Source organism: Acidobacteriota bacterium (assembly GCA_030774055.1).
Taxonomy (GTDB): domain Bacteria; phylum Acidobacteriota; class Terriglobia; order Terriglobales; family Acidobacteriaceae; genus JACPNR01.
The window spans coordinates 1-42568 of record JALYLW010000038.1 but is presented as its reverse complement, the minus strand read 5'-3'; the positions used below and the strand labels follow the sequence as shown (position 1 = coordinate 42568).

Here is a 42568-nt window from a genome sequence, read left to right as displayed (position 1 = left end):
CGCGGTTGCGCGGCGTGTCGTCGTGCTTGTGGCGGAAGATGGAGGTGAAGATCTGCGTCCGGGTCGGATCTTTGACGATCTCGACCTGTTCCTTGACCTTCTCCTTCATCTCGTCGGGTAACGACTTCACGTCGTCTTTGAACGACGTGAGCAGGCCTTTGCCATTGCCGCTGCTGGCCGGCGTCTTCTCTGGCGTTTTCTCCGGCGTCTTGATTTCGTCAGCCATGTCCCTCAGTCCTTATACCGACAGGAAAGCGTTCTGCTTGTTGAAGTCACTGGTCTCGTAGGGCACACCCTTCGGCCACTGGAAGAGCCGGCTGGTGTCGACAACGATCTGTCCGGTGGGATCGAGCTCGACGTGCGCGCGATCCATAGGACGCGGCGCCGGGCCTTCGAAGTTCACGCCCTCGGAGTCGTAGCCCGAGCCGTGGCACGGACACTTGAACTTATTCTCCGCCGGCTTCCAATCGGGCGTGCAGCCCAGGTGCGTGCAGCGCGCGTAGATCACGAACAGGCGGTCGGGCGTGCGGTCTACCCAGATGCGGTACTGCGCCTGCCATTTGGTGTCGACGCCGATGGCGTAGTCCGAGGGATATCCGACTTTGAATACGGTGCTCGGCTCGAAGAGGGTCCGCGGCAGGAAGAAGCGGAAGAAGGCGAGCAGCCACGCCGCGAGGAAAGCGACGATGGCGCTCCACACCAGGCGGCGGCGCGTGCGGTCGAGCTCGGTGTTGTGCGGACCTGTGGAAGCAAGTCCGCCGGCAGCCGCGGCTTTCGACGTTCCGACGGCGGGAGTTCCCACGTAGCGGTTCGCGTCCACGCCGCGCGCGACCGTGGCCGCCGCGCTCGGCGGCGGTTGCGTCGCAGCCGCTGCGGGACGCGGCGCGGCGGGTGCCGCGGGTGCTTTTGCTCCGGGGGCTCCAGGAGCTGCGGCCGCAGGTGCAACCGGCGCTTCTCCGGCGGGGACGAGCCCAGCTTCTTCCGGCGTGAGCAGCGGCATGCCCATCTTCTTTCTATAGGCATTCTCGGAGGCGAACTTCGACGGGCTGAGTTTCTGCACCGGTGCGCTTGTAGCAGATGCAGCTGCGGGTGCAGCCGGCGCGGCATTGGTCGGATTCGGGACGGCCGACGTTTGCGGCGCTTGCGGCGGCGTTGGGGAGGTCGGCGGCAGGCCGGCCTTGGTCTGGCTGCCGACGGGCGTGGACGTCGTGGCTGGCGCCGCGCCCGAAAGCTGCGCGGCGTACTCGTCCATCGTCAGCGGAGGCAATCCTTGCCGCTTGCGATAAGCGTTCTCGGCTGCCAGTCGCGATGTGCTGATGGGTGCTTGTGGTTCGTCAGCCATGGATGTCGATGTCCTTTGGTCCCATTTAATCCGCTGCCATCAAAACTTCCGCTTCCGGTGAAAGCGCGGCCGGTCTGACTTTTTCGCGTACAAGTTCCGCCAGCGCGCGGACGAACGCGGGCGAATCGTTCAGCCCGGGCGTCATCTCGAACTGTCGCATGCCAAGCGCCATCGCCAGCTCGCGCGCCTCGTGATCGATCTCGCCGAGCGTCTCCACGTGGTCGGAAACGAAGGCGATGGGCACGATGCAGACCTCCTTGATATTCGCCGCCGCTAGCTCGCGCACCGTGGTGCGAAGCGACGGTTGCAGCCATTTGCTCGCGCCGACCTTGGATTGGTAGCAGAGCCGGTGCCGATTGCGCCAGCCGCCGCGCTGCATCTTCTCCATCACGAGCGCGACCGTGGCTTCGATCTGTTGCTGGTAAGGGTCACCCTTCTCGATGACGGAAACGGGCACACTGTGCGCGCTGAAGACCAGCTCCGCTTCCGCGGGCCGCGGGAATCGCGCCAGCGTGGCTTCGATCTTTTCGCAGACCGCGTCGAGGTAGCCGGGATGCGAATAGAACTCACGCACGACATGAGTCTGGACCGGCCACCCGGGCTTGGTCTTTCTATCCCACTCATTCAGGCTGCTGCCCGTGGTTGTGCTCGAGTACTGCGGATACATCGGCAACAAGACGACCTCGTCCACATGTCCCGCAACATGCGCCGCGCGCAGTTGCTCGATCGCTTCCGTGGTGAAGGGATGCCAGTAGCGCATGGCGACAACGCAGGTGGCATCCAGGCCCTCGCGCCGCAGCTCCGCTTCGAGCGCCCGCGCCTGCTGCTCGGTGTGCCGCCGGATGGGCGAGCAGCCACCGATGACCTGGTAGTGGTGCTGCACTTTCTTGGCGCGCGTGGTGGAGATGAGCTTGGCGAGCGGACGCCGTCCCAGGCGCGCGAAGGGGAAGTCGATGATGTCAGGATCGGAGAAGAGATTGAAAAGGAAAGGTTCGATGGCCTGGAGAGAATCAGGCCCGCCGAGCTGGAAGAGCACTACGCCGATACGACGCTTGTCTTCAGCCATGTGGGAACGACCATCGAACGGAACTGCGCAGTTTAAAGAACCGCGCGCGTGGTCGTCAACCTTGGGTGATCGAGCCTGGGTGATCACCTAAGGTTGATCGGCATCGCGCTTGCAGAGTCGGCGAAGGCCGTCGATGTGGTGGTCAGGGTCGTCATTCGAGATCAAGGAGCGCTGGCGGTTACAGCCGGAACCTGCAGCATGGCTTCGATGACCGCGTCGGCAAACTCGGAGGTGGAAGCGGTGCCGCCGACGTCACGGGTGAGCTTGTCTTTCCTGCGGCGGTAGACCTCATCGAGCGCGGCGCGCATGCGGTCGGCGGCGTCGATCTCGCCGATGTGGCGCATCATCAGGATGCTCGACTGCAACACCGCCGTCGGATTTGCCATGTTCTTGCCGGCGATATCCGGCGCCGAGCCGTGCACCGCTTCGAAGATGGCGCACTCGTGTCCCAGGTTCGCGCCCGGCACGAGGCCGAGCCCGCCGACGAACGCCGAGCACAGGTCGCTGATGATGTCGCCGTAGAGGTTCTCCATCACCAGGGTGTCGTACTGGTAAGGGTTCATCACCAGCTGCATGCAGGTGTTGTCTACGATGTGCTCGCCGTAGGTGATCTCCGGATATTCCTTCGCCACCGCGCGCGAGCAGCGCAGGAACAGGCCGTCGCTCAGCTTCATGATGTTCGCCTTGTGGATGGCGTGCACCTTCTTGCGCCTCTCGCGGCGCGCATACTCGAAGGCCCAGCGCGAGATGCGCGTGGACGCCTTTTCGGTGATGATCTTCAGGCTCTCGACCACGCCCGGCACCACCTCGTGCTCGATGCCGGCATACAGGCTCTCGGTGTTCTCGCGGACGATGATGAGGTTGACGCCCGGATAGCGCGTCGGGATGCCGGGCAGGTTGTAGATAGGACGGAAATTGCAGAACAGCTCGAACTTCTTGCGCAGCGCCACGTTGATGGAAGGGAAACCGCCGCCGATGGGCGTGGTCACCGGACCTTTCAGCCCGACCTTCGTCCGCTCCAGCGATTCGGTGAGCTCGTGCGGGATGTACTCATGGAACTTCTCGTAAGCCTCGGCGCCGGCGGCGAAGCTTTCCCAGTCGAACTTCACTCCGGTGGCTTCGAGGATGCGCACCACCGCGCCGACCACTTCTGGGCCGATCCCGTCTCCCGGTATGAGCGTTACTTTGTGCGCCATCACTTCGCCTTTGCGGTGGTTACCTTATCTTTGAGCAGGTCTTTCAGCTCGTTCATGAATTCTTTCACGTCTTTGAAGTCCATGTAGACGGAAGCGAAGCGGACGTAGGCCACTTTGTCCAGCTTCTTAAGCCGCTGCATGATGACTTCGCCGACCTCGCTGGTCTTGCGCTCGCGCTCGGACGAGTCGATCACGTAGGTCTCGACCTCGTTGACGATCTGCTCCATCTTGCCCATCGAGACGGGGCGCTTTTCGCACGCGCGCAGAATGCCCGAGAGCACCTTCTGGCGGTCGAACTTCTCCCGGCGCCCGTCCTTCTTTACCACCATGTACGGGATCTCGTCGATGCGCTCGTAGGTGGTGAAGCGCTTCTCGCACTTCAGGCACTCACGCCGGCGGCGGATCGATTCGCCTTCCTTGCTCTCGCGCGAATCAACCACCTTGTCATTCACGAACCCGCAGAATGGACATTTCATGGAAAGGCGGATTCTACCATTGGCTCAATCTTTCGCTACCTCTTTGGCGTGCGACTCGGCTTCGAGCTCGCGCAGGCTGACGTGCTCGCGGTGGGCGAGGAACAGGCCCGCCGGGATGACGGCCATGAACGTGACCAGCCAGAGCATGACGCCGCAGCTTGCCGCCAGCTCCTTCGGCACCTCGAATATGCGCGAGAGGACGGCGATGGTCGCCAGCTGTGAGCCGCCGCCGATGCCGGGCAGCTGGAGCATGGAGCCGGCCATGCTCGCGACCATGAGCAGGGCCACGTGCGGCAGCTCGATCGAGTGCAGGCGGGGGTCAGGATATGCCCGTATCACCTCCGCGTACGCCAGGCCGACGATGGCCCAGATGAGCAGCGAGATCCCGAGTAGCTGGAAGAAGGAGAAGACGCTGTGGATGGTGTTCAGCCCGGCGCCGAAGCTGCGCACCTTTTGGGCGACCAGTTCTGCAACCTTAGGGAGCGGGCGCCGCAGCCTGGCCTCGAACCAGTCGGCGAGCGCGTTGCCATTGCGCCGGATGACCAATGCCGCGAGTGCGACGAAGGCCACGCCCGCGACCAGCAGGTATCCCATCTCGTTGAGCCGGTGCATCACCTGCCGGTTCTCCGCCAGGAAAGGGATGGTATGCAGCCGGTGCGAGAGCAGCGCCAACGCCAGCAGGATGGCGACCGAACCGCTATCAAAGATGCGCTCCACCATCCAGACGGCGATCTGCGAAGGGAAGGGCAGCTCCTCGCGCCGCGCGATCAGGTATGGCCGGATGAATTCGCCGGGACGGCCGAGCAGCGCGAGCCCGGTGAAGCCGATGAACTGCGCGGGCGTCAGCCTCGCTGCCGACGTCTTGCGCACCGGAAGCAGGAAGATCTTCCAGCGCAGCGCGCGCAGGTAATAGACCGAGTAGATGAACGCCACGGCGGTGAGCAGGCGCCTGGGGTCGGCTTGCCGCGTCTCATGGAGGAAGATATCCCAGTCGAAGCTCTTCCACGTCCGGAACTGCAGGTAGACGAGTCCCGCAAGCGCGGCGAAGACGACGGCGAGGATGATTGCGCGGCGCTTGGTCACCCTGTGACAGTAAATGACGGTAGGCGTCAGTGGCTAGTGCGGATGGCTGGTGGGTAAGTGGGTCAGATTGAAATGAAATCAGGCTAGGATGGTTCAATGAAAATCTTGAACATGCTGAGCAAGCCCGCTGCGTGGGCAAGCGGATGGACAAGCGCAATTCTTTGCTTCAGTGCAGCAAGTGGCTTTTGGTTGGCGGGGCAGCGCGGGAAAGCGATCTGGTGGGTTGCCTTTGGTGTGGCCGAAATCGTCACTATTGTCTGGTGACCAAGGAACTCAAACTGACCCACTACCGGCTGGTTGGGAAGCTAGTTGCCGGAGGTGGAGGCGTTTGTTCCCGTGGCAGCGGCGATGGTCTTCTTCTGCGCCTTCTGCGTCTTATCCTTCGCGGCGGCCCTCTGCTGGGCCAGCTTCTTCGCGTTGTACTCGCGGATGATGCGGCGCACGTAGGCCTGCGTCTCGCGATACGGCGGCACGCCGTGATACTGGGCCACGCGACCTTCGCCGGCGTTGTACGCGGCCAGCGCCTTCACCGCATCGCCGTTGTACTGCTCGAGTAGCGCTCGCAGGTGTCGGGTGCCGGCGTCCACGTTCGCGGCCGGATCGTAGGCGTCGGTCACGCCCAGCCGGCTGGCGGTCTGGGGCATGAGCTGCATCAATCCCTGCGCGCCCTTGGGCGAGCGGGCACGCGGATTGCCCGCACTCTCCGCTCGAATCACTGCCTCGATGAAGTCCTGGTCGATCTGGTGCTGGTCAGAAGCCTTCGCCGCAAGCTGATGCACGTCCACGGGCTCCAATCGTCGAGAGGCGGTCGCCGTGCTCACCGGAGGGGCAACGTATTCTTCCTGCTGGATGCCGGCGATGTCGCCGGTCGCGACCTCGACGTAGCCGCTGGTGCTCACGTAGAGCCGCGTCTTGTCGCCGGCAGCCTCGCGCCGCTGGTGCCGGATCTCAAAGCCGTTCCGCAGCACGGCCACGTCCGCCGCGAGGGCGGGTACGGCCACGGCCAGCATGGCTGCGGTCACGAGTTTTTTGAGGGGCTGCACTGCTTCTATTGTATCCGGCGGACAGCGATCCAGAGCAGCTGAATCTGTGTAGCTGCCTGTGGCTGATCTACGGCTGATTCTAAAGGACTACGAATTCGTCAATGGCTGCGGCCACCCCGCTTTGGTCATTGGGCAGAGTCACCGGCCAGCCATTCCGCTTCATCTCATTGGAGGCATTGCCCATCACCACGGGCAGTCCGGCAAACTCCAGCATCTCCAAATCGTTGTAGTTGTCGCCGATGGCCATGACCTGCTCGCGCTGGTAGCTGCGGTGTGCGGCCCAACGCTCGAGCGCGTGTCCCTTGGAGCAGCCCTGATTCAGCACGTCGACGATGCACAGGTCGCGATGGTCATACTGCGTGCGCAACACGGTGATGTCGCGCGCGACCTCGCTCTCGGCGAGCTGGTCGAGCGCTTCGCGCATGCGCGCCACCGTGCCGCAGAACATCACCTGGATGGGGTCACTGACGAGCGCGCGTTCCACCGGGATGACGAACTCGAGGAACTGCTCGTTCTTCTCGAGCCAGCGCTGGATGCTGTGCGTGAGCTGGTCCATGCGCTCGAGCACGAGCGCGCCTTTTTCCTCTTTGTCGAAGGTGACGACGAGGTTGCCGCGGAAGTTGTCCATCTGGGCGACGAGGCGGCGCGCCGTGGCGACCGGCAGCAGGTCGCGATGGAAGGGCTCACCCAGACTCGACTTCGTCACCGCGCCATTCGAGCTGATGAGCCACAGATCGAAGCCGAGCTGCTCGGCGATGGGCATGGCGAAGGCGTGGCGGCGTCCGGTGCCGAGCACGATCTCGACGCCCGCCGCGTGGGCGCGGCGCAGCGCGGCCAGGTTCGCGGCGGAGATCTGGAAGTTCGGATCGAGCAGCGTGCCGTCGATATCGACGGCGAGGAGCCGGATGGAATGCTTCACTTCCGGATTCTAACGTCTGTCGCAGGGCATGGCCGGCACGCGTGATATATATTGCGCGCACCTACCGGCATCGACATGTTCGGATACTTTTTCGGCTACGGCATCATCCTGCAAGCGCTCGCCGTGTTCCATTGGCTGCGGCGCCGGCCAGACACCTTCTGGCTGTGGATCATCCTCATCGGCGGCGGTCTGGGAGCGCTCGTCTATCTGGTGGCTGAGGCGCTGCCGGATCTCTACCTCGTCACCCCGACCTTCAAGATCTTCGGACGGCGCAAGCGCATCAGCCAGTTGCGCACCATCATCCTGGATAATCCCGCCCCCGGGAACTACGAAGAGCTTGGCGACCTGCTGCGCGACGATGGCGAATTCGCGCAGGCCCGCGCCGCCTACGACCAGGCCATCACGCCGCGAACGACGCTGGCGCATCCCTTTTACGGCCGCGCACTGTGCGCGCTCGACCTCGGCGACTATCCCGCCGCTGTCCGCGACCTCGAGCAAGTGCTCAAGGCCGATCCCGGTTACGACTACGGACGCGCTCCCGGCCTTTACGCGCTGGCGCTCGCGCGCACCGGTGATGCGGAGCGTGCCGCCGCCGCATTCGTGAGCGCCACGCGGCTCTCCACTCTCTCCGAGACGCAATATAACTACGCCGTCTTTCTCCACCTGCAAGGCCGCGACCACGAAGCGCGCGTCTGGGCGGAAAAGATACTCGCCAAGAAAGCTACGCTGCCGGGATACCTGAAGCGCCGCGAACGCCCGTGGTTCCGCAGCGCAGCATCGTTGTTGAAAGAGTTACCGCGGAACATGCCCGGGAACAATGGCGCCGCAGCGGGGAAATAGAAAGGAAGAGGGCGGACGCCGGTACAAATATTGGGGGTCGTAGCGTCCGCCCGTTTTGGGGTTCTGGTTACATCCATAGACGTAAGCCAGCGGAAAAAGTTTCCTAAAATTTAGGTCAAAGAGATCAGCCCAGCACGGCTGCGCGGCAGAAAAGGCCGGTCGGTGATCTGCCCATCGAATCTCTTTGCCCAGCGTCCGGGCAGCGCGGTCGCGCACTGCGGACACTTACCGTCTTCGGTCAGGTGATATCCGGTGATGAGGTATCCGTAGCGCTCGATGAGCAGCTCGCGGCAACTGTGGCAGCGGGTGTTCTCGAGGTCGCCAACGCGTCCCGGCAGGTTGCCGGCGTAGACGTAGCGCAGCCCGGCCTGCTGGCCGATCTCAGCCGCGCGCAGCAGCGTCTCCACCGGCGTGTTCGGCGTCTCGCCCATCTTGTAATCGGAGTGGAAAGCGGTGACGTGCCACGGGATATCCGGTGAGACGCCGGCCAAGAACTCCGCTGCGCGCTGCAACTCGTCCGACGAATCGTTGAAGCCCGGAATGATCAGCGTGACGATCTCCAGCCAGAACTGCATCTCGTACAACCGCCGAATGGTCCGCAGGATGGGCTCGATGCGTCCGCCGAGCTCGCGGTAGTGTCGGTCGTCGAACGACTTCAAATCCACCTTGTACAGATCGATGTGCGGCCGGATGTACTCGAGCACCTGCGGCGTCCCATTGCCGTTGGAGACGAATCCGGTCACCAGGCCGGCCTGCTTCGCTTGTTTAAAGATGGCGACCGCCCACTCCGAGGTGATCAGCGGCTCGTTATAGGTGGAGACGAGAGCGCGTGCGCCGAGTCGCAAGGCGTCCTTCACCAGCGCTTCAGGCGAAGCCGCGAGTGGTGGCGAGACTGCGCTCGTATCGCGAAGCGCCTGCGACGTCACCCAGTTCTGGCAGTAGCCGCAGTGCAGGTCGCATCCCAACATGCCGAAGCTATAGGCCAACGCGCCCGGATACGCGTGGAAGAACGGCTTCTTCTCGATCGGGTCGCACTGCACCCCGCCAACGTATCCCCAGGGCACGAGCAGCTGGCCACCACGGTTGAAGCGGACCTTGCAGACGCCGGCTTGTCCTTCGGCGATGGGACACTCGTGTCCGCACGCATAGCAGCGGATGCGGTTCTTGTCGATCGGCGCCCAGAGTTCGCGCGCGCCCTCGCGCACGTGCTCGTAGAGGACGTCCTTAAGAGTGGTGGACATGGAGCGCCTGGCACGATTTTACGCCCCGGGAGATTCAAAGGCTCACTGCGGCGGCAGGGAAGCCGCGCCATCACTTCTTGGCAGCGTCGGCTTTGCTGGCGCGGCGCGCGCGCGCCCAGCCCTCTTTGATGACCTGGCGCGAGCGGCCGATGGCGAGAGATTCAGCAGGCACGTCTTCGGTGATGCACGAGGCCGCGCCCACGTACGCATCCTTTCCGATGCGCACCGGCGCCACCAGCGTGGAGTCGGAGCCGATGAAGGCGCCGTCGTCGATCACCGTGCCGTGCTTGTCCACGCCATCGTAGTTGCAGGTGATGGTCCCGGCGCCGATGTTCACGCCATCGCCGATGGCCGCGTCGCCGAGGTATGAAAGGTGGTTCGCCTTGCTGCCTTTACCGAGGCGCGCTTTTTTCGTCTCGACGAAATTGCCGACGTGGGCGCCCTCGCCGATGTCGCTACTCTCGCGGAGGTGGGCATACGGACCGAGCTTGGCGCCGTCGGCGATGCTTGATGCTTGGATCACGCAGCCATTGCGGATCAGAACATGGTTTCCGATCAGGGAGCCGAAGATCACGCTGTACGAGCGGATGTAACAGTCCTGGCCGATGCGGGTTCCACCCAGCAGCTGGACGAATGGCTCGATCACGGTGTCCGCGCCCACCTCCACCCAGGGATCGATCACGCACGTCTCGGGGCGGTAGATGGTCACGCCCGCGGCCATCAGCTCAGCCGCCTTCTGCGCGCGCATGTGAGCATCGAGCTGCACCAGCTCGGCGATGGTGTTCGCGCCCAGCACCTCGCCCGCGCGGGCGGCCGTCACCGCGACCACGCGCTGTTTCGCCTTGCCCAGCAGCGCGGCCATGTCGGTGAGATAAAACTCGCGATTCGCGTTCGCGGTCTTGAGCTTGTCGATGTGCGCATAGAGCGGCTTGGTCTCGAAGGCGTAGATGCCGGAGTTGATCTCGCGCGCCGAGCGCTGCGCTTTGGTCAGCGCTTTCTGCTCGACGATGGCGGCGATGTTGGCGGCATGGTCGCGACCCTGGGCGCGGATCACGCGCCCATATCCGGTCGGGTCTGAGGGCAGGGCGGTCAATACCGTCATCGCGGCGCGCTTCTTCCGGTGGAAGTCACGCACGCGGCGGATGGTCTCCGGCCGAATGAGCGGCACGTCGCCGGAGAGTACCAGCACGTGCGGGTACTTCTTCAGCGCTTCGCGCGCGACCTTGATGGCGTGGCCGGTGCCGCGCTGTTCTTTCTGCAACACGAAGCCCACGCCGGTGGAGGCCACCGCTGCGCGCACCTTCTCCGCCTCGTGCCCGATGATGACGTAGATATCTTTGGGGTCGGCGACCTGTTTGGCCGCGGCGATAACGTACATCAGCAGTGGCTGGCCGCCGATCTCGTGCAGCACCTTGGGACGCTTCGACTTCAGCCGCGTGCCTTTGCCCGCCGCCATGATGGCGATGGCGAAGCCGCCACTGCGCGCAGAGCTGGTAGGCGCAGGGCTTCTAGGCGCAGAGCTGGGCTTGGACTTGGTTTTCGTTCCAGACATTCGCGGGTTTATGGTAACAGCCGTCGCAGCGTGGCGGCTAATCAGTCGCCGCCGGTGTGGCGTGCGATTCGCGGAGGTTTTCGCGAAGAGCGACGTGCTCCATGCCGAGTGCCAACAGCCTTTTGGCCAGGCGATGGGTGGCGTGGCGGGCCATGACATCCTCTTCCAGGAAGTCGCCGGTGAGCACGCGCAATCCCAGCGTGCGGAATCCGGCCTCGTCGAGCTCGATCTGCGTCTGGCCTTCCTCCGCATACTTGGCGCGCAGCGCGGCGGAGACAGGACGGTCGTTGACCAGCGCCACGTCGAACAGCCGCTTGGCGCCGGCGTGCATGTAGATGGCGAGCACGTGGTCGGCCGCGCTCAGGTCGAGACTCTCGTTCGCCTGCGTCATCAAGTTGCAGACGAAGACCTTGAGCGCGGGCGACTCCGCGATGGCCGCCGCCACGCCCTGCACCAGCAGGTTGGGGATGAGCGAGGTGAACAGCGATCCCGGTCCGATGGTGATGAGGTCGGCGTTGGCGATGGCCGCGAGCGTCTCGGGTAGCGGTTGGGCATCTTTCGGGACCATGCGCAGCTCCACGATGCGCTGCTCGCTGGCGGTGATGTTGGTCTCGCCTGTGACCTCGGAACCATCGTTCATGGAGGCGACCAGTTGCACGTTCGACGTGGTGGAGGGCACGATCTGCCCGCGCGTGGCCAGGATGGCGGAAGAAAGCTCGACCGCCTTGGCAAAGTCTCCGGTGACCGCGGTGAGCGCGGTGACGAACAGGTTGCCGAAGCTGTGGCCCTCGAGGCCGGCGCCCTGGGTGAAACGATATTGGAACAGTTTGGAGAGCAGCGCCTCGTCTTCGGAGAGCGCGACGATGCAGTTGCGGATGTCGCCCGGCGGCAGCATGTTGAACTCTTTGCGCAGGCGACCGCTGGAGCCGCCATCGTCGGTCACGGTGACGACGGCAGTGAGACTATCGATGGCGGGGACGTCTGTGTCCGCCACCGGCGGGCTTCCCGGAGTGGTGACGTAAGCCTTGAGCCCCTTGAGCAGGGTGGAGAGTCCGGTGCCGCCACCGATGGCGACCACGCGCAGCGGACGTTGCGTCGACCTCGGGGTCGCACGCAAACCACCGCGGGGCCGGCTTTCCTGGGAGCTCATAACGAAGATTCTACCGGGTGCGCGAGCCGCTCGTCGTCACCGGCGGTGGCTCGGAGGCCTCGGGATAGAGCAGTTCGGTGAAGCGCGGGTCGTCGGCGAGGTTCTGGAAGTCGGTGTCGTTGCGCGCCTGCAGCCGGTTCATCGCGTTCATCTTGATAGCGGCAGCGAGGTAACGCAGCGCGTCTTCCGGCTTGTGCATCAGGCAAGACAGCGCGGCCAAGCCATACACGGCGTAATCGGCTTTGGGCGACTGCTTCTGGATCTTCTCGAGATGGGTGCGCGCTTCGTCGTAGGAACCGGAGTTCATGAGCGACACGGCGAAGTCGTAGTGCTCTTCGGGCGTCTTGAAGGAGGTAGAGGTGCGCGCCATTTGCTGATTGCAGGTGTTGAGGTGGACGAGAGCGCGATCGCCCAACTCGCGGCTCGCTCCCTTGACCACTTTCTCCAATAAACCCTTGGCGCGCTCGAACTTATGCTCCTGCATCGCCTTAAGTCCGGCCTCATAATTTTGCACAGCCTGTGCATAACGAGGCTCTTCGGCGAAGTTAGGCCGCCGCACCGGCACTGGTGCAACCGTAGCGCCGCTCCCTTTTGAGCGAGTTTTACCTTTTGTTTTCTTTGATTTGGCAGACGAGGCTTTAACCTTTGCTGCCGCTTTCTTCTTCATCTGATTGCTCTTCCGTGAAGCTACGCCTGCAGGGCCCATCCACAGGGCTGTGGAAATCACAAAAACGCACCCTAGAGCAGGGCTGTTTATACGCGCAACGTCTAGGGCGAGTCAAACGGGCCACCCGCGGCACCCCAAACAGTGAGAGCGCGACGAGGTCGCGCTCCGATCACCGCATCACCGATCTAGAGACCACAAATGTCTACTGGATAGCGCTCGACGTCTCGAGATTCACGTTCTCGTAGTCCTTGTTCATGATGCCCTGGCGGATCTGCGCCGCGGTCTTACCTTTCTTGCTCTGCTGATAGGTGTAGACCGCCTCTTTCAGGCAGATGCCGCAGTGCGCGCCGTGGATCGACTCGAAACACGTGCGCAGGCTGGTGTGTCCGTGGCCCTTGTCGCAGTGGCAGTAACAAGGTTGCTGGTAGATGACCTTATCCACCTTCGACGCCAGCACGTACGCATGTTTCTGGTAAGGGTACTGCACCCCCTGGCCGGTGACCTGGTCGGGCCTGAGGATGGGCGCCAGCTTCTCGCCCTTCGGCGGCGGACCGGTGTGGAAGGCCGGGGTGTCGTCCATCCACTGGGCCGAGGTGGTCACGGCAAACAACGCGACGAACAGCGCGCCATAGATGCGCTTCATCGGAAACATACGCTTCATGAGTGGGAACTCCTGCTCTTCATTCTAGCTGCCTTTCATTCTAAAAGAGACGCCTGCCTGGGGGTGTTGCTAACCTTAGATGCACGGGACTGCGATTCGAAGAGCGGGCAAACGTCTACCGTTCTACCGCCCGGCGCGTCTAAACCATACTAGAATCTATATGGCGATGGACGCCCGAATCGAGTCGATGGACCCGAGGAACTCAACCACCGAGCCGCCGCAGCCCCCTTCCGGCGCACCTGCGTCCGGGGTTCCCGCTTCCGGCGTTCCTGCACACCGCAGTCGCTGGGGGACGGCCCGCATGTGGACGCGCGATCTGGTGATCTCGGCGCTCGTCTCCGCTTTCATCATCATGTTCCTCTACCAGCCGGTGAAGGTGGAAGGCACGAGCATGCTCCCCGGCCTCGAAGACCAGGAACGCATCTTCATCAACAAGTTTGTTTACAAGTTCGAATCCATCCAGCGTGGCGACATCGTGGTGTTCCACTATCCGCGCGATCCGCAGAAGAGCTACATCAAGCGCGTGATCGGCGTGGCCGGCGACAAGATCGTCATCCGCAATGGATACGTCTACGTGAATGGCACGCTGGTGCCCGAGCCTTATGTCCCGGTGGAATACTTCGATCCGCGTTCTTGTCCGGAGGAGGTTGTGGCCGCGGGCTCCTACTACGTGCTCGGCGACCACCGCACCATGTCCAACGACTCGCGCGACTTCGGGCCGGTGGATGCTGACTTCATCTACGGCAAGGCCGTGTTCGTGTATTGGCCGGTGGGGAAGGTCGGGGTTCTGCGTTAAGAACCTTTAACCACGAAGGTCACGAAGGTACACGAAGAGTTTTTCTGAAGTCTGACTTGTCCTTTTGGGTTTTCCTTCGTGATACTTCGCGACCTTCGTGGTTGATGGTCTTCGTTTTCCACAACTGTGCTGCTCAGCCGCGCACGCTTTCTGCTAAAATCAATAAAATCCAATCCCCGGAGACGGCATGCAAGCGATCCTGGCCTTGGAAGATGGCAGAATCTTCCGCGGCAAAGGTTACGGCGCGAAAGGCGAGTGCTACGGGGAAGTCGTTTTTAATACCAGCATCACCGGCTATCAGGAAATATTCACTGACCCCTCCTACGCCGGCCAGATCGTCGTCCTGACGAACCCTGAGATCGGAAACTACGGCACCACTCCAGAAGACGACGAATCGACGCGTCCGTACATCGAGGGCCTGGTCACGCGCGAGTTCTCCAAGATCAGCTCCAACTGGCGCTCGCAGGAAGTGGCCGAGGGATACCTCGAGCGCTTCAAGATCCCCGTGATCTCCGACATCGACACGCGCGCGCTGGTGCGCCATCTGCGCGATAACGGATGCAAGCGCGGCGTGATCAGTTCGATCGAGACTGACGCTGACAAACTCGTAGAAAAAGCCCGCGGCATCCCCATCATGGTCGGGCAAGACCTTGCGAAGGTCGTCTCGACCAAGCAGCGCTACCAGTGGGACGTGGGCGAGCGCTCGCACGAGCCCACAGAAGTCGTCGGGGTGAAAGACGCGCCGCCGCGCTTCCATGTGGTCGCATACGACTTTGGCATCAAGCACAACATCCTGCGCAAGCTGGCCAGCGAAGGCTGCCGCGTGACGGTGGTACCCGCCGAGACGAATGCGGAAGATGTTCTCGCGCTCAACCCCGACGGCGTCTTCTTATCGAACGGCCCCGGCGATCCCGAGCCCTGCACCTACGCGCAGGAGAACATCCGCCGCTTGATGGGGAAGAAGCCCATCTTCGGGATATGCCTCGGCCACCAGCTCATAGGCCTCGCGCTCGGTGGCAAGACTTACAAGCTCAAGTTCGGACACCACGGCGGGAATCATCCGGTGAAGCAGATGGCCAGCGGGAAGATCGAGATCACGGCGCACAACCACAACTTCGCCGTCGATCCGGACTCGCTCTCGAGCAGCGAGGTCGACCTCACGCACATCGACCTCAACGACAACACGCTCGAAGGCATGCGCCACCGCAACCTGCCGCTGTTCTCGGTGCAGTACCATCCCGAGGCGGCGCCCGGTCCGCACGACTCGCATTATCTGTTCAAGGACTTCGTCCAGATGATGGAGGAGTTCAAACACTGAACTACGCATAAACGATGCCGAAACGCACTGACATCTCGAAGATCCTCATCATCGGCTCCGGCCCGATCATCATCGGGCAGTCGGCGGAGTTCGATTACTCGGGCGCGCAAGCGTGCAAGGCGCTCAAGGCCGAGGGATATGAGGTGGTGCTGGCGAACTCGAACCCGGCGACCATCATGACCGACCCGGAGATGGCCGACCGGACGTACATCGAGCCGCTCACGCGCGAGTATCTGGAGGAGATCATCCGTATCGAGGCCGAGCTGAGCGGCGGGAAGGGTTTTGCGTTACTTCCCACCGTCGGGGGACAGACCGCACTCAACCTCGCCGTCGAGCTGGCCGATGGCGGCGTGCTGGAGAAATACAACGTCGAGCTGATCGGCGCCGGCCTGCGCTCCATCAAGAAGGCGGAAGACCGCCTGCTGTTCAAGGACGCGATGCAGAAGATCGGCCTCGACGTGCCGAAATCCGCGCTCGTCAACAACCTGAAAGACGGCATCGAGTTTGCCGGCAAGATCGGTTTCCCGGTCATCATCCGGCCATCGTTCACGCTCGGCGGTTCGGGCGGCGGCATCGCTTACAACCGCGAGGAGCTGATCGAGATACTTTCGCGCGGCCTCGACCTCTCGCCCGTCCACGAGGTGCTGATCGAAGAGAGCGTGCTCGGCTGGAAGGAATACGAGCTCGAGGTGATGCGCGACATCGCCGACAACGTCATCATCATCTGCTCCATCGAGAATTTCGATCCCATGGGCGTGCACACCGGCGATTCCATCACCGTCGCTCCGGCGCAGACGCTCACCGACCGCGAGTACCAGGCGATGCGCGACGCCGCCATCAAGGTCATCCGCGAGATCGGCGTCGAGACCGGCGGCTCGAACATCCAGTTCGCGGTGCATCCGACCAACGGACGCATGACCGTGATCGAGATGAATCCGCGCGTCTCGCGGTCGTCGGCTCTCGCCTCCAAAGCCACAGGATTCCCCATCGCAAAGATCGCCGCCAAGCTCGCCGTCGGCTACACGCTCGACGAGATACCGAACGACATCACCAAGAAGACCCCTGCGTCTTTTGAGCCCACACTCGATTACGTAGTCGTCAAGATCCCGAAGTGGCAGTTCGAGAAATTCCCCGGCGCCGATGAAGGCCTGGGCCCGCAGATGAAGTCCGTCGGCGAAGTGATGGCCATCGGCCGCACTTTCAAGGAAGCACTGATGAAGGGTGTGCGCTCGCTCGAGACCGGGAAATCGCTGGCGTCAGAGAAGATCGAGCCGAAGATCCTGATGCAGCGCCTGGTGACGCCGCACCCCGAGCGCCTGAATTATCTGCGCTACGCGCTGCGCCAGGGATACACCGTCAAGGAACTCGCCAAATTCACCTCCATCGACCCGTGGTTCCTCTATCAGCTCAAGGAAACGGTGGAGATGCAGGCCGAGCTGGAGAAACATCCGCAGGAATCGGTGACGCCCGAGCTGATCCGCGAGGCGAAGCGCATGGGCATCTCCGACGCGCGCCTCGCCGAGATATGGCGGCTGCGCGAGGGCAAGGGCGCGGCGGAGAAGATCCGCTATCACAGGAAGAAGCACAACATCACTCCGGTCTTCAAGCGCGTGGACACCTGCGCCGGCGAATTCGAGAGTTACACGCCATATCTCTACTCCACTTACGAGGAAGAAGACGAAGCGCCGCCGACCGACAAGAAGAAAGTCATCATCCTGGGCAGCGGGCCGAATCGCATCGGGCAGGGCATCGAGTTCGACTACTGCTGCTGCCACGCCGCCTTCGCGCTACGCGACGATGGTTTCGAGACCATCATGGTGAACTGCAATCCGGAGACGGTCTCGACCGACTACGACACCAGCGACCGCCTCTACTTCGAGCCGCTGACGTTCGAAGACGTGATGGCCGTCTACGAGCACGAGGCCGGCAAGGGCGCGCAGGTCGGGATGATCGTGCAGTTCGGCGGCCAGACGCCGCTCAACCTCGCGCTCCCACTCAAGGCCGCCGGCGTTCCCATCATCGGGACGTCGCCGGAATCCATCGACCTCGCCGAAGATCGCAAACGCTTTGGCAAATTGCTCGATGAGCTTTCCATCCCGCAGCCGCCCGGCGGCGCTGCCACTTCGCTCGAAGAGGCGCTCAAGGTCGCCAACAAGATCGGGTACCCCGTGCTGGTGCGCCCCAGCTACGTGCTCGGTGGACGCGCTATGGTCATCGCCTACGACGACGAGACCATCACCAAGTACATGAAGGAGGCGGTGGAGTACTCGCAGGACCGCCCGGTGCTGGTCGATAAATTCCTCGAAGACGCGACCGAGGTCGACGTGGACGCGCTCTCCGATTCGGAAGACGTCGTTATCGGCGGCATCATGCAGCACATCGAGGAGGCTGGCATACACTCCGGCGACTCGAGCTGCGTGTTGCCGGCGGTGGATATCCCCGAGCCGGCCCTTGCGACCATGCGCGAGTACACCTTCAAGCTGGCGCGCGCGCTCAAGGTCATCGGGCTGGTGAACATCCAGTTCGCTATCCAGAAGGACAAGGTCTACGTCATCGAGGTCAACCCGCGCGCCTCGCGTACCGTGCCCTACGTCTCGAAGGCCACCGGCGTGCCGCTGGCGAAGATCGCCGCGCGCCTGGTGACACGCCGCAAGCTGCGCGAGTTCCTGCCGGAGAACATCGAGCGCGTCAGCGATCTCTCGACCGGCAACTGCTACTACGTGAAGTCGCCGGTGTTCCCGTGGTCGAAGTTCCCGGGCGTGGACACCGTGCTCGGTCCGGAGATGAAGTCCACGGGCGAAGTGATGGGTGTGGCCGACAACTTCGGCGAGGCCTTCTACAAGGCGCAACTCTCCGCCGGACACACGCTTCCGACGACGGGCACGATCTTCATCAGCGTCGCCGAGAAAGATAAGCCGCATGTGGCAGACATCGCGCGCCGTTTCAGCGAGCTGGGGTTCCACATCGTGGCCACACATGGTACCGCCGACGTGCTGAACCACGCCGACATCGCTTGCGACCGCGTCTTCAAAGTGAAAGAGGGCCGGCCGAACGTGGTCGACCTCATCAAAGGCGACAAGATCCACCTGATATTCAACACGCCGCACGGCGCCGAGCCGTGGTTCGACGAGAAGGCCATCCGCCGTGCCGCCATCACGCAGCGCATCCCTACCATCACCACGCTCTCGGCTGCGCGCGCCGCCGCCGAGGGCATCGCCGCCCTCCAGCGTGGACAGATCTCCGTGCGCGCCCTGCAACATCTGCACGCCGACCGCAAACTCACCGCGGGCCGCTAGCCTGCCCCCCGAGCCTGCCGTGGGTAAACATCGCAAGTGTCAACGAGCATCGTTTTTACCGGTGACCTTACGTGTCTCTCCGCGTCTCTCTGGTAGGGGTGCTGAAAGTGCTCCGCCTCGTCACCATCGTTTTTCTCGTCTCTACCGCGCTCGCCCAGGCGCCCCCGGCGCCCGCGAAGTTCCAGGTCATTGACACCATGCCCGCCTACTGGCAGTTCTGGGAGGCGGCGAAGGGCAAACCAGTCGCCGAGCAGGCGGAATTGTTCCAAGCGATGGTGGTCGCGAAGTATCCCGAGCTCTACACCGCCGAGGTCCTTAACCTCGAGAAAGGCAAGCCGTTGAAGGAAGCGCTCGCCGCTCGCTATGTTGCCGCCTACGACAGCAACGCGCCATACGTCGAGACCACGCGCAGGCTCTCCGGCGAGATCGGCACGCAACTCGATGGCTACCTGGCCAGCTTTCGCCACGTGTTTCCCGACTTTGACTACCGCGGACGCATCTACATCCTGCACTCACTCAACAGTTTCGATGGCGGCACGCGCATCGTCGCCGGCCAGGAAGCGCTCCTCCTCGGCGTCGAGACCATCGCCCGCATCAACCGGCCCGGCGCAGACGTCTCGCCGTTCTTCCACCACGAGCTCTTCCACATCTACCAGTCGCAGTTCGACGACGAAGAGAGTGACAACCCGCCCATCTATCGGTCGCTCTGGCACGAAGGCCTCGCCGTCTACGTGAGCCGCGTGCTGCATCCCGTAGCACCCGAGGAGCAGATCTTCGGGCGCCCCATCGAGATGCCAAACCGCGCCCGCGCGGTGCTGCCGCAACTCGCGCACGAGTTCTGCGCGCAGATGGATTCCACCAGCCGCACCGACTATGCGCGGTACTTCCTCGGACGCCGCTCGCCCGAAGCCGATTCTCCGACCATTCCGCCTCGCGCCGGCTACTACCTCGGATACCTCGTCGGCGAAGAGCTGGCAAAGAAGCACGACCTGCGCTGGCTCGCCCACGCCAAGACCACTTCGCTGCGCACCGAGATCAAGCGGGCGCTACACACCATCGAAGCGCACGAGTGGTGTGATGAGACTCTTGGCAGTGAAGTGACGTGCCGGGTAGCACTGCGCCAGAAAGGTCTGGGTCCTCTGCGTCCCGTGTGATATTTGTTGCTACGTGATCAGTTACAAAGGCTTCGACCACGTTGCGCTCGTCACCAAGCGCATGCCCGAGATGGTGAAGTTCTATAAGGAAGGTCTCGGGCTGAGCATCGAGCACGAAGGCGTGGCCAAGGCGGGCTACAAGGTCGTGACGCTCGGCGCGGGCGCCGCCATCCTCGACCTCTGCGAAGCCACGCCCACGAACCCCGCGCCCAACGCGAACCTCACCGAAGGACACTTCTGCCTGGTCGCGAACGGCACTTCCATCTACGAGGTGATCGGAGCACTCAAGCGCGTGGGACTCACGCCGCTGCCCGCGGAGGTCACCACCGGCGCGGAAGGGAAGAGCTTGTCCACGTTCCTGCGCGATCCGGATGGTAACCTCGTAGAGATAAAGGTTTACTGAACGCATGCTTCTCCACGGCATCTTTCCCGCAGTCACCACGCCGTTCTATCCGGACGGCGCCGTCTACTTCCGCAAGCTCGAACACAATCTCGACCGCTACTCCAAGTCGCCGGTGGCGGGTGTGGCTGTCCTCGGCTCGACCGGTGAAGCGGTGATGCTGAGCGACGTGGAACAGCGCGAGGTGTTGAAAGCCTCGCGCCACGCCGTAACGCCGGAGAAGGTGCTGATCGCGGGCACGGGCGCGGAATCTGCGCGGGTGACGCTCGAACTCACCGAGCACGCCGCCAAGCTGGGTTACGACGCGGCCCTCATCCGCACTCCGTACTACTACAAGCCGCAGATGCGCGCGGCGGAGATGCTCGCCTTCTACCGTTTCGTCGCCGACCGGTCGCCGCTGCCCATCCTTCTATATAGCGTCCCCGCGTTCACCGGCTACGACCTGCCGGAAGAGATCGTGGTCGCGCTCGCCGAGCACGCGAATATCGTGGGGATCAAAGAGTCCGGTGGTGACGTCGAGAAGATCGGGCGCATGGTCGCGGCCACGCGCCACATCAGGCGCCAGGCTTCGGTGACGGAGGTGCAGCAAGCGGTCACCGGACGCATGCTGGCTTCTCCCGCACCCGCGGCGGGCAGCGCGCCCGCTTCGGAGTTCGTCTCGGCGGCGACGCTCGGGTCCGCGGTCGCGACCGCGCCGCCGAGATCGCCGCCGCTCCCGACCAGCAAGACGCGGACGAAAGAGGTTGGATTCCAGGTGCTGGCCGGCTCGGCGCACAAACTCAAGCCGTCTCTCGATGCCGGCGCGGTCGGCGCCGTGCTCGCTTTTGCCGACGCTGCACCCACCGCGTGCTTCGAGATCCTCGCGGCGTGGAAAGACGGCGACATGCAGCTCGCGGAAGAGAAGCAGCAGCGTATCCGCGAAGCCGCGAGCACGCTCGTGGTGAAGCATGGCATCCCGGCAACGAAGTACGCGATGGACTTGAACGGATACTACGGCGGCCCGCCGCGCCTGCCGCTGCTGCCGCCCGAAGCCGCGGTCAAGAGCGAGGTCGAGCGCCTGATGGCAGACATCCGCAACTGACGTGCCCGCGCGAAAGAGAAGCACGAAGCAGCAGCCACGGCGCCGCCCGACTAATCCGAAGCTGCATCGTGTCGCCGAGGAGTTGAAGCCGGTGGTCGCCTTCCTCGAGCGCGAGCTGGCCTCGTGGCCGCGAGTCACAGCAAAACCGATGTTCGGGATGCTGGCGTTCTATCGCGGCAAGCAGATATTTGCCGCGCTGCCGCGGACGCGCGCCCTCGGCGCCGAGAACGCCATCCTCTGCAAGCTGCCCGCCGGGTCGCGATCCGAGGGCCGACAGGCGGGCGGCAAGAAGTCCGGTAGCCGGAAGTCTAGTAACCCCGGCAAAGGCTGGAAGACGATCGAGATCGGTTCGAGCTCTCACGGCTCCGACATTCGGGAAGCGCTGGGCTGGCTGGAGCGCGCCTACGAACAGGCGCGCGCAAGGAAATAGACTCGCCGGGAGATTGTCTTCTGCGCCTCACCTTTATATGATTTCCGTGCCGCCCGCACCCTGACCAGCCCAGGAGGCACCATGGCCACGGCACGTCCACCCGTTCCGGTCGAGGAAGATCTCAACCCGTTCCACATCGCGCAGCAGCAATTCGAGACTGCCGCAGAGAAGCTCAACCTCGATCCCGGACTGCGCGCCATGCTGAGCAGCCCGCGCCGCTGCCTGATCCTCTCGTTGCCCATCAAGATGGACGACGGCACCCTGAAAGTCTTTCAGGGATATCGTGTGCAGCACAACGTGGCGCGCGGTCCCGGCAAGGGCGGCATCCGCTATCATCCCGGCGTCACGCTCGACGAGGTCAAGGCGCTCGCTTCCTGGATGACGTGGAAGTGCGCCACGGTGAACATCCCGTTGGGCGGCGCCAAGGGCGGCATCATCTGCGACCCGCACAGACTCTCCAAGGATGAGCTCGAGCGCCTGACCCGGCGCTACGCCGCGGAGATCTATCCCATCATCGGGCCAGACCGCGATATCCCCGCACCCGACGTGTACACCGACGCGCAGACCATGGCGTGGATCATGGACACGTTTTCCATGATCGCCGGCGTGAACTCGCCCGGCGTCGTCACCGGCAAGCCCATCTTCCTCGGCGGCTCCCTGGGGCGCAATGAAGCGACCGCGCGCGGCTGCGTCTTCGTCATCCGCGAAGCGTGCCGCGTGAAGCAGATCGACCTCGCGAAGGCGACGGTGGCCATCCAGGGGTTCGGCAACGCCGGCTCGATCGCCGCCGAACTGCTGCACGCCGAGGGCGCGAAGATCATCGCCGTCAGCGACTCCAAGAGCGGTATCCTCAACAAGAATGGCCTGGACGTCCCCGCGCTGCTCACCCACAAACGCAAGACCGGCGCCGTCCGCGGCTTTCCCGGCAGTGAAGCGATCTCGAGTGAAGCGGTGTTGGAAGTCGATTGCCAGATCCTTGTTCCAGCCGCGCTCGAGAACCAGATAACCGCCGCCAACGCCGACCGCGTGAAGGCAGCCATCATCGCGGAAGCTGCCAACGGCCCCACCACGCCCGCGGCCGACCGCATCCTGCACCAGAAGGGAAGGATGGTGCTGCCCGACATCCTCGCCAACGCCGGCGGCGTGACCGTGAGCTACTTCGAGTGGGTGCAGGATCTCGCGGCGGACTTCTGGGATGAGGACGTGGTCAACAAGAAGCTGGAGAAGGTGATGGTGCGCTCATTCAACGACGTGCTGGCGATGGCCACCACGCACAACGTGGACATGCGGACCGGCGCGTTCATCCTGGCCATCGACCGCGTGGCTGTGGCCACACGGTCGCGCGGCATCTGGCCGTAACAGGGGTAGGGGCCGGCGACTCGCCAGCCCCTTTCTTTTCGTAAACCGGTTTTTCTCGCAACTTGACCTCCAGGCCGCGCTCATCTTACAATCGCAATCGAACGTTCGTTCGGTTATCCAGACTATGGCTGTTGCTGCTATCTCCGCGAACCGTGGCCCCGCCGGTCATCGGCAAGGCAACGGCGGTCTTCCCAAGGGCAACGGGACACGGTCGTTTGACCGCCGCCTGGGCGAGATACTGCGTCACGCCACCGACGTCTTCTACGAAAAGGGATACGAGGGCGCGTCCATGCGCGACCTCTCGCGCGCCAGCGGCATGTCGCTGGCCGGTCTGTATCATTACTCCGAATCCAAGGAGAAACTGCTCTACCTCATCCAGCGGACGACCTTTCGCACCATCATCGACCTTGTTCGCGAGCGGCTGACGCTGAGCCGCGATCCGGAAGAGCGGGTGCGCATCTTCATCGCGAACCACCTGGGATATTTCCTCGCCAACAAGAAAGCGATGAGCGTGCTCTCGCACGAGGACGACACGCTCAAGAACGGCTACCGCCAGGAGATCGCCGCCATCAAGCGCGAGTACTACCGCATCTGCCTCGAGCTGCTCGAAGAGCTGAAACGCGCGCAAGGCTTAGAATTCCCCTCGCGCATCGCCGTGCTCAGCCTGTTCGGCATGATGAACTGGTTCTACACCTGGCACAATCCGCGGGTGGACGCGGACGCCGAAGCGCTCAGCCGCCAGATGGGCGATATCTTCCTCCGTGGCATCACGCAGCCCACGGGAGGCAGTAACAGTAATCTCCGCGGCAAGCGGCCGCGCGCCAAAGTTTAGAGATTCGGGAGTTTAGGTTTCAGGGATTCCGGAGTTCGACTTCGATAAAAGGAGCTTTATGGCTACGACAACCACCACCGCAGAGGCCACCAAGACGCTGGTGAATTACCGCAAAGACGGCGGCGTCGCGATCATCGAGATGAACGATCCGCCGGCCAACACCTACACCTACGAGATGAATCACCAGCTCGACGAAGCCATCTTGAAGGCGCGCTTCGACAACGACGTCTACGTCATCTTGCTCACCGGCAACGGCGACAAGTTCTTTTCCGCCGGCGCGAACATCAAGATGCTGGCTTCCGTGGACCCGGTGTTCAAGTACTACTTCTGCCTGCATGCCAATGAGATGCTGCTGCGTCTCGAGCACACGCCCAAGCTGGTGATCGCGGCGCTCAACGGACACTGCGTCGGTGGCGGCCTCGAGATCGCTATGGCCGCGGATATCCGCATCGCCCGGCGCGACGCCGGCAAGATCGGCCTGCCTGAGGTCAACCTCGGCGTGCTCCCCGGCACCGGCGGCACGCAGCGCCTGTCGCGCTTGGTCGGCAAGTCCAAGGCCATCGAGCTCATGGTCACGGGCAACACCTTCACCTTTGAAGAGGCGAAGGAGATGGGCATCATCAACGACATCTTCGAGCGCGAAGGGTTCATGAACAACATCATGGAATACGCGCGCCAGTTCTGCCCGCCGAACAAAGCCGCCATGGCCGTGGGTCACATCAAGCGTTCGGTGCAGACCGGCTCGGAGATCCCCATGGAGTCGGCACTCGCGCTCGAGCGTGAACTCCAGTCGCTGCTGTTCAAGAGCCAGGACGCCAAGGAAGGCCTGAACGCGTATGTGGAAAAGCGTCCGGCGGACTTCAAGGCGAAGTAAATGATCGCAGCCACCAAAGCGCAGGTTAAACCCGGCAAGCTCCTCATCGGCGGTGAGTGGATGGAAGGAAAGAAGACCTTTCCCACCATCAACCCTGCCACCGGTGAGGTGCTCACCCAAGTCGCGGATGCGGATGCGTCGCAGGTGGATGCCGCCGTCCGCGCGGCGCGCAAAGCGTTCGAGGACAAAGGCAAGGGCTCGTGGTCCATGATGGCGGCGAGCGAGCGCGGCAAGATCCTGTGGCGCATCGCCGACCTCATCGACAAGAACATCGATGAGCTCGCCGAACTCGAGACGCTCGATAACGGCAAGCCCATCTTTGAATCGCGCTACATCGACATGCCGATGATCGTCGACGTGTTCCGCTACTACGCGGGATGGGCGACGAAGATCCACGGCGACACCATCAACTCCGCCGCGAATGCTTTCACGTATACGCTGCGCGAGCCGGTGGGCCTGGTCGGAGCCATCGTGCCGTGGAATTTCCCGCTGCTCTTGGCAAGCTGGAAGCTGGGCCCGGCGCTGGCGTGCGGCAACACTGTCGTCCTCAAGCCTGCGGAGCAGACGCCGCTGACCGCGCTGCGTTTTGCCGAGCTCGCGATGGAAGCCGGACTTCCCGCCGGCGTGCTCAACGTGATCACCGGCGGTCCGGAGACGGGCGCGGCGCTCGTCCGCCACACCGACGTAGACAAGATCGCCTTCACCGGCTCGACCGCCGTCGGCAAAGAGATCATGCGGTCGGCTGCCGACACGCTCAAGCGCGTGACGCTCGAGCTGGGCGGCAAATCGCCCAACATTGTGTTTGCCGATGCGCCCATCGATCAGGCTGTCCGCGGGGCCATCAACGGGATCTTCTACGGCAAGGGCGAGGTCTGCTCGGCCGGCTCGCGCTTGTTCGTGGAGAAGAAGATCGAAGACGAGTTCCTCTCGAAGCTGGTCGAGTCATCGAAGAAGATGAAGCCCGGCGATCCGCTCGATCCCAAGACGCGGCTCGGCGCCATCGTCAGCGAGCAGCAGATGAACACGGTGCTTGGGTACATTGCGTCCGCCAAGCAGGAGGGCGCGCAGCTTGCCGCCGGTGGCAATCGTGCCTCGGTCGATGGCGGTAAGGGATTCTTTGTCGAGCCTACCATCTTCTCCGGCGTGAAGAACGAGATGAAGATCGCGCAGGAAGAGGTCTTCGGGCCGGTGCTGGCCACGCTGACCTTCGACGATATCGACCAGGTCGCCGAGCTCGCCAACAAGAACATCTACGGGCTCGCCGCCGCCATCTGGACTTCGGACATCAAGCGCGCACACGCGCTTTCGCGCCGCCTCAAGGCCGGCACCGTTTGGATCAACACTTATGGCGATGGCGACGCGTCGTTCCCGTTCGGCGGCTACAAGCAGTCCGGCTTCGGCCGCGACCTGGGTGCGGACGCATTGCAGCACTACACCGAGACGAAAGCTGTTTGGGTGAAGTTGTAACGCAGGCGTTTGTTAAGCAAACCAAGAGGGAATCATGTCAGGTAAAGGTTTCAAGATCGGGACGTTCAGCGACTGGGTGGGTCTGTTCGACGATTGGCGCAAGGAAGTCGGCGTGGACCACGACGACATCAAGAGCTTCAAGTTCGACACGCTCTATGGCGCCATCGACACCAACGAGATCACCTTCGGCCACTACAAAGGACGGCCGAAGTGGGAGACGGTGCGCCAGATCCCTACGCAGAACATGCGCGACGCGCTGCTCAACATGATCGTCTACCAGGGCGACACCGAGTTTGCGTCCGTCGAACAGCAGCGCTGGCTCTTCCAGACCGCGCCCACCGAGTGGGACCGCCGCGCGCTCACCCGCGTGATGATCGAAGAGATGCGCCACGGCTGGCAGATGTGCGCCGTGCTCATCGACCACTTCGGACAGACCGGAAAAGTGGAAGCGCAGAAGATGCTCGAGCGGCGTGCGTTCGAGAACAAGCGCCTGCTCAACGCCTTCAACGAAGAAGTGGATAACTGGATGGACTTCTTCACCTACACCGACTTCGTCGATCGCGATGGCAAGTTCCAGCTGCAGATGCTGAAGTACTCCGCCTTCGCGCCGCTCGGACGCTCCACCTCTTACATGCTGCGCGAAGAGGCGTTCCACATGGGCACCGGCAATGACGGCCTGCGTCGTGTGGTCGAGGCCGGCATCATCCCGGCGTGGCTTATCCAGAAATATCTGAACAAATGGATATCCGAATCTTATGACCTCTTCGGCACCGATTCATCGTCATCCGCGCATTGGGCGTACGTCTGGGGATTGAAGGGACGCTATGACGAGCCGAGGAATGAGCACGCTCCCGATCTCGATGACATCAACGATTACAGTCGCAGCCTTTATCGTGACGAGGTCTCGGGACTAGTGCAGCGTTTCAACAGCTTGCTCGCGCCCGGAACCGCGCCGCTCTACGCGCCGGACATCAAGTTCAATCGCGCCATCGGGAAGTGGAAGGAACAGCGCTTCCATCCGCAGACCGGCGCGCCGGTGGATGAGACGGAGTACGCGCAGAAGTTGACCGAGTGGTTGCCGACGGCGGAAGACAAGAAGCTGCTGAAGGACATCATCGCCAACGAGCCGCGCTGGATCGCGCCGAAGGAAGGCGCGAAGGATCCACTGGCGTCGATCAGCGAACCGCGAAAGTCAGCGATCAACGTCAGCGCGAACTAGGCCGTCGTTCGCGTCTACTTGCGCTCGAAGACCACTTTCCCGCCAACGACGGTCAGGTCCACCTTCACGTCCTTGATCGCCTCGGGACGGATGGAAAAGATGTCGTCGCTCAACAGCACCACGTCGGCCAGCTTGCCCGGGGCGATGGTGCCTTTGTCCTTCTCCTGGAACTCAGCATAGGCCGAGCCGGTGGTGTAGGCCTCCACTGCTTCGCCAACCGTCAACTTCTGCTCCGGCAGCCAGCCGTTCGGATTCTTGCCATCTAAGGTCGCCCGCGTCACCGCGGCGTAGAGCGTCTGCATGGGATCGAGCGGCGCGACGTACCAGTCGGTGCCGAGTGCGAGTCGCACCCCGTGATCGAGGAAGGTGCGGAAAGCATAGGACGTCTTGATGCGCTCCGGGCCGATGCGTTTTTCCGCCCAGCGTCCGTCGTCGATGGTGTGGTAGGGCTGCACGCTCGCGATGACGCCGAGTTCGGCATAACGCTTGAAGTCTTTCGGCGCGATGTGTTGTGAGTGCTCAATACGCAATCGCCGGTCACGCGCGCCGTTGGCCTTCACCACGTCGCTGAAGATATCGAGGATCAGCGAGATGGCATTGTCGCCGATGGCGTGGATGCAGAGCTGTAGTCCCGCCTCGTCGGCCTTCATCAGGCGTCCGCGCATCGCGGTGATGGGATGCATTTCATCGGCGAGCAGGCCGCGCGTGTTGGGCGCGTCGGTGTAGGGCTCGAAGAAGTAGGCGGTGGTCGAACCGAGCGAGCCATCAGCAAAGCCCTTCACCGCGCCGAGGCGAAGATAGGCTGAGCCGAAGGCGCGCCGTATGCCGATCTTTGCCTGGTCTTTCCAGTCTGTCTCGAGCGGCGCGGCGTAGATGCGCGTGGTCAACTCGCCGCGCTCGGCGAACTCCATGTACGCGCGGAAGTCGTCGTAGGACGGATTCATGTCCTGCACGCTGGTGACGCCAAGCTGGGCTGCGTGCGCCAGCGCGCGTTTGATCGCCGCCGCGCGCTGCGGATGCGTGAGATCAGGGATGACCTTGTAGACCAGGTTCATCGCCGCGTCCTTGAGCACGCCGGTAGGATTCCCCTGCGCGTCGCGGACGATGGTCCCGCCTGGCGGATCGGGCGTCTTCGAGTTCACCTTCGCCAGACGCAGCGCGGCAGAGTTCGCCAGCGCCATGTGTCCGTCATAGCGATTCACGAAGACGGGCGTGGTCGGGGTGACGGCGTCGATCATACTTCTGGTGGGAAGCTGCGCGGGCGTCCAGCGCTGGTCGTCCCAGTCGCCGCCAATGATCCATTCGTTCGGACGTTGCTGCGCACGCTCGCCGATGCGTTTCGCGAACTCTTCCGGCGAGGCCGCGTCCTTCAGATCGACGCTATCGAGCTGCTGGCCGCCGCTGACGAAGTGGACGTGCGCGTCGTTGAAGCCGGGCAGCAGCAGATGTCCGCGCGCGTCGATGATCCTGGTTTCCGGTCCGCGCCAGGCGTCTATCTCGGCGGCAGAGCCCACGCCGACGATGCGCTCGCCGAGGATGGCCACCGCCTCTGCCCGCGGACGCTCCCTCTCCACCGTGTACACCTTGGCGTTGGTGATGATGGTGTCGGCGGCGGGATGCTGCGCGAACAGAGAAGTGGCGGCGAGGACGAAGGGCAGCAAGCGGGAGATACCCGTCTTTCGTGTCATCGCATCACCGCTCCCCCCACTTCAGTTTTGCCCGCAGCACATCGAAGAAACTGCGCTGCGGCAGGTGGAGCAATTGGATGGTGTGCTCCGACTTGTGACAGACGATGCGATCACCCTGGCGGAGTGGCCCTCCGGTCTGGCCGTCCACGGTGAGGTAGGCTTCTTCCTGCGGCTGCTGCACTTCGATCATGATCTCGGAGCGGTCAGGCACTACCAGCGGACGATTCGTCAGCGCATGGGGCGAAACCGGGGTGATGACGAAGGCGTCCACGTCGGGCGTGAGGATGGGCCCGCCGGCAGCGAGTGAGTACGCGGTCGAGCCGGTGGGGGTTGCGACGATCACGCCGTCGGCTTTGTAATTCGAGACGAACTGCTGATTCACATAGACGTCGAAATCCACCATGCGTGCCAGCGCGGCTTTGTTCACCACGATGTCGTTGAGCGCTTCGTAAGCGGCCACGCATTTGCCGCCGCGCACCAGTTGGCAGTGCAGCATGGCGCGCGCGTCGATCACGCACTGGTGGTGCGTGAGCGCGTCGAGCGTTGCTTCGAGCTCTTCGAGACGCACCTCGGTCAGGAATCCGAGCGAGCCGAGGTTCACTCCAAGAATAGGGATGCCAGCCTGTGATACCGAGCGCGCCGCCGCCAGCATGGTGCCATCTCCGCCCAACACGACGAGGAATTCCGGCTTGCGTCCAACGATCCCCTCGCGCGCCGCGCATTCCAGACCGCCCACCACGGCGCAGGTTTCGGCGTCTGCGAGCACGCCGTAGCCATTGGCTCTGAGCCACTGCACCAGCCGCGCCGCGACTTCCGCAAGTTGCGGCCGCCCGGGCTTCGAGATGATGGCAACGGTCTTCATTTGATCAGGACCATTTGCTCTTCGACTATTTGCTCTTCGCCTTGCTCTTCGATCTGCTATCCGGTTCGAACACGGCGTGCAAAAGGAACTCTTTGTTTCCTTCCGTCCCGGTGATGGGGGAATCGATGACCTCGATGCCGCCACCGCCGAGCGCTGCTACCGCGGCGCGCACGCGCTCGACCGCCGCCTGCTGCACCGTAACATCGCGCACGATGCCACCCTTACCCACATTCCCTTTGCCAGCCTCGAACTGCGGCTTCACCAGCACGACGGATTCGAACCGGGAAGCGCCGGCGATGCTCACGTCGACGTCGTTTACGTACTCCAGCTCGCGCACGCTCTCAACCACCGCGGGGAGCACGAGTGTAGCAGAGATAAAAGCGACGTCCAGGGCGAGGAAGGTGACCGCTGCGCCGGCCAGCGGACGCAGTCGCGCCGCCGTGAGATGCCGCGCATTCGTCCGCTCCAAGAGGCGGACACGCGCATCGTTGCGGAGAGCGGCGGCGATCTGTCCATAGCCGGTATCGATGGCGATGACGCGCTCCGCTCCGTGTTGCAGCATCGCGTCGGTAAAACCGCCGGTGGAAGCGCCCACGTCAAGACACGTCCTTCCGGCCAGCGCGATCTTCCAATGGGCGAGCGCGTGCTCCAGCTTCAGCCCGCCCCGGCTCACGTAGCGCAGGTCTTCGGCAAGCAGACGGATGGCCGCATCCTCATTCACGGCCGCCCCGGCTTTCTCGATCTTCTGCTCCTCCACCAGCACCTTGCCGGCGAGGATCAGCGCCTGCGCCCGTTCCCGGCTGGGGACGAGCCCACGGTCAACCAATAAGCGATCGAGTCGGAGTTTGGGCATTTGCTTTTGCTACCCGCGTAACGCTTACGCCAAGTTACGACATTGCCCACACATTGCCCACCCAGCGATGCACGGCCGGGGGTTTTGCGGTGACCACCGAGCGCTGACCACGGCAGAGTGCAAAGTGCTATCCCGTGGGCCAAGGCTGGGCCAGATAAGGGTAGACACCCTGTCATCCACAGCATTATCCACCGCTCTGTGGATACGGTTTGGCCCTGAACCTGAGTCAGCCCAACGGCGTTCGCCGGTTAACTTTGAAGGCACATCGGCTTGCGGGTGTGCGCTACAATATGGGGTTTCCGAGGCACATATCATGGCTACTAAGACAAAGGACCGGCCTGCGCCCGCGGCGCAAGCGAACCAAGCCCCCAGCAGCCAAGGAAGTAACCCAGGGAAGGCTCCGACTGCGGCGCCCGCCGCCAAGCCGCAGGGCAATGGCGCAGCTCCGCTGAACCCGGAGATCCTCAAGCGCCTTTACTACTACATGGTGAAGTGTCGCATGGTGGAAGAGCGCGCGCGCACGCTGTTCAAGCAAGGCAAGTTTGCCGGCAACTACTACGCTGCCGTCGGCCAGGAAGCGACCGAGGTGGGCACCACCATCGACCTCGAAAAAGACGACTACATCGCTCCCTCGCATCGCAACTTCGTCACCAACATCATGAAGGGGACGCCGCTCGAGCGCATGTATGCGCAGCTCTATGCGCGCAAGACCTCGCCCGACCAGGGACGCTCCAGCCCGGCGCACTGCGGGTACGCCGAGACGCACGTCATCACGCCCTCGTCGACCATCGCGGCGCAGTTGAACATCGGCACCGGCGTGGCGCTCGCTTTCCAACTGGAGAAGAAGCCCAACATCGTGGTCGCGCTCTCCGGTGACGGCTCCACCTCGCTCGGTTTCTGGCACGAGGCATTGAACTTCGCCGGCGTGCGCAAGCTTCCCATCGTCTACATCGTGGAGAACAACCGCTACGCTGAGTCGGTGAACATCAAGTATCAAACGGCGGTCGAAGACCTGAGCGTGAAAGCGACGGCCTACGGTTTCCCCGGCATCACCGTGGACGGTAACGACGTGGTCGCGGTCTATCGCGTCGCGCGCGAGGCTATCCGCCGGGCTCGCGAAGGTAATGGTCCCACACTCATCGAGTGCAAGACCTATCGCTGGTACGGACACTCCGAGATCGATCCCGCCAAGTATCGCGAGCCAGCCGAACTGGAAGCGTGGAAGGCGAAGGATCCCATCCCCGCGATGGAGCGGTATCTCAAGAGCCAGAACCTGTGGGCGGACGAGTGGAAGCAGAAGATCTCCGAAGAGATCACGGCAGAGATCGAGAAAGCGGTCGAGTTCGCCGACAAGTCGCCGTATCCCGAGCCGGAAGAGGCGCTCGACCACGTGTACTCGTTCTCCATCCGCGATCGCGAGCTGAACCGCAAGTCGTGGACCTTCCGCGATGCGGTGGCTTCGCCCGCCAACAAATAGCTCAGGTAGCGCAGGATAAGAAAAATGGCACTCACCACATACATCGACGCGATCACGCAAGGGCTGCGCGAAGAGATGCTGCGCGATCCCAAAGTCTTCATCATCGGAGAAGACGTGGGCGTGATGGGCGGCGTCTTCAAGGCGACCAAGGGACTGTACGAAGAATTCGGTCCCGACCGGGTCATCGATTCGCCGCTTGCCGAGGGCATCATCGTCAGCTCCGCCATCGGCGCGGCCATGGCCGGCATGCGTCCCTGCCCGGAGATCCAGTTCACCGATTTCATCACCCCAGCGATGGACGCCATCGTCGAGCAAGCCGCAAAACTGCGTTACCGCTCTGCCGGCACGCAGACTTGTCCGCTCACGCTGCGCGTTTGCTACGGCGGCGGCGTTGGCGGCGGGCTCTATCACTCACAGACCAACACCACCTGGTTCGCACACGAGCCGGGACTCGTGGTGCTTGCGCCCGGAACCGTCTATGACGCGAAGGGCATGCTCAAGGCCGCCATCCGCGACGACAATCCCGTCGTCTTCTTCGAGCACAAGAAGCTCTACCGTTCGATCAAGGAAGACCTCCCCGAAGACGAATACGTTGCCGACATCTACAAGGCCGCCATCCGCCGCGAGGGCAAAGACATCACCGCGGTCTCTTACGGATACACCCTGCAGCTCACGCTGCAGGCGGCGGAGAAGATGAAAGAAGAGCACGGCGTGGACGTGGAAGTGGTCGACCTGCGGGTGCTGAATCCGCTGGATAAGGACACCGTGCTGGCCTCGGTCGCGAAGACCAACCGCGCCGTGATCGTGCATGAAGATCACCGCACGCTGGGCATCGGTGCGGAGATATCCGCGTTTCTCGCGGAAGAAGCTTTTGATTGCCTGGATGCGCCTATCGTTCGCGTGACCGCGCCCGATATCCCGGCCATCCCGTTCTCGGCGCCGCTGGAAAAGTTTTACATGCCCAGCGTCGAGAAGATCGTCACCGCGCTCGAGCGGACGATCGAATACTAGCCGGGCATGAGCCGTGCAACCGGCTCGTCATCGTTCTCCGCCTGTTACTGTGCAGCCTTCTCGAGGACGGCGGAAGCCGCATCGATGGCGGCGGCTGTATCCTCAAACGTCTTCGCGACCTTGGGGATAGCCGCCTCAGCCTGCTTGTACTTGCGCTCCTCGAGCGGCTCACGGATGGCCGCCAGCGTCTTCACGCCGTAGCCGGTGTAGACCCCGGGAGTGTAGATCTGATGCTTGTACCATGGACGCCCGGGCAGGCCTTCCGGCACGATCATGGCGCGCTCGGTGAGGATGAGCTTGGCATTCAGCTCGCGTGCGGTCGCCGCCGGCAAGACCAGGTCGCCATTCTTCTCCGCCTTTTCCATGGCCTTGCGATAGCGTTCGGCGCTGCGGGTAAGCGTCTCGAGCGCGTTCTGCAGGGGCGCGAAGTTGAGGAATGGCGGACGCTCGAGAGCAGGCGGCGGCAGCAACGGCTCCTTCGGGTCGCTCATCGCCGTGTACACGCCTTCCTCCAGTCGCTTGGCACGCTCCTCGGCCTCCTCCTGCTTGTCTTTCAACAGCTTCTGCAACTCGTCGACATATTTCTTGACCGTGTTGGCGAAGTTGGTGAAGTCGTAAGGCAGCACCTCGGCGTCGGCGAGCCGCATCACGGCGGTGCCGGCGGTCTGCGAGAGCGCGCGACCGTACGCGAAATCGGTGTCGGCGTAATGCGTGAACCAGTGAAAGTCGTCGTAGATGGAGTGGTAGACGCCAGCCTCATCCTCGCTGCCGTACTCCATCGCCAGGGATGAGACGCCGATGTGGTCGAGAAAGGGAGAGTAATCCGACCCGTCACCGAGCGCATCGATGCGCAAGTCTTCGCGTTCGCGGATCTCCTTGCGCTCGTCGGAAGTCTTGGCGTCATCGATGCGCCACATCTGGTCGCGCTTCCACACCGAGATCTTCTTTTCCGGATCCTGGATGTCGCGCTCCACGCCGTTGGCGAATTTTTCCAAGCTATGCGAACCACCCACGTAGAGGAATCCGCGTCCGTTGGAATCGCTGTTGATGTAGACCACGGCGTGCTGGCGCAGCTCGTCCGCGTGCGTCTCCACCCATTCGGTGGAGCCGAGCAAGCCGGGCTCCTCGCCATCCCACGCGGCGTAGATGATGGTGCGCTTGGGCTGCCAGCCCTGCTTGCGCAGTTCGCCCAGCGCGCGCGCTTCCTCTAAGAGCGCGACCAGGCCGGAGATGGGATCGTCTGCGCCGTTCACCCAAGCGTCATGATGATTGCCGCGTAGGATCCATTCGTCAGGAGACTCCGCGCCCGGGATCTTCGCGATCACGTCGTAGATCGGTTTGGTGTCCCAGTTGAACTTGGCCTTGAGGTGCACCTTCGCCGCGCCCGGGCCGATGTGGTAGGTGATGGGCAAGCTGCCGCGCCAGCCTTCGGGAGCCACGCGCCCGGTGATGGCCGCGAGCAACGGTTGCGCGTCAGCGTAAGAAAGCGGCAGGACGGGGATCTTGACGATGGTCTTCGCATCCTGGAGCGCGAGCCGTTTCGCACCCGGCACCGAGCCGATCCCGGGGGTGAGCGGATCGCCGGGATACTGCGTGTCGGTGACGGCGCCGCGCTGCACGCCCTGGCTCGGCCGCAGTCCGCCGTTGGGATACACGTCGCCGTCGGAGTAGCCATCCTGCTGCGGGTCGGAGTAGAGCAAACATCCGACCGCGCCGTGCTCGTACGCCACCTTGGGCTTGATGCCACGCCAGGCATGGCCATAGCGCGCGATCACGATGGCGCCCTTCACCGAGATGCCCATGCGATCTAGCATCTCGTAGTCCTCGCGCAGGCCGAAGTTCACGTAGACCAGCGGCGCGGTAACGTCGCCATCGCCGGAGTACGCGTTGTAGGTAGGCAGTTGCAAGGCTTGCTGGCTCGAGGTGGGATCGCCGGGCACAGGCGGCTCCTGCAGCTTGGCGACGAACTTTGTCGGTGCGACCAACTCGACGACCCGCTCTTTCGGCGTCGGGAAGAGCACGTCGAAGGTCTCGATGTGCGCATCCCAGCCCCATTCCTTGAAGCGCGCGAGGATCCACTCGGCATTGTCTTTGTCGTAGGGCGAGCCCACGTGATGAGGCTGCGCGGTCAGGCGCTGCATATAGGCGCGCAGGTTCTCCGGCTGCGGGAGCGCGCGAAACTTTTCCTCCCACTCGCGCTCTTTGGCGGATGCGGCGGCGGAATATCCTGCCAGCCGGGGCGTGGGCTGGTCGGGTGTGGCCGCCAGCGAGACGAGACATACCAGCACAACAAGGATGATGCCGAGCTTACGCATTGGGGGACTCCAGTGTGGTGAGACCGCCGACGAGCCCGCGGATTATAGCCGCAACCATGAGTTCCGAACCAGACGACGCTGAACCAGTCGGGCGTCGCTACTTGCCGCGCGCGCTTTGAGGCATTGTGCTTTGAGGCGTTGCTTTGACACTTGGCGGCGTGGCACCGCATAATTCCGTCCCCATGTCCAACAGCACGCCTACGGCGGCCTCCCGGACAGAAAACTTTCCTCGCTCATTCTCGAAAGCGTATCCGGTAGTGAGCCGCGGCGAAGGCGTCTTCCTGTTTGACGACGCCGGGACCCGGTATCTCGACTTTTCGGGCAGCGCGGCGGTGAACTTTGTGGGACATGGCGACGCCAACATCGCCCGCGCCATGGCGGAGCAGGCCGCACGCCTGGAATTCGCCCACACCAGCCAGTTCACCACGCCGGTTGCCGAGGAGTTCGCGCGTGAGCTGCTGGATTTTGCCGGCGAAGGTTTTCGCGGCGGCTGCGTGTATTTCACCAGCGGCGGCTCCGAGGCGGTAGAGAGCGCGCTGAAACTGGCGCGGCAATATCAGGTCGAGATCGGCCAGGGACGTCGCGCCGCCATCCTCAGCCGCAAGCAGGCCTACCACGGAGCGACGCTCGGCGCGCTGGCGGTCAGTGGCAACCGGCGGCGCCGCGAGATGTACTTGCCGATGGTGCGGACATTCGAGCAGGTCGCGATCCCATACTGCTATCGCTGCGCATACGCCTGCGCTGATGGTTGCGTGGCTTGCGGCCAGCGCTACGCTGACGAGCTGGCTGGGTTGCTCGCGCGCTCCGGCAACGAAGCAGCCGCCTTCATCTTCGAGCCGGTAAGCGGCGCGACGCTGGGCGCGGCGGTCCCGCCCGCCGGCTACCTGAAGGCCGTTGCCGAGACTTGCGCTCGCCATGGCGTGCTGACCATCGCGGACGAAGTGATGACCGGCATGGGCCGCACCGGACGCAACTTTGCGGTGGAACATTGGGGAGCTGACCTGCGGCCTGACATTCTCGTGACCGCGAAAGGCATCGCCAGCGGCTACGCGCCGCTCGGCGCGGTGCTCGTCACCAGGAAAGTAGTGGATGCGATCGCGCGCGGCTCGGGCGCGTTCGTCCATGGACTCACTTACAACGCGCATCCGGTCGCACTTGCGGCGGGGCGCGCGGTGCTGGGCCGCATCCGGAATGAGCGGCTGGTCCATGCGGCGGATTCCGCCGAGGTACAGACCGCCGGAGCCGTGATGAAGTCCGAGTTACAGCGGCTTGCGGAGCACGCGAGTGTGGGTGACGTTCGCGGCATCGGGCTGCTCTGGGGCGTGGAGTTTGTTGCCGACAAGAAGACGAAGCAGGCTTTTGCTGTGGAGAAGCAATTCGCGGGCCAGGTGGCGGCCGCCGCATTCCGCCGCGGGCTGCTCGTCTATCCCATGCAAGGCTGCGTGGACGGCCTCGCGGGCGATCACCTCTTGCTCGCGCCCCCGGCTGTCATCAGCAACGAGCAGATCGCTTGGGCGGTTGGGCAGTTGTCCGACGCGGTTGTTGAAACTGAGAAGATGGGAAGCTGAACAGCCCGACTTCGGAGGCGCATGATGCAAAGCGGTGTGCAGATCGGTGTGCGGATGACGGTCCTCAGCAGAACAGTGTGCGGTTCGTTCCTGCTACCGCTGGCGGCAGTGGGCGTGATGGCTTTGCATGCGCAGCAGAGCGCCAGTGCTCCGCCTTCGGCACCGCCGGCGGAGGTCAACGCCAAGATCATGGGATTCGGCGCTCAGGCGGCCGCCGCCGAGGCCGGCGTGGAAACGAAGTTCAAGGCGATGATCTCGCCCGAAAAGGCTCGCGAGTTCCATCGCGAGTTCACCGCCGAGCCGCATCCAGCGGGCTCGGCGCGCAACAATGAGCTGGCGAAGTACATTGCCGAAACGTGGATGAAGCAGGGCCTGGAAGACGTGGTCATCCATCGCTACGACGTGCTCAACTCGTCGCCGCGCGAAGTCGCGCTCGAAATGGTCTCCCCCATCCAGTACAAGGCCACGCTGCGCGAAGCGGCGTACGCGATTGATCCTGACACCGCCAACCCGCGTGTGAGTCCCGGCTACAGCGGGATGTCCACCTCGGGCGAGGTGACCGCGCCCATCGTCTATGCGCACAGTGGGAATCCGGAAGACTACGCGATGCTGAAACAGAAGGGCATCAGTGTGCGCGGCAAGGTCGTGCTGGTGCGCTATTCGAATCCCTACAGCTATCGCGGATTCAAAGCGCTCACCGCGGAGCGCGAAGGCGCGGCCGCTATCCTTATATATTCCGATCCCGCCGAGGATGGCTACAAGCGTGGCAAGGTCTTTCCGGAAGGCCCGTGGGGACCGGAGACGCACATCCAGCGCGGCGCCATCACCTATGACTTCATCGTGCCCGGTGACCCGCTCACGCCGGGATGGGCGTCGGTGGCGGGAGCAAAGCGCATTCAACCTGCGGAAGCGCAGTCGTTGCCAAAGATCATGGCGCTGCCACTCTCCTGGCACGATGCCAAGCCGCTGCTCGAGAATATGGGCGGTCCGAAGGCGCCGAGGGAATGGGGTGGCGGCCTGCCCATCACCTATCGACTGGGTGGGGAAGGGCGCGTCCACCTGAAGATCGACATGGACACCAGCGTGAAGCCCAACTACGTGGTGGAGGGACGCGTGCGCGGCAGCGAGCTTCCCGACGAATGGGTGCTGCTCGGCAACCATCGCGATGCCTGGGAGTTTGGCGGCGTGGACCCGAGCAGCGGCACCGCTTCGATGATGGAGATGACGCGTGCCTTCGGCGACCTGCTGCGCCAAGGCGTCCGTCCGCGCCGCACCTTGATCTTTTGCAGTTGGGATGGCGAAGAGGTCGGGCTTACGGGTTCTACCGAATGGGGCGAGGAGTTTGCCGAGCAGCTCAAGCAGAGTCTCGTGGCCTACTTGAATGTGGATTCTTCCACCTCCGGCCCCAACTTCGAGGGCAGCGCGGTGGGCTCGCTGGCGCCGATGCTGGTCGAGACTTCGAAGTCCTTGTCCGACCCTTCGGGAAGATCGCTGTACCAAGCCTGGCGCGGATCCGCCACACGCTCGCGGCAGGAAGGCAAGAACAAGCTGCCGGTGGCGGACGCAAACCTGGTGGACACCCGCATCGGCAGCGGCTCCGACCACACTGTCTTCCTCAACCACCTCGGGCGTCCCACCATGCTGCTGAGCTTCGACGGACCCTACGGCGTCTATCACTCGATGTATGACGACTATTACTGGATGAATCACTTTGGCGATCCCGGATATCGCTACCACGCGCTCATGTCGCAACTATGGGGCGTGCTGGCACTACGGCTCGCCAACAGTGAGCTGCAGCCCTTCGATTTCTCCGTTTCCGCTAAGACCATCGGCGATTGGCTGAAAGAGATCGAAGCCAAGAAGGGCGCGCGCGGCCACGTGGATGTTCGCGGAGCGCTGAAGCACGCGGCAGCATTCGAAGCGGCCGGGCGTGAGCTCGATGCCGCAGCTGCGGCAGCGCTGGCACGCGGTGCGGACCGGAAGGCTCTCGACCGGGTGAACGCACAGATGATGGAGGTCGAGGCGAGCTGGCTCAACCCCGCCGGCATCCCCGGGCGTCCCTGGTTCAAACACATGCTCTATGCCGCGCGCTACACCTATGCTCACCTCGAGCTGCCCGGCATCACGGAAGCGGTGGAGAAAGGTGATTGGAAGGTAGCGCAGGAGCAGGTCCGCATCCTGGAGAGCGCGCTCGAGAAGAACACCGCGCTGCTTCGGCAGGCGCGTGCGGATCTGGAGAAGATCCCGGCGGGAGCAAAGTGACGCGGTGCGCCGCGGGAACGGGGCGTCTATTTGTCGACCGGCTGGAACAGACGGAAGAGCCAGAAGCGCGCTTCCAGTTCGCACTTCTTCGAGCAGAACGTTTGTTGGTCGCGAGCATGACTCGCCTCGGCGTGATAATCCGACTTACACCAGGTGCAGTCAGTGGTGGTGGCTTCCATGGCATGCCTTCCGCGGGGGTTTGGGGCAGAGTAGAGGAAGGTATACGCAGGAGCAATCAGGTTGAGTGCCTAGTACCGAATTAAGGGAGTACCGGGTTAGGAACTCTAGCGTTCCGGCCGCAGCAGGTCGTCGAGCGTCTCGCGCCGGCGGATGAGCTGGGCGCGGCGCCCGTCTACCAGCACCTCGGCAGCCCGCGGGCGCGTGTTGTAGTTCGAGGCCAGCGCCATCCCGTAAGCCCCAGCATCGAGGATGGCGAGCAGGTCGCCAGGCTCCGGATCGGCGAGGGCGCGGTCGCGGGCGAAGAAGTCTCCCGTCTCGCAGACGGGTCCCACCACATCGAAGCTCTGTGCAGCTGAGCCGCCTCGCCGGGTGGCCGGGACGATCTCGTGATACGCCCCGTAGAGCGCGGGTCGGATGAGGTCGTTCATCGCGGCGTCGGTGATCACAAAGCGCTTGGCGCCATTCTGCTTGCGATACAGGACGCGGGTGAGCAGCACGCCGGCCGGTCCGATGAGCGACCGTCCTGGTTCAAGTAATAGATGAAGGTTTAGCCCGCGAAGCGGCTCAACCACTGCACTTGCATAGGCGGGTATCCGGTCTCCGAAAACCTCGTCCGGCTCGCCGAGAGGGGCGTCGCCCGGCTGCTGCGGGTGCTGATAGTCGATGCCCAGTCCGCCACCGGCGTCGGCATAGGCGATGCGATGGCCGTCGCCACGCAGCTCGCGGACTAGTTCGGCGACCCGCTCCATCGTCGCACGGAAGGGCGCCATATCGGTGATCTGTGAGCCGATGTGGACGCTCACGCCCGCGGGCTCGAGATACTTCTGCTGCGCGGCCTGGCGATAGAGCCGCCTTGCCTCGCCGATGGCGACGCCGAATTTGTGCTCGCGCAGCCCGGTCGAGATGTACGGATGCGTCGCGGCGGGAACGTCGGGGTTCACCCGCAGGGCGATGCGCGCCACGCGCTTCCGCTTGCTCGCGCACGCAGCCAGCAGCTCGAGCTCAGCCTCGCTCTCCACGTTGAAGAGCAGGATGCCGGCGCGGAGCGCTGCGTCGAGCTCGTCTTCTCGCTTGCCCACACCGGAGAAGACGGTCTGCTTCAATCTCGACTTCGCTGCCCGCGCCACACGATAGAGCTCACCGCCCGAGACTACGTCGAATCCGGCGCCCAGCTGCGCTAGCAGCTTCAGCAGGCTGAGGTTCGAGTTCGCTTTGACGGAGTAGCAGATGGTGTGCGCGACCACGCCGGCACGGCGTGCCGGCTTGAATGCCTGGTCGAATGCGCGATAACGCGCACGGATGGCCGCGGCGGAGTAGACATAGAGTGGCGTGCCGTACTTGCGTGCGAGCGTGTCGAGCGGCAGGGAATCGCAATGCAGCGCGTCTTTGCGGTAGCGGAACATTGAGCTGACAGAAGCTCGGGCGGACATCTTACCAGTCGCGAGTGCGGCGTAGACTAACCGGTGATCTTCACCACCACCACCGTCTCATCGTCGAACGGATCGGTGCCGACCGAGAACGCGTTCACTGCGTCGAAGATGGCGGCAACGATATCGTTGGCGGAGCGTTCCCAGTTCGCGATCACCACGTCATGCACGCGATGCCGCCCGAAAGTGGTATCCGCTTCGTTCGCGGCATCGATGATCCCGTCCGACAAAAACACGAAGACGTCGCCTGCTACCGCCGGGACGCGCACCTCGTCATAGGTCACATCGCGGAACAGGCCGAGCGGCAGCCCGCTCACTTCCACGATCTCGGTCTTGCCTTCATGGCAGAAGATAGGCCGCGGCAATCCCGAGTTCGAGATCAGCATCGAGTTCGAGCGCTCATCCCAGAGCGCATAGATCAGGGATAGGTACTGCGCCTCGACCGGGCGGTCTTGCAACGAAGAGTTCATCGCCGCCAGCATCTGCGCGGGATTCAACTCGAGCGCGGCATGCGAGCGCAGCAGGCCTCCGGCGAGCGCGGCGTAAAGGGCAGCGGGCGCACCCTTGCCACTCACGTCTCCCACGGCGATCGCGGTACGCCTGCCGGCGTAGCGCGCGAAGTCGTACATATCGCCACCCAATTCGCGCGCCGGGACGAACCGTGCCGCTACCTCCGCGTTGGGGATACTCGGCACCCCAGCCGGCAGCAGCCGGAACTGGATCTCGCGCGCCATGGCGAGGTCACGCTCGAGACGCTGCTCTTCTTTCTCGATGCGCTGGTAGAGACGAGCATTCTCCACCGCGACCGCGATCTGCGCGGCCAGCGTGCTGATTGTCCGCATGTGGTCTTCGGTGAAGTATCCGCGGCGCGTGTGCTCGAGGTCGAGCACACCGATCACCTTCTCCTTGTACTTCATGGGGACGCACAGCTCCGACTTGGTCTCCGGGTTCACGGCGACGTAGCGCGGGTCTTTGGAGACATCGGGTACCAGCACCGGCACCGCTTTTTCCGCGGCATAGCCGACCAGTCCCACGCCCAGCGGGATGTCGTGCTTCAGGTGGATGCTCTGTTTGAAGCGCAGGGAGAAGCGATGCTCGAGCTTGGTGCCGGTCGAGTCGAGCAGCAGGATGGAGAACATCTGGTAGTCGATCAGGCGGTTCAGCGACTCGGCCGTGCGTTTGAACAGCATGTCTAGATCGAGGATGGAGGTGAGGTCGCGAGCGATCTCGTTGAGCACTTCGAGCGTTTGGGCCTGGCGCGCGACGCGGGTGTAGAGCCGCGCGTTCTCGATGCCCGAGGCGATACGCGAGGCCACCAGCGAGAGCATGCGCGCGTGCTCTTCCGTGAAATAGCTAAGCTTGGTTGACTGGATGTCGAGCACGCCGATCACACGATTCTTCACGATCATGGGCACGGCAAGCTCGGAGCGCACGTCGGGATGCGCGTTGATGTAGTTGGCGAC

38 protein-coding genes are annotated in these 42568 nt (G+C 63.3%); 18 read left to right on the top strand and 20 right to left on the bottom strand.

Annotation, left to right across the window (positions count from 1 at the left end; translation table 11 throughout):
* From M3P27_03245 to M3P27_03220, 6 genes are all read right to left on the bottom strand, one after another.
* Positions 1–226, bottom strand: a 226-nt coding sequence (locus M3P27_03245; GenBank protein ID MDP9267326.1) for a hypothetical protein, incomplete at its 3' end; no start/stop codon positions are given.
* Between the two features lie 12 nt (positions 227–238).
* Positions 239–1342 (bottom strand): Rieske 2Fe-2S domain-containing protein, encoded by a 1104-nt coding sequence (locus M3P27_03240; GenBank protein ID MDP9267325.1) that lies wholly within the window; start codon positions 1340–1342, stop codon positions 239–241.
* Between the two features lie 25 nt (positions 1343–1367).
* Positions 1368–2408 carry a ferrochelatase gene (gene hemH, locus M3P27_03235; protein MDP9267324.1) on the bottom strand — a complete coding sequence of 347 codons (1041 nt, stop codon included), beginning with the start codon at positions 2406–2408 and terminating at the stop codon, positions 1368–1370.
* Positions 2409–2569: 161 nt separating this feature from the next.
* Positions 2570–3604: an isocitrate/isopropylmalate family dehydrogenase gene (locus tag M3P27_03230; protein MDP9267323.1), complete on the bottom strand. Its 1035-nt coding sequence runs from the start codon at positions 3602–3604 to the stop codon at positions 2570–2572.
* On the bottom strand, positions 3604–4080 hold the full coding sequence (gene nrdR / locus M3P27_03225; protein ID MDP9267322.1) for a transcriptional regulator NrdR: 477 nt from the start codon (positions 4078–4080) through the stop codon (positions 3604–3606). Before nrdR ends, M3P27_03230 begins: the two co-directional genes overlap by 1 nt.
* A gap of 24 nt (positions 4081–4104) precedes the next feature.
* The gene (locus tag M3P27_03220) at positions 4105–5163 is read right to left on the bottom strand and encodes a flippase-like domain-containing protein (protein ID MDP9267321.1); all 1059 of its coding nucleotides are present in this window, start codon (positions 5161–5163) and stop codon (positions 4105–4107) included.
* Positions 5164–5259: 96 nt separating this feature from the next.
* Here M3P27_03220 and M3P27_03215 point away from each other — a divergent pair, with 96 nt between their 5' ends.
* Positions 5260–5427 carry a hypothetical protein gene (locus tag M3P27_03215; GenBank protein ID MDP9267320.1) on the top strand — a complete coding sequence of 56 codons (168 nt, stop codon included), beginning with the start codon at positions 5260–5262 and terminating at the stop codon, positions 5425–5427.
* 41 nt (positions 5428–5468) lie between these two features.
* Here the strand turns inward: M3P27_03215 and M3P27_03210 are convergent, their stop codons facing one another.
* Positions 5469–6206, bottom strand: coding sequence for a lytic transglycosylase domain-containing protein (locus M3P27_03210; GenBank protein MDP9267319.1), 738 nt, complete (start codon positions 6204–6206; stop codon positions 5469–5471).
* Between the two features lie 79 nt (positions 6207–6285).
* A complete protein-coding gene (locus tag M3P27_03205; protein MDP9267318.1) occupies positions 6286–7125 on the bottom strand; it encodes a Cof-type HAD-IIB family hydrolase in 840 nt (279 codons plus the stop codon).
* 51 nt (positions 7126–7176) lie between these two features.
* Between M3P27_03205 and M3P27_03200 the strand changes: the two genes are divergently transcribed.
* Positions 7177–7965, top strand: coding sequence for a hypothetical protein (locus tag M3P27_03200; protein ID MDP9267317.1), 789 nt, complete (start codon positions 7177–7179; stop codon positions 7963–7965).
* A 110-nt stretch (positions 7966–8075) separates the two neighbouring features.
* Here the strand turns inward: M3P27_03200 and amrS are convergent, their stop codons facing one another.
* From amrS to M3P27_03175, 5 genes are all read right to left on the bottom strand, one after another.
* Positions 8076–9206: an AmmeMemoRadiSam system radical SAM enzyme gene (gene amrS / locus M3P27_03195; protein ID MDP9267316.1), complete on the bottom strand. Its 1131-nt coding sequence runs from the start codon at positions 9204–9206 to the stop codon at positions 8076–8078.
* Positions 9207–9276: 70 nt separating this feature from the next.
* Positions 9277–10662 carry a bifunctional UDP-N-acetylglucosamine diphosphorylase/glucosamine-1-phosphate N-acetyltransferase GlmU gene (gene glmU / locus M3P27_03190; GenBank protein ID MDP9267315.1) on the bottom strand — a complete coding sequence of 462 codons (1386 nt, stop codon included), beginning with the start codon at positions 10660–10662 and terminating at the stop codon, positions 9277–9279.
* Positions 10663–10795: 133 nt separating this feature from the next.
* On the bottom strand, positions 10796–11908 hold the full coding sequence (yvcK, locus tag M3P27_03185) for a uridine diphosphate-N-acetylglucosamine-binding protein YvcK (protein MDP9267314.1): 1113 nt from the start codon (positions 11906–11908) through the stop codon (positions 10796–10798).
* 10 nt (positions 11909–11918) lie between these two features.
* Positions 11919–12392, bottom strand: a complete 474-nt coding sequence (locus tag M3P27_03180; protein MDP9267313.1) for a tetratricopeptide repeat protein — start codon at positions 12390–12392, stop codon at positions 11919–11921.
* A gap of 385 nt (positions 12393–12777) precedes the next feature.
* Entirely contained in the window at positions 12778–13236 is a 459-nt protein-coding gene (locus tag M3P27_03175; GenBank protein MDP9267312.1) for a PCYCGC domain-containing protein, read from the bottom strand.
* A gap of 301 nt (positions 13237–13537) precedes the next feature.
* On the opposite strand from M3P27_03175, the gene lepB reads away from it, so the two are divergent.
* From lepB to M3P27_03115, 12 genes are all read left to right on the top strand, one after another.
* Positions 13538–14032 (top strand): signal peptidase I, encoded by a 495-nt coding sequence (gene lepB / locus M3P27_03170; GenBank protein ID MDP9267311.1) that lies wholly within the window; start codon positions 13538–13540, stop codon positions 14030–14032.
* Positions 14033–14219: 187 nt separating this feature from the next.
* Positions 14220–15350, top strand: a complete 1131-nt coding sequence (carA, locus tag M3P27_03165; protein ID MDP9267310.1) for a glutamine-hydrolyzing carbamoyl-phosphate synthase small subunit — start codon at positions 14220–14222, stop codon at positions 15348–15350.
* Between the two features lie 14 nt (positions 15351–15364).
* Positions 15365–18646 carry a carbamoyl-phosphate synthase large subunit gene (gene carB, locus M3P27_03160; protein MDP9267309.1) on the top strand — a complete coding sequence of 1094 codons (3282 nt, stop codon included), beginning with the start codon at positions 15365–15367 and terminating at the stop codon, positions 18644–18646.
* A 98-nt stretch (positions 18647–18744) separates the two neighbouring features.
* Positions 18745–19800, top strand: coding sequence for a DUF2268 domain-containing putative Zn-dependent protease (locus M3P27_03155; GenBank protein MDP9267308.1), 1056 nt, complete (start codon positions 18745–18747; stop codon positions 19798–19800).
* Positions 19801–19813: 13 nt separating this feature from the next.
* Positions 19814–20203 carry a VOC family protein gene (locus tag M3P27_03150; protein ID MDP9267307.1) on the top strand — a complete coding sequence of 130 codons (390 nt, stop codon included), beginning with the start codon at positions 19814–19816 and terminating at the stop codon, positions 20201–20203.
* Between the two features lie 4 nt (positions 20204–20207).
* Positions 20208–21281, top strand: a complete 1074-nt coding sequence (locus M3P27_03145) for a dihydrodipicolinate synthase family protein (GenBank protein MDP9267306.1) — start codon at positions 20208–20210, stop codon at positions 21279–21281.
* Position 21282: 1 nt separating this feature from the next.
* On the top strand, positions 21283–21711 hold the full coding sequence (locus M3P27_03140) for a TfoX/Sxy family protein (protein MDP9267305.1): 429 nt from the start codon (positions 21283–21285) through the stop codon (positions 21709–21711).
* A gap of 81 nt (positions 21712–21792) precedes the next feature.
* Positions 21793–23070: a Glu/Leu/Phe/Val dehydrogenase gene (locus tag M3P27_03135; GenBank protein ID MDP9267304.1), complete on the top strand. Its 1278-nt coding sequence runs from the start codon at positions 21793–21795 to the stop codon at positions 23068–23070.
* Positions 23071–23194: 124 nt separating this feature from the next.
* Positions 23195–23902: a TetR/AcrR family transcriptional regulator gene (locus M3P27_03130; GenBank protein MDP9267303.1), complete on the top strand. Its 708-nt coding sequence runs from the start codon at positions 23195–23197 to the stop codon at positions 23900–23902.
* Between the two features lie 58 nt (positions 23903–23960).
* On the top strand, positions 23961–24776 hold the full coding sequence (locus tag M3P27_03125) for an enoyl-CoA hydratase/isomerase family protein (protein ID MDP9267302.1): 816 nt from the start codon (positions 23961–23963) through the stop codon (positions 24774–24776).
* Complete coding sequence (locus M3P27_03120; GenBank protein MDP9267301.1) at positions 24777–26243, top strand: aldehyde dehydrogenase family protein; 1467 nt, start codon at positions 24777–24779, stop codon at positions 26241–26243.
* 34 nt (positions 26244–26277) lie between these two features.
* Entirely contained in the window at positions 26278–27462 is a 1185-nt protein-coding gene (locus M3P27_03115; GenBank protein MDP9267300.1) for a phenylacetate-CoA oxygenase subunit PaaI, read from the top strand.
* A gap of 14 nt (positions 27463–27476) precedes the next feature.
* Here M3P27_03115 and M3P27_03110 read toward each other — a convergent pair whose 3' ends face one another.
* The 3 genes from M3P27_03110 to M3P27_03100 are packed head-to-tail and all read right to left on the bottom strand — an operon-like array spanning position 27477 to position 30865.
* The gene (locus M3P27_03110) at positions 27477–29150 is read right to left on the bottom strand and encodes an amidohydrolase (protein ID MDP9267299.1); all 1674 of its coding nucleotides are present in this window, start codon (positions 29148–29150) and stop codon (positions 27477–27479) included.
* 4 nt (positions 29151–29154) lie between these two features.
* Positions 29155–30012 (bottom strand): NAD(+)/NADH kinase, encoded by an 858-nt coding sequence (locus M3P27_03105; GenBank protein ID MDP9267298.1) that lies wholly within the window; start codon positions 30010–30012, stop codon positions 29155–29157.
* 25 nt (positions 30013–30037) lie between these two features.
* A complete protein-coding gene (locus M3P27_03100) occupies positions 30038–30865 on the bottom strand; it encodes a TlyA family RNA methyltransferase (GenBank protein MDP9267297.1) in 828 nt (275 codons plus the stop codon).
* Between the two features lie 313 nt (positions 30866–31178).
* On the opposite strand from M3P27_03100, the gene M3P27_03095 reads away from it, so the two are divergent.
* Together M3P27_03095 and M3P27_03090 are read left to right on the top strand one after the other, a co-directional pair.
* Positions 31179–32342, top strand: coding sequence for a thiamine pyrophosphate-dependent dehydrogenase E1 component subunit alpha (locus M3P27_03095; protein ID MDP9267296.1), 1164 nt, complete (start codon positions 31179–31181; stop codon positions 32340–32342).
* A gap of 24 nt (positions 32343–32366) precedes the next feature.
* The gene (locus tag M3P27_03090) at positions 32367–33353 is read left to right on the top strand and encodes an alpha-ketoacid dehydrogenase subunit beta (GenBank protein ID MDP9267295.1); all 987 of its coding nucleotides are present in this window, start codon (positions 32367–32369) and stop codon (positions 33351–33353) included.
* Between the two features lie 44 nt (positions 33354–33397).
* Here M3P27_03090 and M3P27_03085 read toward each other — a convergent pair whose 3' ends face one another.
* Positions 33398–35668 carry a M28 family metallopeptidase gene (locus M3P27_03085; GenBank protein MDP9267294.1) on the bottom strand — a complete coding sequence of 757 codons (2271 nt, stop codon included), beginning with the start codon at positions 35666–35668 and terminating at the stop codon, positions 33398–33400.
* A gap of 257 nt (positions 35669–35925) precedes the next feature.
* Between M3P27_03085 and M3P27_03080 the strand changes: the two genes are divergently transcribed.
* Both M3P27_03080 and M3P27_03075 read left to right on the top strand, forming a co-directional pair.
* Complete coding sequence (locus M3P27_03080) at positions 35926–37236, top strand: aminotransferase class III-fold pyridoxal phosphate-dependent enzyme (GenBank protein MDP9267293.1); 1311 nt, start codon at positions 35926–35928, stop codon at positions 37234–37236.
* A gap of 21 nt (positions 37237–37257) precedes the next feature.
* Entirely contained in the window at positions 37258–39498 is a 2241-nt protein-coding gene (locus M3P27_03075; GenBank protein ID MDP9267292.1) for a M28 family metallopeptidase, read from the top strand.
* 26 nt (positions 39499–39524) lie between these two features.
* Here M3P27_03075 and M3P27_03070 read toward each other — a convergent pair whose 3' ends face one another.
* The 3 genes from M3P27_03070 to M3P27_03060 all read right to left on the bottom strand — a co-directional run.
* On the bottom strand, positions 39525–39677 hold the full coding sequence (locus M3P27_03070) for a hypothetical protein (protein ID MDP9267291.1): 153 nt from the start codon (positions 39675–39677) through the stop codon (positions 39525–39527).
* A 105-nt stretch (positions 39678–39782) separates the two neighbouring features.
* Positions 39783–41081: a diaminopimelate decarboxylase gene (lysA, locus tag M3P27_03065; GenBank protein MDP9267290.1), complete on the bottom strand. Its 1299-nt coding sequence runs from the start codon at positions 41079–41081 to the stop codon at positions 39783–39785.
* 53 nt (positions 41082–41134) lie between these two features.
* The coding region (locus M3P27_03060; GenBank protein MDP9267289.1) for a SpoIIE family protein phosphatase at positions 41135–42568 on the bottom strand (1434 nt) is incomplete at its 5' end.

Coding starts and splice junctions, on each gene's coding strand:
- M3P27_03240 (MDP9267325.1), bottom strand. CDS start 1,342: ATGGCTGACGAACCACAAGCACCCATCAGCACATCGCGACTGGCAGCC.
- hemH (MDP9267324.1), bottom strand. CDS start 2,408: ATGGCTGAAGACAAGCGTCGTATCGGCGTAGTGCTCTTCCAGCTCGGC.
- M3P27_03230 (MDP9267323.1), bottom strand. CDS start 3,604: ATGGCGCACAAAGTAACGCTCATACCGGGAGACGGGATCGGCCCAGAA.
- nrdR (MDP9267322.1), bottom strand. CDS start 4,080: ATGAAATGTCCATTCTGCGGGTTCGTGAATGACAAGGTGGTTGATTCG.
- M3P27_03215 (MDP9267320.1), top strand. CDS start 5,260: ATGAAAATCTTGAACATGCTGAGCAAGCCCGCTGCGTGGGCAAGCGGA.
- amrS (MDP9267316.1), bottom strand. CDS start 9,206: ATGTCCACCACTCTTAAGGACGTCCTCTACGAGCACGTGCGCGAGGGC.
- glmU (MDP9267315.1), bottom strand. CDS start 10,662: ATGGCGGCGGGCAAAGGCACGCGGCTGAAGTCGAAGCGTCCCAAGGTG.
- yvcK (MDP9267314.1), bottom strand. CDS start 11,908: ATGAGCTCCCAGGAAAGCCGGCCCCGCGGTGGTTTGCGTGCGACCCCG.
- M3P27_03180 (MDP9267313.1), bottom strand. CDS start 12,392: ATGCAGGAGCATAAGTTCGAGCGCGCCAAGGGTTTATTGGAGAAAGTG.
- M3P27_03175 (MDP9267312.1), bottom strand. CDS start 13,236: ATGAAGCGTATGTTTCCGATGAAGCGCATCTATGGCGCGCTGTTCGTC.
- lepB (MDP9267311.1), top strand. CDS start 13,538: ATGTGGACGCGCGATCTGGTGATCTCGGCGCTCGTCTCCGCTTTCATC.
- carA (MDP9267310.1), top strand. CDS start 14,220: ATGCAAGCGATCCTGGCCTTGGAAGATGGCAGAATCTTCCGCGGCAAA.
- carB (MDP9267309.1), top strand. CDS start 15,365: ATGCCGAAACGCACTGACATCTCGAAGATCCTCATCATCGGCTCCGGC.
- M3P27_03145 (MDP9267306.1), top strand. CDS start 20,208: ATGCTTCTCCACGGCATCTTTCCCGCAGTCACCACGCCGTTCTATCCG.
- M3P27_03135 (MDP9267304.1), top strand. CDS start 21,793: ATGGCCACGGCACGTCCACCCGTTCCGGTCGAGGAAGATCTCAACCCG.
- M3P27_03130 (MDP9267303.1), top strand. CDS start 23,195: ATGGCTGTTGCTGCTATCTCCGCGAACCGTGGCCCCGCCGGTCATCGG.
- M3P27_03125 (MDP9267302.1), top strand. CDS start 23,961: ATGGCTACGACAACCACCACCGCAGAGGCCACCAAGACGCTGGTGAAT.
- M3P27_03120 (MDP9267301.1), top strand. CDS start 24,777: ATGATCGCAGCCACCAAAGCGCAGGTTAAACCCGGCAAGCTCCTCATC.
- M3P27_03115 (MDP9267300.1), top strand. CDS start 26,278: ATGTCAGGTAAAGGTTTCAAGATCGGGACGTTCAGCGACTGGGTGGGT.
- M3P27_03110 (MDP9267299.1), bottom strand. CDS start 29,150: ATGACACGAAAGACGGGTATCTCCCGCTTGCTGCCCTTCGTCCTCGCC.
- M3P27_03105 (MDP9267298.1), bottom strand. CDS start 30,012: ATGAAGACCGTTGCCATCATCTCGAAGCCCGGGCGGCCGCAACTTGCG.
- M3P27_03100 (MDP9267297.1), bottom strand. CDS start 30,865: ATGCCCAAACTCCGACTCGATCGCTTATTGGTTGACCGTGGGCTCGTC.
- M3P27_03095 (MDP9267296.1), top strand. CDS start 31,179: ATGGCTACTAAGACAAAGGACCGGCCTGCGCCCGCGGCGCAAGCGAAC.
- M3P27_03090 (MDP9267295.1), top strand. CDS start 32,367: ATGGCACTCACCACATACATCGACGCGATCACGCAAGGGCTGCGCGAA.
- M3P27_03085 (MDP9267294.1), bottom strand. CDS start 35,668: ATGCGTAAGCTCGGCATCATCCTTGTTGTGCTGGTATGTCTCGTCTCG.
- M3P27_03075 (MDP9267292.1), top strand. CDS start 37,258: ATGATGCAAAGCGGTGTGCAGATCGGTGTGCGGATGACGGTCCTCAGC.
- M3P27_03070 (MDP9267291.1), bottom strand. CDS start 39,677: ATGGAAGCCACCACCACTGACTGCACCTGGTGTAAGTCGGATTATCAC.
- lysA (MDP9267290.1), bottom strand. CDS start 41,081: ATGTTCCGCTACCGCAAAGACGCGCTGCATTGCGATTCCCTGCCGCTC.